The sequence below is a fragment of the Brachybacterium sp. ACRRE genome, assembly GCF_022346485.1.
Classification (GTDB): Bacteria; Actinomycetota; Actinomycetes; order Actinomycetales; family Dermabacteraceae; genus Brachybacterium; species Brachybacterium halotolerans.
The window spans coordinates 1-57671 of record NZ_JAKRMO010000019.1 but is presented as its reverse complement, the minus strand read 5'-3'; the positions used below and the strand labels follow the sequence as shown (position 1 = coordinate 57671).

The window sequence follows — 57671 nt, the reverse complement described above, 5'->3', positions numbered from 1 at the left end:
CGGCTCCTTCCCGCAGGTCGCGGGCGTGCGCAGGGCACGCGCCGACCGCCGTGCCGGGCGCATCGACGACGCCGCCTACGAGAAGGCGATGCGCGATGAGATCCGCCGCGTCGTCGCGCTGCAGGAGGAGCTGGGCCTGGACGTCCTGGTCCACGGCGAGCCCGAGCGCAACGACATGGTCCAGTACTTCGCCGAGCACCTCGACGGCTTCGCGACCACCGCGCACGGCTGGGTGCAGTCCTACGGCTCGCGCTGCACGCGACCGTCGATCCTCTTCGGCGACGTGTCGCGGCCCGCGCCGATCACCGTGGGCTGGTCGACCTTCGCCCAGTCGCTCACCGACAAGCCGGTCAAGGGCATGCTCACCGGTCCCGTGACGATCCTCGCCTGGTCGTTCGTGCGCGACGACCAGAGCCTCGGCGAGACCGCCGACCAGGTCGCCCTCGCGCTGCGCGACGAGATCACGGACCTCGAGGCGGCCGGCATCGGCATCGTCCAGGTCGACGAGCCCGCGCTGCGCGAGCTGCTGCCGCTGCGCGCCTCCGACCAGGACGACTATCTGCGCTGGTCCGTCGGCTCCTTCCGCCTCGCCACCTCCGGTGCGGCCGACGCCACCCAGATCCACACCCACCTCTGCTACTCGGAGTTCAACGAGGTCGTCGACGCGATCGACGCCCTGGGGGCCGACGTCACCAGCATCGAGGCCGCCCGGTCGCGCGGTGAGATCCTCGAGGCCCTCGACCCCGAGCGCTTCTCCCGCGGCATCGGCCCGGGCGTCTGGGACATCCACTCCCCGCGCGTGCCCGCCACCGAGGAGATCCGCTCCCAGCTCTCGGCCGCGCTCGACCGCGTGGGGGAGGGGCGGCTGTGGGCGAACCCCGACTGCGGGCTCAAGACCCGCGACTACGAGGAGACCACCGAGAGCCTCCGGCACCTCGTCGAGGCCGCGCGCGCCGTCCGCGAGCAGGCGGCGCGGGAGGGAGCGGGTCTGCCGGTCGGCTGACGGGGCGGGCCGCGCGGTCGCCCGGAAATCGGGCGTCCGCACGTCGGGATTCCTCTGGATCTGTGGGTGGGCGGGGCTAATCTGAGAACAGGGTGAAGATCTCCCGCACGGACCCTGATCATCGGCTCCTCATGGTGGGCGCGAGCGGTGCGGGCGGGATCCGATCCTGCACACCACGGACCAGCACGAGGGGACCTTCCGATGACGACGCCCGATGACGGCACGTCCGCGCCCGACGGCACGACGCCGTCCGCGCAGCCGCCTGAGCACACCGCCGCGAACCCGCCCGAGGGCGAGCAGCGCACCACCGACTATTCCTACGGCTCGTACGGCTCGTACGTCCAGGATCCGACCCGATCCGCCGACGACCCGGCGGGCACCGGCCAGCAGCAAGCCCCGGCCTCCGCCGGATCACCGGCACCCGCATCACCCGTCGGAGCGGCGCCCGGTCAGGAGGTGCCGTCGGCCCCCGCCCAGGGGTCGCCGTCGGCCCCGGGCCAGGGGTCGCCCGCGGCCGACGGGCCGCAGGCGATGCCGACCGCCCCGTCGTCGATGAGCACGGAGCAGGTGGTCGCGACGCTGCGGGGAGCGGGGCTGGAGAGCCCCCTGCGGTCGCTCGCGGTGGGCGGCGTCGCCTATGTCGGCGCGCTCCTCACCTCGCTGGTCGCGGTGCTGCTCTCGGCCGCGGCGATGGCCGTGGGAGCCGCGGGCACCGGGGAGGTCGGCGACGAGCTGGACTCCGCGGGCATCGACCCCGAGGGCGCGCTGAGCGGGATCGCGATGATCGTGCGCATGCCGTTTCAGCTGGTCGCGATGGCATCTTTCGGCTCCTGGGGGACGCACGCGGAGTTCGAGGGGGTCGCCCTGCGGGCCTCCGTGCGGCTGCTCCCGTTCGTCGTCACGCTCGTGATTGTGCTGCTGGCCTTCTACGGCGGTCGCTTCGTCCAGCGCGGGCGCACCACAGGGCTCCTCGGCATCTGGGTCAGCGCGCTGATCACGGGCATCGCCACCGCACTGTTCACGGTGCTCGCGGCCCTCGTCCTCGCCCAGCCCGTCCCGCTCGACGAGGGCTTCTCCCTGCGCGTGCACGCCGCGGGCTTCGATGCGTTCTTCGGCTCGCTGCTGCTGATCACCCTCGCGATCGGGCTCGGCAGGATGAGCCGGCGCGCACGCTGGGCCTGGTGGCCGCTGGTCGCGGACCTGCCGGCCGCTGCGAAGCTCGCCGTCGTCCACGCGTTCGTCATCGGCATCGCACTCGGGGTCCTCGGCGCCATCGGAACCACGATCCAGGCGCTCGCTGACGGGGAGCAGCCGCCGGTCTTCGTGCTCGTGCTCCTGCTGCCGCTGCTCGGCGGCCAGATGCTCGCGGCGCTCACCGGGCTGCCGCTGCTGTCCTCGCTGACGGCGAAGGCGAACGCTCCCGACCTCCTCGGCGAGTTCCTGCCGTCCTCGAGCTTCATGGGCCGCGTCACGGTCTTCGACCTGCCCTGGTACGCGTGGCTGCTCACGATCCTGGTGGGGATCGGCGTGCTGCTGGTGGTCTCGCTGCCGTGGAACCACGGCCGGCGCATCGTGCCCGGGAACATCATCGCCCTCGTCGTCTCCTGGGCCGCGCTCCCCGTCGTCTACTTCGCCGGCGGGATCGTGCTGCTCGTGCTGGCACGGGTCTCCGTGTCCTTCGGCGTGGAGGGCGGATTCTTCGGCGGCGGCGAGCAGATGTCCGGCTCCGTCGGCCTCGCCTGGTGGACGCCGTTCCTCGCGCTGCTGGCCGGGGTGATCGTCGAGGTGCTCTCGCGGTTCTTCGCCCCGCTGCTGGTCCCCGTTCTGCCGCGCCGCGCGCTCTCCTGGTTCCGCCGGCCCCTGGCGCCTGCCGACGCGTCTGCCGACGCCAACGGCTCCGGCAGCCCTGCGACGGGATTCGCCGAGGGAACCGCGACCGGTGCCCCGACCGGTGTTCCGGCCGGGAGCGCCGCGTTCGGCGGTGGTGCTGCGACCGGCCTCGCCGCTGGTGCGGCGACCGGGCTCGCCGGCGGTGCCGCCGCCGGCGGCGCGACGACCGTCGACATGTCGGGATCGGCGCCCGGCGTCCAGGAACGACGCCCGCTCTCGAAGAAGGCGCGGCGCCGCCTCATCGCCGGGTTCGCCGGCGCCGGCGCGATCTGCGTCCTGGTCGTCGGCCTTGTCATCGCGTACAACGTGATCGCCCGGACCGTCTACGCACCGGAGAAGAGCGTGGACGCCTACCTCTCCGCCCTCGAGGACGGCTCGGCCTCGCAGGCGTCCGAGCTGGCGCCCGCGAACGTGCCCACCGCTCAGCAGGTGCTGCTGACCGATGAGATCGCGGGCGCGGCGGCGCAGCGTCCGGACTCCCACGAGATCACGGCCACCGACCGACAGGACGACGGATCCGCGCAGGTCACCGCGCGCATCACGCAGGACGGCGTCACCAGCGAGCGGACCTTCACGGTCGAGCGCGCGGGCCGCTCCGCCGTCGTCTTCCCGTCGTGGCGACTGGGCGCCGTCGAGTACTCGACGCTCCGGCTCGTGGTCGACCAGGGCACGTCCACGATCCTCGTGAACGATCAGGAGGTCGACGTCTCCGGCCTGGACCTGTCGCCGGGCTACGTGGACCTGCCGGCGCTGCCCGGCACGTACACCGTGTCGCTGCCCGCCGCCTCCGATCTGGTCACCGTGACGGACAGCGAGGTGCCGGTGCTCGTCGAGCCGAGCGGCGACGAGGACACCTACGCGAGCCCCTTCTACCAGCTCTCCGAGGCAGGTCAGAAGGAGGTCCAGAATCAGGTGAATGCGAAGATCGACGAGTGCGCCACGAGCAAGGACGCCGCTCCCGAGGACTGCCCCTTCGAGGCGTACGTCTACGACCAGGTGGACGACTCCGGCTCGTGGAAGATCGAGGACTACCCGACGGTCACCGTCGAGGAGGAGGACGGCTGGTACTTCTCCACCGGGTACGACGACGCCGGCTCCGCCGTCTACTCCTACAAGCAGGAGCCGTTCCTGGACGACGAGAAGCCGACCGACGAGACGAGCGACAGCTCGATCATGGTCTCGGGCGCGGTCACCGTGGACGACGACGGGAAGCTCTCCGTCCAGTACAGCGAGTACTGAGCCCCGCGGTCCCCGGCCATTCGGTCCGTCGGTCCGTCCGCCATTCGGCCCGTTGGTCCGTCCGCCATTCGGCCCGTCGACCCCGGCCCCTGCGCCAGACGATGACCAGGATCTATGACAGGAACGGCCCGTTCCTGTCATAGATCCTGGTCATCGTCGAATATCCCCGTGGTCCCCGTGGTCCCCGTGGTCCCCGTGGTGTGCGCCGTGTGCGCCCGCGCTGGATTCCTGCCGCCCTACGCCCCCGTGCGCATCCAGGCGTCCCCGCGCACGCGGACCCCGAGGGCGACGGCGCGGGCGACCATGAACAGCAGGTTCGTGGCGACCCAGAGGGCGGCCAGGCCCAGCGGGCCCGCCGGCGCCCAGAACCAGACGACGATCGCACCGGGCATCACGGCGAGCATCGTGAGCATGCCCGCGCGGGCCAGGTAGGGGGCGTCGCCCGCCCCCATGAGGACGCCGTCGAGCACGAACACGTAGCCGGCGACGGGCTGGGCGACGACCAGCACCCACAGCGCCGCGCGCAGGCTCTCCTGCACGGCCGGGTCGGGGCTGAACCAGGAGGGCACCACGTAGCTCGCCGCGAGCAGCACCACGCCGACCACGGCCCCGCCGCCCACGCCCCACCGGGTGAGGCGGCTGGTCACGGCGTGGACCGTCGTGGTGTCGGCCGCGCCCAGGTGCCTCCCGGTGAGGGCCTGGCCCGCGATCGCCAGGGCGTCGAGCGCGAGGGACAGCAGCATGAACACGGTGCTCGCGAGCTGGTGCGCGGCCAGCTGGACCGCGCCGAGCCGCGCCGCGACGAGCACGGTGACGAGCGTGACGATGCGCAGGCTCAGGGTGCGCACGAGCATCGGGAAGGACTCGCGGCCGGTCGCGGCGACCGAGCCCAGGTGCGGCCGCAGCGCCACGCCCTCGCGCCGCGCATGGCGCACGACCACGCCCAGCAGGACGCCGGCCATCAGCCACTGGCTGATCACCGTGCCCGTCGCGCTGCCGGCGATCCCCATGCCCAGGCCGAAGATCAGCGCGGCGTTCAGGGGGATGTTCAGCAGCGCTCCGCCCACGGCCACGACGAGCGGCAGGCGGGCGTCCTGGAGTCCTCGGATCAGGCCCGTGGTCGCCTGCACCGAGAGCATCGCGGGCAGGCCGAGCGCGGAGATCCGCAGGTAGACGGCGGCCTCGGCGGTGACGTCGGCCCCCGCCCCGAACAGCGGGAGCAGCACCGGGCCGCCGACCACCAGCAGGAGCAGGCAGCCCGCGCCGATCATCAGGGCGAGCCACGCGGCGTCGACCCCGCGGGCGATGGCCTCGCGCATGCGCCCGGCACCGACAGCCCGCGCGACCGCCGCGGTCGTCGAGTAGGCGAGGAAGACGGAGAGGCCGACGACCGTCGTCAGCACGGTCGAGGCGAGTCCGAGCCCGGCCAGCGACGTCGTCGAGACCCGCGCGATGAACGCGGAGTCGGTGATGACGAACAGCGGCTCGGCGATGAGCGCGCCCAGCGAGGGCAGCGCGAGGCGCAGGATCTCGCGGTCGACCGAGCGCCGCGCCGCCGCGGGGGAGGGCTCGGGAGGCCGCGCGGGGGAGGAGTCGCGCGAGGAGTCGGGGGGAAGATCTGGCGAGGGGTCGGGCACGGATCCATCGTGCCAGGGGTCGGAGGGCCGACGGGCGGGGCGCGGATCACACCCGATGCTCCGACCTTCGGCTGATGCTCGGGATGTCCGACCTGTGGTCGAATGCCCGAGGATGGCCGCCCCGCGTCGGCCGAGTCCGCACGCCCCGCTCGACCGTCCCGGCCCATCGGCCCAGGAGACTCATGAACCGTCTGGCCAAGCTCAGCCTGAACAATCGCCCGTTCATCGCGCTGGTCTGCATCGCCGTCTCGATCATCGGGATCTTCGCGATGACGACCATGCGCCAGGAGCTGATCCCCTCCGTCTCGCTCCCGCAGATCCAGGTGATGACCACCTCGCCGGGGGCCTCCTCGGAGCAGGTGCAGAAGCAGATCAGCAAGCCCGTCGAACAGGCGGTCACCGGCATCGAGGACGTCGAGAAGACCTCCTCGTCCTCCCAGGCGGGCGTCTCGGTGGTGACCGTCGAGCTCACCTACGGCACCGACACCGCACGCGCGACCAACCAGGTCGACGCCGCCATCGGGCGCATCGACGACCAGCTGCCCGAGGGCGCGGACCCGCAGGTCATCTCCGGCGGCACGAGCGACCTGCCGGCCGTGGTGCTGTCGGTCTCCTCCGATCTGAACCCCTCGGAGCTCGCCGATCGCCTCGACACGAGCGTCACCCCCGAGCTCGAGCGCGTGGACGGCGTCTCCTCCGTCGCGGTGATCGGTGCGCCCGAGAAGATCGTGCGCATCACGCCCGACGAGGACGAGATGAAGAAGCGCGGCCTCACCGACGACGACATCTCCACGGCGCTCGACGCGAACGGCCTCTCCCTGCCCGGCGGCAGCGTGACCGACAAGAAGCAGAGCATCGACGTGGTCATCGGCCAGGAGATGACCAGCATCGACGACCTCAAGGGCATGGTCGTCATGCCCAGTTCGCAGGGTGCGTCCTCCGGCTCGTCGGACTCCTCCGGTGCCTCCGGCGGATCGGCCGACGGGTCGAGCGGCGGCGCGTCCAGCGGCGACGCCGCAGGCCAGGCGGGCCAGCAGGGTCAGGCGGGTCAGCAGGGCCAGGCGGGCCAGCAGGGCCAGTCCGGCCAGCAGGGTCAGGCGGGCGCCGACCAGGGCGCCGCGACCGACCAGGGCCAGTCGGGCCAGGACCAGACCGGCCAGCAGGGCCAGTCGGACCAGACCGGCCAGCAGGGTCAGCAGGAGGTCAGCACCCTGGGCGACGTCGCGAAGGTCGAGGAGACCACCGAGGATCCCACCTCGATCTCCCGCACCAACGGCCGCGAGTCGCTCGTGATGATGGTGACCGCGACCTCCGACGGCAACGTCGTGGACATCTCCAAGGACGTCTCCTCCAAGCTCGACAGCACTCTGGCCGAGGTCGGCGGCGACGCGAAGAGCGACGTGGTCTTCGACCAGGCGCCGTTCATCCGCGAGTCGATCGTCTCTCTCGCCGAGGAGGGCCTGCTGGGCCTGGTCATGGCCGTCGGCGTGATCCTGCTGTTCCTGCGGCGCCTGCGTCCGACGCTCGTCACGGCGATCTCGATCCCGACCTCGCTGCTCATCGCGTTCATCGGCATGCTCGTCACGGGCTACACGCTGAACATGCTGACCCTGGCGGCGCTCACGATCTCCATCGGCCGCGTGGTCGACGACTCGATCGTGGTCATCGAGAACATCACCAGACACCTGGCCTACGGCAAGACCCGCAGACGGGCCATCCTGGACGCCGTCAAGGAGGTCGCGGGCGCGATCACCGCCTCGACGCTCGCGACCGTGGTGGTGTTCCTGCCGATCGCGATCGTCGCCGGCATGGCCGGGGAGCTGTTCCGGCCGTTCGCCCTCACCGTCGCGATCGCGATGCTCAGCTCGTTGCTGGTCGCGCTCACGATCGTTCCGGTGCTCGCGTACTGGTTCCTGCGCCCGCCCAAGAAGCAGCCGGTGCCGGATGATCCGGACGACGAGGCGCAGGTCGCGAAGGTGCGCGAGGCCGCCGAGGCGCGCGAGGAGCGCACCTGGCTGCACCGCCTCTACGCGCCCGTGCTGCGCCTGACCCTGAACTCGCTGCCGCGGCGCCTGATCACGGTCGCCGTCGCGATCCTCGTGCTCGTGGGCACCGTGTTCCTTACGCCGCTGCTGAAGATCAACTTCCTGGGCGACACCGGGCAGAACATCGCCTCGATCACCCAGACCCTGCCTGCCGGGACGAGCCTGGCGGACTCCTCGAAGAAGGCGAAGGACTCCGAGAAGGCCCTCATGGACCTCGACGGCGTCGAGACCGTGCAGACCACGATCGGCTCCGGCGGCGACGGCGGCGGCTTCAGCGCCGGAGGCGGCGGGGAGAACGAGATCAGCTTCTCGATCACCACCGATGCCGACTCCGACCAGCAGGCGCTGCAGACGAAGATGGTCCGCACCCTGCAGGACCTCCCGGATCCCGGGGACGTCGAGGCGGCCGACATGACCTCGGCGACCGGCTCCAGCACCGTGGACATCCAGATCACGGGGCCGACGGCCGAGGACCGCAAGAAGGCGAACGACGCCATCCTCGACGAGCTCGACCCGGCCCCCAGCGGCGTCAAGGAGGTCACGAGCGACCTCGAGGGCGACCAGCCCACCGCCGTGGTGACCGTCGACCGCAAGAAGGCCGCCGAGAAGGGCCTCACCGAGCAGGCCGTCGTCGGCCTGGTCGCCCAGAAGATGAACCCCGGCTCCGTCGGCACCATCACCCTGGACGACGAGGACCTCGACATCTACGTCGAGCAGAAGGACGACGTCACCACGCTCAAGAAGCTCAAGGACCTCGACCTCGCCGAGGGCCTGCCGCTCACCGACGTCGCGAAGGTCAGCGAGGAGGAGTCCCGGCCATCGATCGCGACGCAGGACAACGTCGAGACGGTCACCGTCTCCCTCGCCCCGACCTCGAGCGACAACGTCGGCGCGGTCTCCCAGGCGGCGCAGAAGGCGATCGACGACGCGGACCTGCCCAGCGGTGTGAAGGCATCGCTCGGCGGCTCGGCCTCGGACATCGACGAGACGTTCGGCCAGCTGGGCATCGCGATGCTCGCGGCGATCCTGCTGGTGTACGTCCTGCTGGTGTGGATCTTCAAGTCCCTCGTGCAGCCGCTCGTGCTGCTGGTGTCGATCCCGTTCGCAGCGACCGGCGCGCTGGGCCTGCTGGTCCTCACCGGCGTCCCGCTGGGGCTGCCCTCGATGATCGGCCTGCTGATGCTGGTCGGCATCGTGGTCACCAACGCGATCGTGCTCATCGACCTGGTCAACCAGTACCGGCGCGGGGGCATGGCCCTGGACGAGGCGATCCACGTGGGCGCCGCCAAGCGTCTGCGGCCGATTCTCATGACCGCGGCGGCGACGATCTTCGCGCTGCTGCCGATGGCCTTCGGCATCACCGGCAAGGGCGGCTTCATCTCCCAGCCGCTGGCCGTGGTCGTGATCGGCGGCCTGGTCACGTCGACCCTGCTCACCCTGGTGATCGTGCCGGTGCTCTACCGGCTCACCGAGGGCCCGGGCGAGCGTCGCCGCCTGCGTCGCGAGGCCGCCGAGCGCGATCGTCGCGAGACGGCGGAGCGCGAGGCCCAGGCCAAGCGCGAGGCGCAGTCCAAGGAGCTCGGCGAGCGCGCGGCGGCCGCGGCGGCTGCGCCCGCGGCGTCGGGCGCGACGACGGGCGCGGCGGGTGCGCCCGCGGCGTCGGGCGCGGCGGCGAAAACGGCGTCGGAAGCGGCGTCGGAAGGGGCGCCGGGCTCGGCGGGTCCTGAGGCCTCGTCGTCCGGGACGGGCACCGCGACGGATGATCCTGCGGCGGAGGCCGATACTGCGGCCTCGGCCCGGGCGGCGTCCACCCGGTCGGTCGGCTTCCCGGCGGCAGGGGACTCGGCATCTGTTCCGGTCTCCCCTGCCTCGCCTGCCGAGGTGCCCGCCGGCACCGCGCCGGACGGGGCGGCCGGCGGTGCCTCACCGAGCGCCGACGCGTCGTCCGGTTCCAACACCTCGGCCAACTCGCACCGGGCTCCCGGCCCCGCGCACGCGGCTCCCTCAGGGGAGATCGGTGCGCACGCCGCCGGCCGTGGCGGCGCAGATGAGAGTCGCGCGGAGTCCGGGTCGGCCGGAGCCCGACGCTCGTCGGAACGCGGCGGTCCGCTGCGCAGGATCCGGAACCGCTTCCGCCGCTGAGCGGGGAAGGCCCCGCCGTGGGGCGGCCGGTCCCGCCGTGGGGCGGGTGCGAGGCGGGTGCGGGTCGACTGCTGTGGATTCGTCGATGTCGGCGAACGGCGTATGCGGGCTCTCTCTGCCAAATAAGGCAGAGAGAGCCCGCATACGCCGCTCCACGACACCCGCCGCGCTGTCGCGCCCGGGGCCGTGTCGCGGCCGGGCGCGGTCGCAGCCGGGCCCTGACGGGGACGCGGCCTTGCCGAGGTGCGGGCCCCCGCACAGTTCGATCGAGCGCGAACCTGTCCGTCACATCGGCAGGGCCCTTCGGTGCAGACGGCGCTGGAGAAGCGTCATGAGCACGGCAGAGGTCCTGTCCCAGGTGAGGAACACCTGCTCCCAGGTCAGCCGCGTGACCTTGTAGCCGAGAGCGGCGAGGGCCAGGTCGCGCCGACGATCCTCGCGGTACTGCTCTGGGTCGTCGTGGAAACGCTTGCTGTCGCACTCGATCACCCAATTCGTGCCGATGAGGATGTCGACACGTATGCCGGGCAGCACGCGCACCTGCGTGCGGACGGGCGCACGGCGCTGCTCGAGCCACCAGCGCACAGCCGTCTCGGTGCCGGACTGGGCGTCCGAGCGGACCCGGCCGAGCGACGCGCGCTTCCTGCGGGGGAGTCCGGCCAGCAGGCCGTCGAGCTGTCGCCGGCTGAGCACGTCCTTGTTGAGCGCGGACTCGATGAGGATGGCGACGTCGAGGGTCGTCAGGCATCGGGCCGCGTGCTCGAGCGTGAGGGTGATGTCAGGGACCGGGTCGTCGTCCGGCCAGGTGCGCAGGCTGGGCCGGTGCAGGATCAGCGGCTCCAGCGGGCGCCGGGGTTCGCCGGGCCCGGGCTGCGGAGGTGGGGTGAGTCGCCCAGTCCTCGGATCGATCCTGCGGCGGATCTGCATCAGCATCGGCGGCGGTGCGGGAGCCGACGTGACCCGCGGGCAGAACGCATGGACGCCGTGCCCGACGGGGACCCAGAGGCCATGCAGCGCCGCCGCGTCCAGACAGGTGGGACGCATGTCCATCTCGAGCAGCGCGACGAGGTCGTCCGGTGCCTCGGGCGTCACGTACCACTGGCCCGCGGACCGCATGGCGCCGTCGCGCAGCAGTCGACGCCGGACGTTCGGGTCCGGCTCGATGCTCGGGAGCCGGGACTTGCGGATGACTCCGGGGATCTTCATGGGGTGATGCCACCAGCAGCGTCCCGGGCGCGGGGGCGGGACAGCCCGGATGTGGACGAAGAGGGTATGGGGAGGACCGACGGCGAGCGGCCAGCGGCCAGCGGCGCGAGCAGCGCACAGCCGTACAGCCGCACGCCCGCACAGTCGCGCATCGGGCTCATCCGGGGTGCGCCTCATCGCATTGCTGTCACCGACCGGTATATACGGGACATCTCTGCCGTATACGGCAGAGATGTCCCGTATACGCCGCTCCATGACGGCCGCCGACCGTGCCGGCCGCCGACCATGCTGGGCGCGGACCATGCGGGGCGCCGACCGTGCTCGGCGCAGGCCATGACGGGGCCCCAGGCAGGTGGAGTGGGCCCTCCCGCGAGCCCACCACCGGTCAGATCGCGATGCCCATCCGTCCGAAGGCGTTGCGGAAGATGGTGAGGTCGTCCAGGCCCGGCAGCTTCTGGATCTTCTTGTCGAGGGCGTCGAGCTCCTCGCCGCGGCCGCCGAAGAGGTGGCCCATGACGTGCACGACCTCGTCGTCGCTCATGACGCCGGAGCCGACGGGCCGCCACGCCTTCGAGAGCGCCAGGCGGGTGGCCAGGCGCGCCTTCTTGGAGGCCTCGAGGCGCTCGCGGCCCTGCGTCGTGTAGAAGGCGACGTGCCGGGTCTCCTGCTGGGCGATGCGCTTGAGCAGGGGACTGAGGGCGGGGTGGTCGGTCATCGCGGAGAGCCGACGGTAGGCGGCGACGGCCGAGAGCTCGTTCGCGGCGCCCCAGGTCATGTGCACGGCCACGAAATCGGTGCCCGCGAGGTTGGAGAGCGCGGACTGCTTGAGGGGGCTGAGCGCCTGCGTCCAGCCCAGCTTGACGCGCTTGGACTTCAGTTCGTCGTAGTCGACGACGATCCCGTGGCGCTGGAGGACGGCGGCGAGGGCCTCGCCGTGCCAGAACTCCTCGCGGTTCCACACGGTCATGAAGCCGCCGGTGGCGTGCTCGCGCCGCGAGGGCGTGACCAGCATGTCCCGCAGGTAGCAGGAGGTGTGGTACTCGACGTCGCACATGTAGCGCAGGGAGCGCAGGGTGGGCTCGTCCAGCGGCTGGGTCTCGAAGGTGTCGAAGTCGAGGTCGTCCCAGCCCACGGGCTCGGAGGTCTCCGCGAACTTCTCAAGGTCGAATGCCATCGGCTCCTCCGTCCGCTCGTCCGACGCCCTGCTGCACGATCCCGGCGTCCTTCTGCGCCACGGCACCGCCCGCGTGGGCGACGGCACCGCCCGCGTGGGCGACGGCCCCGCCCGCCTGCGCCACGACGCCGCCCGCGTGCGCGACCACGCCGCCGGCACGTCCGACGCCGCGACGGATCGCGCGGGCCGGGCCGAGCAGACCGTGCAGGTCGGGCCCGGGGAGCAGGCGCGTGATCTCGAAGCGGGCCGAGCGCAGGGCGGCGCGGTCGGAGGCGCGCCGGAAGATGCTGGGGAGCACCGTCTCCTCGCCCGGCAGGTGCTGCCCGGCGGGGCGCATCGGGTCGCCGCCGACGGCGAGGACCGCGCGGGCGGCGATCGCCTCGCCGCGCGAGCGCGTGATCCGGGCGATCGCCTCGAGGCGGAAGAACTCCATGGTGCGGGTGCGACGCGCGAGCAGCTCGCCGAGCACGCGGCCCGCCTCGGGCACCTGCGCGGCGCGGGGGAGGAGCGCGTCGACGGCCGCCCGCAGCCCGCCCTCCTGGATCGCCATGCGCGCCATGTGACCGGCGGTGACCTTCTCGCCGGCCAGCCAGGTCCATCCCGGGCCGACGATCGGCAGCGCGCGCTCGACGTACGCGTGGCGCAGCGCGGCGGCGGCATGCGGGAGATGAGGGTGCGGAAGGCGCGGATGCGGGAGGTGGAGCCGGTCGGCGTCGTGCCCGCCGCCGGGCAGGGCCTCGACGATCTCCTGGAGGGCGTGCGCCCACCAGTGGCGCTCCCACAGCCAGCTGGCCAGGAACGCGGTGATGCGGGCCTCGTTCGCCGTCCACGAGCTGTACATCGTGCGGGTCTCGGTGAGCGCGGTGGACTCCAGGGAGTGCAGGAACGCCAGGTCGCGCCGGAGGTCCTCGAGGTCGCGGGCCCCGATGCCGTGCGGATCCGCAGTGAGCTCCCGGGCGGTGCGCGCGATCTCCTCGGCGTCGACGTCGATCTTCCCGGGCACCTCGATGGTGTAGGCGCTGACGTCGAAGGACGTGCGCAGCACAGGGGCGACGGAGCCGTCGGAGAAGACGCGCGTGCCCTCGCGCGGCGCGTCGTCGTGATAGGCGACGGGGCGCGGCGTCGGGCGTGGGGTGCGGCTTCGGGTGCTGGAGCCGCGCCGTGCGGGAGCGCTCACGGGTGCTGGAACCTCCTGGCGCGCGAGGGGATGGGCCGCGGAAGCATCGGTTGTCGCCGGAACGTCCGGGACGCCGTCGCGGCGGGCTGCGGCGGTCGGACCCGGGCTCCACGGGGGAGCGGATGCCCATCCATCCTAGTGACGCCCGGGTGCTCGTGGGAATCCAGGGCGGCGCTGTGAGCGGGTTCACGTCGGGGCGGGCAGGGCCTTAGGAGACCCGTCGGCCCCGTGAGCGGCCGACGTGGCGCGCGGGGGCGCCCCGACCCCGCGTGATCCGCCCTTGACGAGGGCCGACGCGCCGCGGCACGGCGCACCGACGGAACCGGACGAAGCGGACACGGGGTGGGAGGTGGCGTGCGCCCCGTCCGCGAGTCCCGTCGACGCCTTTCCCGACAAGACCCTGGGCGGCGCTCCTTGGTAAGTTGCCCCCATGACAGCTCCCCGCTCCGCGTCCTCCGGGACCGGAGCGGCGCACCCTGGTGACGTCGCGCGACCTGGTGGCGGCGCGCGACCCGGCGGTGCGGGCGAGAGTGTCCCCGATCTCTCGGCGGTCCCGGTGCAGGTGCCCTCGCTGGCCCGGCTGCGAGAGGCCCTGCGGGGCCCCGAGACGCCGCTGCCGCCGCCCCGTGGGGTCCGCGAGGCCGCCGTCCGGGTGCGCGACCTGGTCCACGCCGAGCGCTTCGCCGAGGCCCTGTACGTCGCCGAGCGGTTCCGCGACGTCCCCGCGCCGCCGTCGGAGCGGCTGGAGCTGCTGCGGGCCCAGCTCACCGCGGCTCTCGCCGCGCACGAGGAGCGAGGCGCGGGCGATGATCTCCCCGGGCAGGGCGAGCTCGCTGCGCGTGGGGGGCACGCCGAGCAGGATCGGACGGGCCCGCAGGACCTGATCGCCCTGCAGGGGCTGGTGCGGGACATGGTCCGGACCATCGAGGACGCCGGTGCCCCCGAGCAGGCGGGCGCGACCCTCGAGGTGCTCGGCGCCCACCTGCGTCACCTGGCCGCCCCGACCCGCCATGGATCCGCGGCGTCGAGCCGCACCGATGCCGTCGCGTCGTCCCCTGCAGCGGCGGATGCTTCCGGGGACGCGGGCGCTCACGGTCGCCGCCGCCGTCGGCGCGACGGCGACGAGATCCCGTCCGGTCTGCTCGCCGTCGTCGGCTGCCTCGAGCTGCCGAGGCCGAGCGCCGTCGACGTCGAGCAGCGCGCGCTGCGCGAGGCTCTCGTCGCCCTGCCGGAGCTGCAGGTGCCGCTCGTGGACGATCCAGGGCCGTTGCTCGCCGTGCGCTACGCGCAGGACCTCGAGGCGATCGGCTGGCTGCCGGAGGCGACGCGCCTCGCCCTCGACGTCCTGGACGAGGCCTCCCGGCTCGAGGCCCGCGAGGGCGGCTTCGCCGATGCCGCGCGCGTGGCCGTCTCCGCGCACGCCGTGCTCGCCCGGACGCTGCTCGAGGAGAACCCGCTCGCGGCCGTCGGCCATGCGCTCGCCGCTCTCGAGGGTCTGCGCGAGGTCGAGGACCCGCCGCTGCGCGTCGGCCTCATCACCGAGCTGCTGCGCGCACTCGTGCGCTGCGACCTGCAGGATCAGGCGACCTTCACCGCCGGTCGCCTGGCCTCCCTCACGCGCACGCTTCCGCACGACGAGCAGAGGATCGAGCCGCTGCTCGCGGTCGGCGCGCAGCGCGTCGCCGCCAGACGCTACGACGGCGCCATGGTCGCCCTCAGCGAGGTGCAGTCGCTGAGCGCGCAGCTGCGCGACCGCCGCTCGCGCCTCGAGGCGACGCGTCTGCTCGCTCGGCTGCACCATGAGCAGGGGCAGGGTCTCGAGGCGCTCGATCAGCTCCGTCTCGCCGCCGCAGATGCCCGTTGGGTCGCCGACGACCTCTTCACCCCGCTCGCCGAGCGGCCGCGCTTCATCCGTGCCGAGCTCGACGCGGAGGCCCTCGTGCTGCGCCACGCCCTGGACCTGGGCCGGCCGACGGAGGCCGCCGCCGCGTCCCGCGAGGTCGTCCGCCGCGTCCGCTCCGAGCGCGGCACGGGCAGCCTGCCCGATGCGCTGCTCTGGGACCACGAGGCCGACGCCCGCATCGGCGCGATGATCGCCGAGGGCCTGCGCGCCGCCGCCGAACTCAGGGCAGTAGCCGACGCCGGCGACGGGCACGCCGGCACTCCCGGTACTCCCCGCGGGACCGGCGGGACATATGGGACCCGCGGGGCCGATGGGGCCGACGGGACCCGCAGGACCGGCGGCGCCGACGAAGCGGCCGCGAAGACCCGGACCCCGTACGAGAAGGCCCGACGCGAGGCCATGGCGACCCTGGAGTGGGTGCCCGAGGGACACGAGGCGCGCGCCTCCTACTGGGGCGCCTACCTCGAGGACCGCCACGCCGCGATGCTCGCCGCCCGCGGCGACCGCTCACGGGCGCTCAAGGCCGCGCGCCGCGCCGAGCGCGCCTGGCGCCAGCTGGGCCGCGAGGACGAGGCGGTGCGGATCGCCGAGGAGATCGCCCACTGGTCATCGGGCGGAGCACCCCGCCACGCGGGCCCCTCGCTCCCGTCCGACCCCCACTGATCGGCCGACGGACCGCCCGTCGTCCCCGTCCCGCACCGCGCGGAACCGGGCCCGCCGGGCCGTCGGAACCGCGCTCGCCGGCACGTCGGACCCGGCCCGCCGGACCGTCGGAACTGCGCTCACCGGTCCGTCGGACCCGGGGCGTAGCGTGAGGGACATGAACGCCATCGACATCCTCATCGACGCCGCGTCGCGCCCGGCCGACGCTGTCGACGCCCTGCGTCCCACACTCACCCCCGAGCTGCTCGTCCAGCATCCCGGCGGCCACCCGAACTCCATCGCCTGGCTGCTGTGGCACACGGGGCGCGAGATCGACGTGCAGCTCGCGGACCTCTCCGGCGAGCAGGAGGTCTGGCGCAGCGGAGGCTTCCGCGAGCGCTTCGGTCTCGGCGAGCTCGGTGATGCCGTCGGCTACGGCCAGAGCGCCGACCAGGCCCACTCCGTCGTCGTCACCGACGGCGCTCTGCTCGCCGAGTACGTGCGCGCCGCGACCGACGCGCTCATCGCCTACCTGCGCACCCTCTCCGAGGACGAGCTCGGCGCCGTCATCGACGACGCCTGGGACCCGCCGGTCACGCGCGGCGCGCGGCTGGTGAGCGTCATCGACGACGCCGCCCAGCACGTGGGCCAGGCCGCCTACGCGGCGGGCATCCCCCGCACCTGACCCGTCGGGGGTCGGCTCAGTGCACCCCGGCCATGCCGCGGGTGACGGGCTTCGCGATCGCGAGCATGATCAGGCCGACCGCGATGGTGACCAGGCCCGTGATGCCGAAGTAGGCGACCTCGTGGTCCACCGAGTACAGCGTGGACAGCGAGCCGGACAGGGCGGTGCCGAGCGCGACGGCCAGGTTGTACAGGGCCATCATCATCACCGGGAACGCGGCGGGCGCGAGCCGGGTCGCGAGGGAGAGGCCGACGGGCGAGATCGAAAGCTCGCCGAACGTCGCGACCAGCAGGATCAGCGCGACCCACAGCACCGGCACGCCCGCGACCGGGGCCATCGGCACGAACAGCAGGAAGGCGACGCCCACCAGCAGGATGCCGATCGCGAACTTCACCGGTGTCCCGGGCTGGCGGCGGCCGAGCTTCGTCCACAGCGCGGCGAAGACGGGCGCGAGCAGCAGGATGAACAGCGGGTTGAAGGACTGCGGCCAGGAGATCGGCATCTCCCAGCCGAAGATGCTGCGGTTCAGCCGCTCGTCGGCGTAGACGACGAGCACCGTGAACTGCTGCTGGAAGAGCGCGAAGAACGCGGCGGTGCCGATGAACATCGGGATGAAGGCGAGGACGCGCGAGCGCTCGGTCGCGGTGATCTTGGAGCTGGTCAGCATGATCGCGAAGATGATGATCGCGGCGACCACGGAGATCCCCACCACGATGTTCGCGAGGTTGCCGGGGTTGATCACGCCGGCGAGCACCAGGATCACGACGAGCAGCACGGCGACCACGGCGATGACGCCCCACAGGGCGAAGCGGGAGCGGGGCAGGGGGTCGGGCACGCGGTTCGCGTTCGTGGGCAGGGAGTCGCGGGTGAGGACGTACCAGACCAGGCCGACGGCCATGCCCACCGCGGCGGCGCCGAAGCCCAGGTGGAAGCCCCAGTTCTGCTGGAGGAAGCCGGTCACGAGCGGTCCGAGCAGGCCGCCGATGTTCACGCCCATGTAGTAGAGCGAGAAGCCGGCGTCGCGTTTGGGGTCGTCGACCGCGTAGAGCGAGCCGACGAGGGTCGCGGCGGTGGCCTTGAGCCCGCCGGAGCCGATCGCGACGCACAGGAGGCCCGTGACCAGGCCCGGCACGCCCGGCAGCAGCGCCAGGGAGATGTGGCCGAGCATGATCAGGACGGCGCTCGCGAACAGGGTGCGCTGGGGACCGATGAGCCGGTCGGAGACGAGGGCGCCGACGATGCAGAACACGTACACGGCGCCGCCGTAGGCGCCGACGATCGAGGTCGCGACGCCCTGGTCGATCCCGAGACCGCCCTGGGTCATCGCGAAGTACATGTAGATCGCGAGGATCCCCTGCATGCCGTAGAAGCTGAACCGCTCCCACATCTCGAGGCTGAACAGGTTCATCAGCGGCCAGGGCTGTCCGAAGAACGTGCGGCCCCCGTGGTGCGGGGCGGCGGGATCGCCGGATGCTGCGGAGGGGACCGCCTCAGTGCGGTCCGGGTGCTGGGTGGCATTCACGGGCCGCCATCGTGCCGCCGCTGCGCGCCGGGCACAAACCCGTGCGCGCTCCTCGTGACCTAGCAGACGCCGCGGTCCGTGCTCGTCCATTCGCTCAGAGAGGGGCCGATCAGGCGGGCCGACGGGCCCGGCAGCAGGGTGTCCTCGCTGATCAGGCCGCCGAAGTAGGGGGCGCGGGATGACTCGAGGATCGGTGGCGCGTCGTCCCCGAGGGCGGTGCGCACGAATGCGGCGAGGGACATCCGGTGGAGACCGGCGATATCTAGGTCGCCGCCGAGGGCCATGGTGGTCCCGTCATCTGTGTCCGTCGCGTCCGTCCCGTCGGTCCTGTAGGCCAGGTTGTCCAGGTCGGCCCCGAGGATCCGGGCGACGAGCCGGGCGAGGTGCGCGGCGACCGCGTCGCCGGCGATCGGCTGCACCTGGATCGGCGGGAGCAGGGTCGTGGAGCCGGGCCCGCCCGGGTCGTCCGCGCGCTCCGCGGCCTCGGCGATGCCGCGTGCGAACTCGAAGAACTGGGTGGCGTGCAGGATCGTCCAGGGGATCCCGCCGTCGCGGACCTCCTGCTCCATGCCTGCCTTGGCCCGGTAGAAGGGCACGTCGGGCGCACGGTCGGCGCCGACGATGGACAGCGAGAGGTGATGGCGCACGCCCGCGGCGTGCTCGGCGCCCAGCAGGCGGCGGATCCCGGTCGTGAAGAAGGCCTCGAGGGCCTCGGGTGCGAAGGAGCGGGGCTTCGAGGTGTCGACCACCAGGTCCGCGCCGCGCAGGGCCTCCTCGAGTCCTGCACCGGTCACGGTGTCCACGCCCGTCGAGGGCGAGGCGACGACCACCTCATGGCCGTCGGCCTCGAGCAGGCGCACGAGCTTCGCGCCGATCGTGCCCGTCCCGCCCACGACGACCACGCGGGCGGGCCTGACCCCGTGGGCGGATGCGGTCGCGGGCACAGGCTCGCCGGGCTGCTCGGATCGTGCGGAACCTGCCATGGGACGGGACCTCCTGCAACGCGATGGGGCACGAGGAGCGCGGATCGCTCCGCACCCATCGTGCCCCGTGGACGTCACCGATGGGCCGTCGGCCCGTCGGCCGTCGTCCTATTGGTCGCGTGCTGGTCGCGTGGTCGCGTGCTGGTCGCGTGCTCGCGTGGTCGCGCGAGCGCGGCTCAGGCGCGCGCCGAGCGGCGGCCCGAGCGCCGGCCCACGAAGAGGTGGTCCAGCGAGAGGCGGCCGGAGCCGGTCGCGGCCAGCGCCAGCGCGCCGGCGCCGAGGCCGCCCACGAGCTCCCAGCCGCCGCCGTCGACGAAGACGCCCGAGCCCACGTGGACGAGCAGGGCCGCGACCAGCATGTCGATCGCGAGCAGGATCCCGACCCACGGCGTGAGCACGCCGAGGATGAGGGCGATGCCGCCGGCGAGCTCGAGGATCGCCACGACCGGGGCGGCGAGCTCGGGCATCGGCACGCCCATGCCCGCGAAGTTCTGCGCGGTCGCGTCCAGTCCCCACTCGGAGATCTTCTGGATGCCGTGGGCCGTGAAGACGACGCCCAGGACGATGCGGGCGACGAGCAGGCCGAGGTCGCGTGCGGTGGAGTGGCGCTGTGCGGTGGAGGTGGCCATGAGGGGTCCTTCCGTCGGATGCGGGGGTCGACCCGCGCCCGCGCCCGCCGCGGCGAGCGTCCGGCGTCGGGCGGTGGCCGCCCACGGTAGTGGAAAGATCAAAGACTTGGGAAGGGCGGCGTGCGACTCCACACGCGAGCCGCGTGGATCCACAGTCCCGTCGGGCGGCGTCGGCCCTCTTCCCTAGACTGTCCCGGTGACCCAGAACGACGCCTTCGAACCCGGCCCCGATCGCGGACTCGAGCGCACCCCGCCGCAGGACCTCGCCGCCGAGCGCGGCGTGCTGGGCGGGATGATGCTGTCCAAGGACGCGATCGCCGACGTCGTCGAGAAGGCTCGCGGCTCGGACTTCTACCGCCCCGCGCACGAGGTCATCTTCGACGCCATCACCGACCTCTACTCGCGCGGTGAGCCCGCTGACCTGGTCACCGTCTCCGACGAGCTCACCAAGCGCGGCGAGCTGCAGCGCGTGGGCGGCGGCGCCTATCTCGCCGACCTCATCGACATGGTCCCCACCGCCGCGAACGCCGGCTTCTACGCGGACATCGTCGTGGAGCGCGCGACCCTGCGCCGCCTCGTCGAGGCCGGCACCCGCATCGTCCAGCTCGGCTACGCGGCCGACGGCGGCGAGGTCGAGGAGGTCATCAACGAGGCGCAGGCGCAGGTCTACGCGGTCACCGAGCGCGGCCAGAGCGAGGACTTCCTGCCGCTGTCCGAGGTCATCGGCGGCACCATCGACGTCATCGAGGCCACGCAGAACCGCGGCGGCCAGGTCACCGGCATCCCCACGGGCTTCTCCGAGTTCGACGAGATCACGCAGGGCCTGCACCCCGGCCAGATGATCATCTTCGCCGGCCGCCCCGCGATGGGGAAGACGACGCTGGGCATGGACGTGCTGCGCTCGGCGTCGATCCACAACGGCCAGACCAGCGTCATCTTCTCCCTGGAGATGGACAAGACCGAGATCACGATGCGTCTGCTCTCGGCCGAGGCGCAGGTGCCGATGGGCAAGATGCGCGACGGCTCGATGGACGACCGCGACTGGCAGGCGATGGCGCGCGCCATGAGCCGCATCGGCAACGCGCCGCTGTTCATGGACGACTCCGCGAACATGTCGCTCATGGAGATCCGCGCGAAGTGCCGCCGGCTCAAGCAGAAGCACGACCTCAAGCTCGTGGTCATCGACTACCTGCAGCTGATGAGCTCCGGCAAGCGCGTGGAGTCGAGGCAGCAGGAGGTCAGCGAGTTCTCCCGTGCGCTCAAGCTGCTGGCCAAGGAGCTCGAGGTCCCGGTGATCGCGATCTCCCAGCTGAACCGCGGCAGCGAGCAGCGCCAGGACAAGAAGCCGATGATGAGCGACCTGCGCGAGTCCGGCTCGATCGAGCAGGACGCCGACCTCATCGTGCTCATCCACCGCGAGGACTACTACGAGAAGGAGTCCCAGCGCGCCGGCGAGGCCGACCTCATCCTCGCCAAGCACCGCAACGGCGCCGTGGGCACCATCGCGGTGGCCTTCGAGGGCCACTACTCGCGCTTCAAGGACATGCCCGGGGGCGGCGGCTTCACCGGCGGGTGAGCGGCCGTGCGGCGGCACTGAGCGCCGCCGAAGATATGAGGATGGCGAGCCGGGATGCACGCCTGGGTGCCCGGAAACTTGGTGGAGCGGGGCTCGCTCCTGCGCGGGTGTCCTGCAGATCCTTCTCGTGCTGATGGTAGCGTCGAGTTCGTGCTGAAGGTAGCGTAGAGTTCCTGCTGAAGGTAGCGTACGCGCGGCCTTGTGGCGTCAGATGCGCACGTCAGGGGGAAGTCGTGGGATACAGACGACGAAGTCTCGACAGTTCGCTCGACGCGCTGATGCCTTCGTTGCCCGCGATCGCGATCGACGGGGCCAAAGGCGTCGGGAAGTCGGCGACCGCCCTGCGGAGGGCATCCCGCACCTACTTGCTGGATGATCCCGCGCAGCGCGAGCTCCTGGCATCAGATCCGTCGCTGCTGAACGGTGACCAGGGCACGGTCCTTCTCGACGAGTGGCAATGGCTGCCGGAGGTGTGGGACGTCGTACGGCGTCAAGTGGATTCCGGGGCACGCCCGGGCCGGTTCCTCCTCACCGGCAGTGCCTCGGAGTCCGCTGCGCAGGGGACGCACAGCGGTGCGGGCCGGATCGTCTCGCTCCGGATGCGGCCCATGGCACTGCACGAGAGAGGTGTCGTCGAGCCGACCATCAGCCTCGCAGCGATGATGGACGGCGAGGGGGACGCCGAGGTCACCGGGAAGACGGGCTGGACGACGGCCGACTACGCGGAGGCCCTCTCGCGCAGCGGCTTCCCGGGAGTCATGGGGGCCGAGGGGAGGGCCGGACGCGTCCTGCTGGACAGCTACCTCCTGAGTGTCATCGATCGAGACCTTCCCGAGGTCGGACTGAAGGTGCGACGCCCGGAAGTGCTTCGCCGATGGATCGCCGCCTATGCGGCGGCGTCGTCGTCGACCACCGCGTACGCCAAGATCATGGATGCCACGACGGGCGGTGACGGGACGCAGCCGGCGAAGACGACGACGATCGCGTACCGAGAGCATCTGACGCAGCTGTGTGTGCTCGACCCCGTACCCGCGTGGGAGCCCGTACGGATCTCGCTGGGGCGACTGCAGCAGGCCCCCAAGCACCAGCTCGTGGATCCCGCCCTCGCTCTGAGGGCATTGGGGATGAGCGCGAAGACGCTGATGGGCCCGCGGGGCGCGCACATGGCGGGACCGCTGTTCGAATCGCTCGCCACGCTGTCCGTCCGCGCGTCGGCCACTGCGGCCGATGCGCACGTGGGCCATCTGCGCACCCGGAACGGAGATCGCGAGGTCGACCTCATCGTCGAAGGGCCCGACGGGCGCATCGTGGGCATCGAGGTGAAGCTCGCGAGGTCGGTCGACGACCACGACGTGCGCCACCTGCTGTGGCTGCGGGAGAAGCTCGGGGACGACGTCGCCGACCTCGTCGTCCTCACCACGGGACCCGAGGCCTACCGGCGCGCGGACGGGGTCGCCGTCGTCCCTCTCGCGCTGCTCGGCGACTGAAAGTCGACCCTGTCACGTGGACGGGACGCTCACCGCAGGGTCTCGACCAGCTCCTCGTCGCTGAGCTCCCGGTCGGAGAGGACGAGCCGGATCGCCGACGGATCGGGGTTCCCCGCATCGGGTCCCCGGTGGCGCTGCACCAGTCCCAGGCGCCGTGCGAGCGCCGCGGAGGCTTCGTTGTGCTCGAGCAGGAAGGCCACCACCGGCACGTCGGGGGCTGCCGCGCGGGCCGCCTCGATCGCGGCCCGCGCCGCCTCGCGGGCGAAGCCCTGCCCCTGCGCCTCCGGGCGGAAGCGGTAGCCGAGGTTCCAGAATCGCGCGCCCTGCGCCGCCTCGTCGACCGTTCCGCGCAGCGAGCAGCCGGCATTGCCCAGCAGCTCGTCCTCTCCGCGGCGGCGCACGATCCAGGTGCCCAGGCCATCGCGCTCCCACTGGGCGATCCAGCGCTCGAGCATCGCGCGCGTGTCCCGCTCGTCCGTGTGCCGCAGCTGCGGGAAGTGCTCCCACACCCGCGGATCCGCGTACAGGGCGTGCAGCTCGGGCAGGTCGGAGAGCCGCGGCACGTGGAGGTCGAGACGCTCGGTGCTCCGCTCCGGGCCGGCGGGTCCGTCGGGTCCGCTCCGACCCGCGCGCTCGTCGGCGCTCATGCGAGCCCGTGGCCGGAATCGGCGCCGGAGCGCTCGTCGTGCAGGGCCAGCAGTCGGCGCTCGGCATCGCTCGTCGGCTCGACGCCGTTCCACCAGACGCGCCGGCACGCAGCGCTGCCCGCGCAGGAGGACTCGAAGTCCCGCACCCATGACGCGTACTCGTCGGCTGCCCGGCCCTCGGCCGGCCAGCGCACGCCCAGCGCCGCGCGGCCCACCCGCCACGGCTTCGGCGCGAGCCGCGCCCGGTAGGAGCCCTGCGCCGCGCACAGCCTGACGTACAGCGGATCCGAGCCGAGCTCGTCGAGGATGCCGCGGGCCTGCTCGCTCGCAGGCGCAGCGCCCGTCCCGCTGATCAGCACGCGGAACCCCGCGGCGGTGCGGTGCAGGTGCACGCCCCAGTCGGGGTGGGCCCCGGCGAAGGCCTCGACCCTCTCGCGCACGGCCGTCGCCTCGGGCGTCGCGTCGAGCGCATCGGTCACGCCCGGCGCGTCGTCGGGCCCGGTCCCCGGGCGCGCCGCGGCCCCGACGCTCGCGTCGTCACCCGCAGCGGCGGGCGCCTGCGCCCGTCGGCCGAACAGGCGCCCCAGCAGGGACGGGCGCTCCCCGCCCGCGCCCGCAGCCGGGCCCGCACCGCGCCCGGATCCTCGTCGGCCCCGTGCCAGCGCCGAGGCCGGCAGGTCCACATCCGCGATGAGCACGGCGTCCGTGTTCAGCACGGCGGCGCCGTAGCGGTTGCGGGTGATCACGGCGAGCAGCGCGCCGTCGTCGCCGCGCACCTCCTCGAGGATCTCCTCGCGCACGGGCCGGCCGGGGTAGTACTCGGCCGCCCGGGAGTCCTCGATGCCGCGCGCCGCGAGCTCCTGCGCCCGTCGCTCGGCGCGCGAGAGCGCGTCCTCGCGGGAGCGGTCCGACCACCCCCACACGTCCACGGGGACCTCGCCGCGGCGAGGGGTGGGGACGGTGGTGGTGCGCGCGGCCCAGAAGCGGGGGATCGGTTCCATCGGTCCAGCGTATGGGGCGATGCGCGGCGAGGGGGTGAGGAGGGGGAGAATCGACCGGTGACGTCCCCGGACACCCCTTCCTCCTCGACCCCCGATCCCGACCTCCCGACGGCCTCGACGCGCCCCGCCGAGTCCGGCCGTGCCGCCGCGTCCGGCCGCACCGCGGGCGCCGTCGGGCTCGCGCTCGCGATCGTCTTCGTGGTGACGATCTCGCTGAACCTGCGCCCCGCCGCGTCCGGGCTGGGCCCGCTCATGGAGGACATCACCGGCGCCTACGGCGTGGGCGCCTGGGCCGACGGCCTGCTCACCGCCCTGCCCTGCCTGTGCTTCGGCGCGTTCGGCCTGCTCGCGGTGCCCCTGTCCCGGCGCATCGGGCTCACCGGGACGATCGTGCTCGCCTTCTCGCTGCTCACGATCGGGCTGATCCTGCGCCCGCTCTCCGGCTCGTTCGGGCTGTTCGTGCTGCTCAGCGCGGTCGCGCTGATGGGTCCGTCGCTCGTCAACGTGGTCACGCCGGCCTGGGTGAAGCACCACGGCGGGCGCTCCACCGTGCTGCTCATGACCGCCTATTCGATGCTGCTCTCGGTCGGGGCGGCCGTCGGTCCGGCGATCGCCGTCCCGCTCGCCTCCGGGGGCAACGGCTGGCGCTTCTCCCTGCAGGCCTGGACCGCGCTCGCCGTGCTCCCGGTGCTCGTCGGCCTCGTGGTGCTCGCGAAGGTCGGCAACGACTTCCCGCGCGCGGCCGACGGCGTCCTGCCCCCTGAGCAGAGCGCGTCCGACCCGGCGGTCCCCGATGCCGCGACGGAGCGCGAGCGTGCCCGGGCCGCCGCCCGCGTGGCGGCGCGCAGCGTCCCTCTGCGCCGCTCGCCGACGGCGCTCTTCCTCACGCTGATGTTCGGCCTGCAGTCGATGAATGCGTACACGCAGTTCGGCTTCCTCCCGCAGATCCTCACCGACGCGGGGCTCTCCGGCGCCGCCGCCGGGGCGACGGTCTCGCAGGTCGCCGCCTGGGGCATGATCGGCGGGCTCGTGATGCCGACGGTGATCGCGCGCTCCCAGCGCCTGGGCGTCTTCGCACTCGCCTTCGGCGTGCTCACCGCGGTCGGCTACCTCGCCCTGATCCTCGCGCCGGCCGCCGCGCCCGTCGCCTGGGCGGCGCTGCTGGGCATCGGCGGGTTCGCCTTCCCGACCGCGATCGCGATGATCCCCGGCCGCACTCGCGACCCCGCGATCACGGCGAGGCTCTCGGGGATGGTCCAGCCCGTGGGGTACCTGCTCGCGGGCGTCGGCCCGCTCGTGATGGGCGCAGTGCTGCAGGCGACCGGTTCGATGACGCTCGTGCTGTGGCTGCTGGTGGCGAGCGCCGTGCTGCTGGGAGTGGCCGGCTGGCGGGCGAGCGCCAACCGGCTCGTGGACGACGACCTCGTCGACGCCGTCGAGCGCGCCTGAGATCCGACGCGGGGCAGACGGGACCGACGGGACCGACGGGTCGGGCATCACGCGCCGTCACGCGGCGTCACGCGGTGTCCGCACCGCGCGGTCGAGAGCGCATGCGAAGATGCCCTCATGAAGTCCATGCACGTCGAGACCCCCGTCCCGCAGGTCGACGAGGAGGAGGCCTCCGGGGCGCGCGCCCTGCGCGTCGGCGCGTTCATCAGCGCCCAGATGCCCATCGGCCTCTACGAGCTCAACGTGCGCCGCACCCACCACCCCACGAAGCCCGACCGCGAGCTCGTCGACCGCTCGCTGGTGACCCGATCGCGCCCCCGCGGCATCCCCGTGACCTGGATCGAGCGTGCGCGCGCGAACGCCGGGCTCGTCATCCATCTCCACGGCGGCGCCTACGTGAACGGCGAGAGCCCGAACCACTGGGACTGGCTGTCGGACCTGCGCCGACGCACCGGCGCGGCCGCCGCGATGCTGCACTACCGGATGGCGCCGGAGATGCCGTTCCCCGCGGCCTACGACGACGCGGTCGAGGGCGTGCTCGGCATCCTCGAGGACCTCGACGCGGTCTCCCCGAACTGGGTCCTCTCCGGCGACAGCGCCGGCGGCGGACTCGCGCTCGCCGTGGTCCAGGCACTCCGCGACCGCGGCGAGCCCCTGCCCTCCGCGCTGCTGCTGACCTCCCCGTGGGCGGACCTCACGGGCGAGGACCCGCGGCGCACGGCGCAGATCGAGAAGGATCCCGCGATGCGCCCGGATCTGCTCGCGCGCTGCGCGGCGATGTACGCGGACGGCTTCCCGCTCGAGGACCCGCGGCTCAGCCCGCTCGGCGGCGACCTCCAGGGCCTGCCTCCCGTGCACCTGACCGTCGGCGACCAGGATCTTCTGCTCGGTGATTCCCAGCGTCTGCGCGACGCCCTCGGCCTCGCCGACGTCCAGGTCACCTACCTCGAGCAGCCCGGCGGCTGGCACTGCTACCCGCTGGTCTGGCGCGGACCCGCCGCCCAGCGCGCCCGCCGCGCCCAGATCAGCTTCGTGCGCGACGCCCTCGGCTTCGACGCCCCCGTCAACGAAGGCCGCCGCGCCGCCGCCCACTGACCTCCGCGGCCCGTGAGCGTGCGTCCTCGCGGCGTCGCCGGGTCCATCACAGGCATGCTGGAGGCATGCCCGCCGCTCTCGAGAACGTCAGCCTGCGCGACCAGTTCCATCTGGACCGCATCGGGTTGCGCCTGCTCTCCCTGTTCCTCGGCCTCACGGGGTACGGCGCCGCGCTCGCGCTGCTCATCCGCTCGGGCCTCGGAGCGGATCCCTGGGACGTGCTGCACGTGGCCATCGCCCAGCGCACAGGGCTGAGCGTGGGCACGGTGATCATCGTGGTGAGCTTCCTGGTGCTGGCCGCCTGGATACCGCTGCGTCAGCACCCCGGCATCGGGACCCTCGCCAACGCGCTGTGGATCGGGGTGGCCACCGACCTCACGCTGTTCGTCCTCCCGCCCGCGCATGGCCTGCCGCTCGCGATCACGATGATGCTCGGTGGCGTGCTGCTGAACGCCGTGAGCGACGCCGTCTACATCGGCGCCCATCTGGGGCCCGGTCCCCGCGACGGACTGATGACGGGCCTGCACCACCGCACCGGACGGCCCGTCGGCCCGCTGCGCTTCGGCATCGAGGCGACGGTGCTGGTCGCGGGTTGGCTGCTGGGCGGACCGGTGGGCGTGGGCACCTTCGTGTACGCGATCGCGATCGGCCCGATCGTGGGCTGGGTGCTCCCGCACGTGACGATCCCGGTGCGGCGCCGAGCGGTCAGAGGAGCAGCTGGAGCGTGACCAGGTCCCACCAGCGGTCGAACTTGAAGCCGGCCTCGGGCATGCGGCCCACCTCCTGGAACCCGCAGCGCTCGTGCAGGCGGATCGAGCCGACGTTGCCGGCCTCGACGAGCGCGACCAGGGAGTGCATGCCGTGCTCTCGGGCGTGCGCGACGAGCGCCCCGAGCAGGGCGCGGCCCACCCCGCGTCCCTGCGCCGCGGGCAGCAGGTAGATCGAGTCCTCGCCGGTGAAGCGGTAGCCCGCGTAGTCGCGCAACGGGGAGAAGCACGCGTAGCCGAGCACCTCGTCGTCGGCCCCCGCGGCCACGAGCATCGAGCCGCGGTCCAGGTGGGCGTCGAACCAGGCGTGGGAGGACACGGACTCCGGGACCTCGTCGATCCAGAGGCCCGAGGAGCTGCGGATGGCCTCGTCGCGGATGCCGAGCACCACGGGAGCGTCCTCGGCGAGAGCCAGGCGGATGCGCGGGGGAGCGGCGGGAAACGCACCCGACGGGGACGCCGCGGACGGCGACGGGACGGGGCTCGTCCCCGGATCGCCGCTCATCGGCGCGCACCCCCTCGGGCGTCGGATCCGCGGCCGGCGTCGGCGTCCATCTCGCGCCGCACGCGCGCGGCCTCCCGCTCGCTGCGCGCGGCGATCCGGGCGAGGGGCGAGGAGTACTCCGCGGCCGCGGCGGCGTCGTCCGAGGTGCCGCGCCGGGCCGACGGCTCCTCGCGCTCGAGCACGAGCCAGACGATGCTCCCGAGGGTGAGCAGGATCGTGAGGGCGACGAGCACGACGAACACCAGGGGATCGAACTCGGAGGGGTCGGTCAGCCAGTCCATGAGCCAGTCCATGTGACGTCCCCTCTCGCTGTGCGGTGTCGTGCGGTGCTGCTCTGCGCGGTGCCGGGCCGTGCGGTGCGGTGCGGTGCTGGGCCGCACGGTGTCGCCCCCGTCCCGCCGCGCGTCGCGCGAGCACGTCCACGGGCACGCCGAGTGCACTGACCTCGCGCACGATCCATCGTACTGTGGACCTGCGCTCCCGCCGCGGGCAGAGCCGCGGATCGGGAGCACGGAGGGAACCGGAGAGCATGGCCGACGTCATCGTGGGGCGCTTCGCGCTCATCGACCTGATCGCCAAGGGCGGATCGGGCGCCGTGTGGCGCTCCTGGGACTCCAAGACCCGTCGCCTGTGCGCGGCGAAGGTGCTGCGTCAGCGGGACTCGGCCGATCTCATGCGCTTCGTGCGCGAGAAGGGCGTGAGCTTCGACCATCCGCATCTGCTCACCCCGTACGGCTGGGGCGCCGAGGACGAGCACGTGGTGATCGCGATGCCGCTCGCCAGCGGCGGGACCCTCGAGTCGATGGTCCGTGCGCGGGGGCCGCTCGGCGAGCCCGCCGTGGTGGTGCTGCTGGACCAGCTGCTCGACGGCCTCGCGCACGTCCACTCCCACGGCTGGATCCACCGCGACGTGAAGCCGGCGAACATCATGCTGGAGTCCACCGGGCCGGGTCTGCCACACTCGCGCCTGGCGGACTTCGGGATCGCCGTGCACGAGACCGACGTGCGCTTCACGAGCGTGGGCATGATCAACGGGACCCCCGGATACATGGCGCCCGAGCTGTTCTCCATGGCCGAGCCGCACCCCAGCCACGACCTCTACGCGGCCGGGGTCGTCGCGCTGTTCGCGCTGAACGGGCCCTTCCCCCTGCGCGACGGGGCCTTCCGGCCCGAGGAGCTCTCGCGGCGCCTGCGCGGCGTCTCCCCGAAGCTCGCCGCTGTGATCCGCCGGATGCTCGACCCGCAGCCCGAGCGCCGCTACCAGGACGCCCCGAGCGTGCGCCGGGACCTGCCGCGCGTGCCGCCCGGTCTGCCGCTCGGCTTCGCCGACGGCGCGCCCCTGCACATCCCCGACACCCTGCCGCCGCTCCCGCCCGACGCCCCGGGCGTGCAGCGCCCCGAGGCGCCCGCGCGCACGGGCCCCTCGATGGAGGAGATCCGCCAGGGCAGCGTCTCGCAGGCCTTCACCCCGCGGCCAGGGGCGATGCCGCAGCGCAGCCCCCAGCAGGGTCCGCCTCAGCAGGGCCCGCCTCATCTTGGGCCGCCATCGCAGCAGCGTGTGCCGCAGCAGGGGCACGGCCAGAGCGCCGCGCCGGTCGCCCCGCAGCGGGGCCCGCAGGGGGCCGGCTCCTATCCGTACGGAGGCACGCCGCGGAACGCGGCAGGCCAGAGGCTCGTGGACGGTCGTCCGCAGGCACCGGCGGGGCAGGCGTCCGCGTCCCACGGCTCGGCCGGCGCGCACTCCCCGGGCGTGCACTCGGCCGGCACCGGTGAACGGCCGGGGCCTGCACTCGTCGGCCCCGGAGGCGCTCCTGCGGGGACGTCCGCGCGTCAGGCCCCAGTCCACGCCCCGGCGCCCCTGCCGAGCGGCCGCGGCGCCACCCTGCTGGGAGCGGGCGTCGGCGCCGTCCTCGCGGTCGTGATCGGCGTGCCGACTGCCGTGCTCCTGGTGACTCTCTTCTGACCCTCCCGCGACCTTCCCTGGGCCCATCAGCCGGCGGTGACCGGAGAGCCCGTGCTGTCGAGGGCCAGCGTGTCCAGGGACTGGATGAGGGCCTCGGCCCGCGGATCCATGAGCAGCGTGATGCGCAGCCGGCGCCGCCCCGCGGAGTCGTCGCCGACCGCGTCGTCGCCGGCGGCGCCGGGCACGGTCCAGCGCACGCTCGCCCGCGAGAGCACCTCGGCGTCCTCGGCGCGCAGGTCCTCGAGGGCGCCCGCCCCCAGGCCCGCGCGCTGCAGGGCTGTCGCGAGGCGTCGGCGCCGCTCCTCGCGGGAGATGTCGAGGTCCATGTTGTCGGCGAACCAGGCGTCGGCGATGTCGTCGGCTCGCCCGTCGTCCGACGTCGGTCCGGCCCCGATCCCCGCGCGCAGCCAGTCGAGCGCCGCCGCCGCGGCCTCGAGGGTGCGCGGCGCGGCCGTCGGCAGGCGCGCCGGGAGCAGGTGCGGGGCCTGTGCGTCGATGACCCGGAGGGCGTCCATCGCGATCCGCGTCGCGGGCGCGTACTTGCTGTTGGCCAGGACCACCACGCCCAGGCCGCTGTCGCGGTGCCACACCATGAACGACCCGTATCCCGGGTAGCCGCCGGAGTGGGAGACGATCTCGCCGAGGTCGGGGCAGCGCTCGACGACGAGCCCGAAGCCGTACCCGCGCACGTGCGTGAATCCGGGGGAGGCGCCGTCGGGCCCGGCGGGCAGCGCGGGAGTGTCCTGGAGGCGGTGCAGCTGCTGCATCTCGCGGCGGGAGGATGTGCGCAGCAGCGACTGGTCGCGGTCGGCGGCGTCCGGTGCGTTCGCAGCAGCGAGGAAGCGCACCCAGGTCGCCACGTCGGAGACCGTCGAGTACAGGCCCGCCATCGCCCCGAAGACGCCGGGGGAGTCGAAGTCGACGGGCTCGAAGCGGGTGCGGTCCTCGCGGTCTGCGAGGCGGTGACCGGTGGCGATGCGCGTCGCGTCCAGGCCCTCGCGGGAGAAGGCGGTGTCCTCCATGCCCAGGGGCCGCAGGAAGGTCTCGGCGATATACTGGTCGTAGGGGGTGCCGGTGAGCTCGTCGATCAGCCGGCCCAGCAGCGCGAAGCCCGTGTTGGAGTACTCGAAGCCGGTGCCGGGGGCGTGCACGTGGCCGAGTCCGCCCGCGAGCATCGTCGCGAACTCCTCGCGGGTCATGGCCTCCTGGCGGTCGCCCCACGGGTTGTCGGTGACCAGGCCCGCGGACATGCTCAGCAGGTCCCGCACGGTGATCGCGGGGGAGTCCGGGGTGACGGGGTCGAGGTGCGCGGCCTCGGGCACGTGCCGGGAGATCGGGTCGTCCAGGCGCACGCGCCCCTCGTCGCGCAGGCGCAGCACGGCCGCCGTGGTGAAGGACTTGGTCATCGAGGCGATCCGGGAGATCGTCGCGGGGTCCATGGGCGCGGAGCCCGGGGCGCGCTCGCCGTCCACCAGGCGGCGCTCGCCCGCTGCTCCGGCGGCGAGCACGGGCGTCTCGTGGTCGTGGCCGCCGACGACGGCCCAGATCACCCCGGCGGTGCGATCGCCCTCGACGGCGTCGCGCGCGAGGCGGTCGATCTGCGAGATCGCCTCGTCGGGCAGGACGGCCGCTGAGTCGACGGAGGCGGGGGAATGCGAGGACGTGGTGAGGGGCATGGCTCCCACTCTAGGGGTGCGGAGTGCACTGCGCGGCCCTGCCCTTGTGCGCCCGCGGGGCGCCCGACATAGCGAACGCACAGGGAAGCACCAGTGGTTTCCCACGTCGGAGGAGTTCCATGATTCTCGTGACGGACACCCCCTCGTCCCGATCCGGCACAGCTGTCGTGTCGTGATGGTTCCCTGAGTGCCGGGCCGGCGCGCTACCCCCTCTGCGCGCCGGCCCGGATTCTTCTCTAGGCCCGGAGCCCAGGGCCCCGAACGCGCGGTGAGCGGGGATCAGTCCTCGCCGGCGGCCTCGTCTGCCGCGGACCCCGCGGATCCCGCGCCGGAGGCATAGAACGAGGCGAGCATCGCGGACGCCTCCTCTCCCAGCGCATCCTGCAGCAGGGTCGGATCGGCGATCGCCGGATCGAAAATCGCGGAACGGCCGCCCGTCGTCTCGTCGCCCGCCGTCTCCTCGTCCGCTGACGCGTCCGCCGCGCCATCGGCCGACGGTGAACCGGCCGACGAGATTCCGCCCGACGCCTCTCCTCCCGTCGCGGCCCCGTCCGTCTCGACCTCGTCCGACGAACGCCCCGCGGCGGAAGCGCCCTGCGGGGGCTCGCCGTCGGACGGGCCGGCGGCCTCGGCGAGGGCCCGTGCGCCCCGGCCCGTCGCGATGGGCTGGGCGATCTCGGAGAGGGTGAGGCCGCGCAGCGTCAGGAGGTGCACGGGGGCTTCGTCGATCGCCTCGACCAGCACGCAGGCGAGCGCGGCGACGTGCACGCACGGGCCGGGCCAGTCCAGGCAGGTGCAGTCGTGGGTGACCTCGGAGGCGCTGCCGGGCAGCAGGGTCGCCATGTGGGCGTCGAGCTCCGACTCGACCGCCTGCGGGTAGGTGCCGCTGCTCAGCAGCGCGGGCAGCTCGGGGTGAGCGCGCAGCGTGTCGACGACGATCTGCCGGTCGGCGGCGCCGAAGGCGGAGACGTCGAGCTCGGGCTCGTAGATCGTCCCGTCGTCGTCGAGGACCCCCGCGCGGGCGCGGCGCGGGGCGACGTCGAGCCATTGCACGCGGTCCGCGCGCGCGAGGCGCCGGCCGGAGGACCTGCGACCGCTGCTGATCACGCTCTCGAGGGATTCGCGCAGGGCGGCGCCCTGCCAGCTGGCGCCGATCTGCCCGCGGCGCGAGCGCATGCGGATGCTCATCGTGCGCCTCCCTGCGCCGGATCGTTCGAGGTCTGCTCGTCCGGCGCGTCCCCGTCGGACAGCGCGAGCATGCCCCACAGCTGCGCCGCGTCCATGTTCACCAGGGCGTTCTCGACGGGCGTGATGGTGAGATCCGCGAGGGTCTGCTTCTCGGCGAGGACGTTGTCGATGCGCTCCTCGACGGTGCCCGCGGCCACGAGCTTGCGCACCTGCACGTCCTTGGTCTGGCCGATGCGGAAGGCGCGGTCGGTGGCCTGGTTCTCCACGGCGGGGTTCCACCAGCGGTCCAGGTGGACGACGTGGTTGGCGGCGGTCAGCGTGAGCCCCGTGCCGCCCGCGCGCAGGCTCAGCAGCATCGCCCCGGGCTCGCCGGGGGTGGACTGGAAGCGGGCCACCATGGCGTCGCGATCGGCCTTCTTCACCCCGCCGTGGAGGAAGGGGATCTCGCGGCCGAACCTCTCGCGCCAGTAGGGGACGAGCATGTGCCCGAACGTCGTGAACTGGGTGAACAGCAGCACCTTCTCGCCGTCGGCGAAGGCGGATCCGAGCAGGTCGTCGACGTACTCGAGCTTGCCCGAGCGGTGCTCGCCGTCGCGCAGGATGCCGGAGCCGTCGCCGAGGTAGTGGGCGGGGTGGTTGCAGACCTGCTTGAGCTTGGTGAGCGTGGAGACGACGAGCGTGCGGCGCTGGTTCTGGTCGGCGCCGTCGATCTGGGCCATGAGCTCGCCGACGAGCGCCTCGTAGAGCCCGGCCTGCTCGGGCGTGAGGTTCACGGTGCGCACCATGTCGATCTTCGCGGGCAGGTCCGAGATGATGCTCGGATCCGTCTTCACGCGACGCAGCACGAACGGGCTGGTCAGGGCGCGCAGACGCTCGAGCGCCGACTCGTCGCCGTCCTTCTCGATCGGGCCCGCGAGGTGCTCCTGGAAGGAGGTGGCGCTGCCCAGCAGGCCGGGGTTCACGGTCTCCATGAGGGCGTGCAGGTCGCTCAGGCGGTTCTCGACCGGGGTGCCGGTGAGCGCCAGACGGTGCGGGGCGCGCAGCGCCCGCGCGGCCTTCGCCACGGCCGTGCCGGCGTTCTTCACGTGCTGGGCCTCGTCGAGCACGAGCCGGTGCCAGCGCACCTGGGAGAGCACCTCGAGGTCCCGGTCCAGCAGCGAGTAGGTGGTGATCACGAGGTCCACGTCGGCCGCGCCCTCGGCGAAGGAGGCGTCGCGGATGCGGTCGCCGCCGTGGTGGACGTGCACCGCGAGGTCCGGGGCGAAGCGCGCGGCCTCCCGCTGCCACGAGCCGACGACGGACATCGGGCACACCAGCAGCGTGGGCCCGGGAGCGGGGCCCGCGCCGTGGGTGCGCGAACGTGCCCCGGGGCGCGGGCGCACCCGCGCGGGCCGCACGTCGGGGGCGACCGCGGCGGGATCGGGCTCCCGCTCACGGCTCAGCAGCGCGAGGACCTGCATGGTCTTGCCGAGCCCCATGTCGTCGGCGAGGATCCCGCCGAGCCCGAGTTCGTGCAGCGCCCACATCCAGTTCAGGCCCTCGAGCTGGTAGCCGCGCAGGGACGCGTCCAGGCGCTCGGGCTGCGGAAGGGGGAGGGGGCCGGGGCCGCCGGGCACGAGGTTGCGCAGACCGTTGGAGCGTCCGCGCGCCGGGGCGCCGGCGCTCGGCGGCACCGGCGCCGCATCCGCCGCCTGCAGACGGACCTGCAGGCCCTCGGCCTGGGCGCTGCCGAGCAGCGCGAACATCTCGCCCCAGTGCACGCTGCCGGCGCTCGCCGCGATCGGCTCGGGACGCCCGGCATCGCGGGGTGCGTCGGGCCGACGGGCCGCTGCCCGACGCGCACCGTCGACGGCGCCCCCGCCGTCGGCCCCGCCCTCGCCGTCGCCCCGCCCGCGCCTCTTCGCGGTGAACGCGTCGAGGAACCGCTCGGCGGCGCGCAGCGTCGTGGAGTCCAGGCGCACCCACTGGCCGCGCAGCTGCACGAGCTCGGCCTGGGCGGCGCGGATCTCCGCGATCTCGTCCTCGGTGAGGTCCACATCCCCGACCGACATCTTCCAGTCGAAGCGGGCCATGGCCTGCATGCCCACGCCGCTGCCCGTCTTCTCCTGCTCGGCCTCCTCCTCGCCGACGACGGCCTGCAGACGGGTCTTCTGCTTCGTCCACTCGCGCGGGAGCATCACGGTGACGCCGGCGGCCTCGAGCGCCCCGGTGTCATGCGCGAGGAACGCGGAGGCCTGCGCGGTGGTGAGCAGCCAGTCCACGCCGGTGTCGTCGACCGCGGCCTCGCGCACGGTCGGCGCGAGCCGCATGACCTCGGCCGACGCCTCCGCGGCCCCTTCGACGCCCACGTCGCCCACGGCGCGCAGGTCGGCGACCGGCCGCACCGTCCCGTCGGCGTCGCGCAGGCAGGTCTGCAGCGGCCACGCGGTGCCCAGCGGCGGCTCGTGCAGACGCACCACGAGCTCCGAGCCGGTCGAGGAGAGGTGCACGCGGGCGCGCCCCGAGTCGACGAACGCATCGAGCGCCGCCTGCATGCGCCGCTGGGTCGGGACGTCGGCGCGCACAGGGGTGTCCGCGGAGGGGGCGGACAGCGAGGAGATGAGGGCCGTCGGATCCTTCGCGGCGTCGCCCTCCGGGGTCTCCGTCTCCGCGCGCCGCCGGGAGGCGACGTGCCGGGCGAAGGCCTCGCGCGCGCGGGCGTCGACGAGGGAGTGCAGCAGCGGCTGGGCATCGTCCTCGAGGGCCGTCCAGCGCGCCCAGGGGCGGCCGAAGCGCTCGAGGATCCGCACGCGCAGGTGCCGCGCGGCGACGAGGCGCTCGGCGTGCAGGTCCAGCACCACGGCCGTGAGCAGGTCCGGCATGGCGATGACCTGCTCGGACAGTCGCAGGGAGGTGCCGGCCTCCACGAGCGGCCCGATCACGGCGGCCACCTCGCTCCCGGTGTCCGCTGACGCCGTCGGCCCCGTCGGCCCCGTCGGCCCCGTCGGTTCCGCGGGCGCCGTCGGTCCCGTGCCCGCGTCCGTGCGCGCGGCGACGAGGTCTCCGATCGCGCCGACCACGTCCAGCAGCGCCTCCCCGTCCAGCGGGAGCGCGGGGACGCGATGCTCGCTCGTGCGGCCGCGCACGCGCACGCGATGGCGCAGCGGGCCCTCGTGCCGGCCGAGCGCGCGGGAGAGGGCATCGGAGAGACCGCTCGGCGCCTCGTCGAGCAGGGCCGTGAGGTCGGCGGCGGGCCGCGAGCCGCCGCCCTCGGCCTGCACCCGCACCCACAGCGCGGGGCCCAGGTCGTCGTCGACGACCAGGTGCAGGCGGTTCAGCGGCATGAGGGCGAACCTACGCGCATCCTCCGACGTCCGGGGCGCGCGGTGGACGGGAGCCCTGTGGGGAGGAACGAACCGGAGGGCCCCGTCCTCACAGGCCGTCGACGATCTCGGCGGTCGCCCGCAGCCACGCGGCCCGCGTCTCCGGATGGATCCGCGAGAAGTCCAGCGGCGCGCCGTCCACGAACTGCTCCTCGAAGGGGACCTCGACGATCGCGCGGGTGTGCGCGCCGAAGTGCTTGTGCAGCTGGGTGCGCAGCGAGGGGTCCATCTTCTTGCCGGAGGAGTGCGACAGGATCGTCACGGCGTGGTCGACCTGCTCGGCCAGACCGGTTGCGCGCAGCTCGTCGATCATCCAGGCAGCGGCGTTGAAGGTGTCCTCGCGCAGGGTCGAGATGATGACCAGCTGATCGGCCGACTGCACGCCGGCCAGCCAGTTCGAGGCGCGCACGTTGTTCCCGGTGTCGATGACCTTGAGGCGGTAGAACCGCGAGAGGGTCTCGTCGAGCTCGCGGAAGGCGGCGTCGTCGATGAGGGCGGAGGAGCCCGGATCCTCGTCGGAGGCGAGGATGTCGAAGCGGGTGGCTTCCTGCCGGCGCACGTAGCGGTCGAGGTCCGAGACGGTGGCCTGCTCGGTGCGCAGCTGGTCGAGGTCGCGCAGCAGGTCGATCGCGGTGCGGTGGTGCTCGGCGGGCGCGCCGCGCCAGCCCAGCGTGCCCCGGGTCTCGTTGTTGTCCCAGGCCAGCACGCCGCCGCCGCGGGCCATGCCCAGCGTCGCCGCGATCATGAGCGAGGCGGTGGTCTTGTGGGCGCCGCCCTTGAGGTTCACGACGGCGATGTTCTTCGGGCCGTCGAGGGTGCGGGAGATGCGCTGGAGCTGGGCGCGTTCCTCGCGCTCGGCGCGGCCGGGACGCGGGGAGATCCGCCCGCCGGTCAGTCGCGTGAGGGTGCCCTGCCAGCCGCGGGTCGCCGGGGCGGGCGACGGCTGACGACCGGCGGACTGGAGGTCCTGGAGCGTGGGCCGACGGGTCTCGCCCGACGGGTGCGCGCCCGCCACCTGCGGCGCGTCCGCCGCCGGCGCGGAGGCGGGGGCCTGCGGCGCCGTCGTCGCGGCGGCGCGGCGGCCGTGGCCGGGACGTGCCGCGGGGCCCGCCTGGTCAGCGGCCTCTGCGGGCGACGCGGCCGAGGGAGCGGGGGCCGGCGCGACCGGCGCCGAGGGAGCCTGCTCGGCCGAGGATGCGGAAGTCTGCGCGGCCGACGCGACGGATGCGGAGGCCGTGGTCGGCGCGGACGAGGGAACCGATGCGGCGACGAGCTCGTCCTGGGAGACCTGCTCGTCCTGCGCCTCGTGCGCCTCGAGCGCCTCGTGGGTGTCCTCGCCGAGCAGCGACGGCGGGATCCAGGAGGGGCTGTCCGCGGTGGAGCCCTCGGGGACAGCGGGGTGCACGGCGGTCGCCTCGACGTCGCCCTCGGGATCGAAGGCGTGCTGCCCGAACGAGGCGACGTCGAAGGAGCTCGCGGAGAAGGAGTGCGCGGCGGGGGAGGGGGCGGCGGAGCCCGCCCCGTGGCCGGCGCTGCCTGCGGACGGGCCGAAGAGAGGCCGGTCATCGGCCTCGCGGGTGCTGATGCGGCCCGAGGGCTCCACGCGCAGATGGTGCGTGGCGTCGGACTCGACGATCACGACGTCGAGGTCGCGACCCGCGCGACGCGCGGCGTCGATGAACACGCTCTTGACGTTCGCCCGCACCTCGGAGATGTGCTCCCCGTGGATCCCGATCTCCTCATCGGCCAGGTGGACGGTCGCGGACCGGTCGGAGTCGATGCGCGCCTGCGCGATCATGGATGGGCTCTCCCTCACTGCGGTGGTCGACACACCCGCGGTGCGCGCGGGGCCATGCTCCACTCTACGAGACGCCAAGCGGCTGACCGGTGGACACGTGCCGGAGGCAACGGCAATCCAGACTTGGTCATGGCCGCGCAAAAGCATGCAAAGCATTGAATGTTCGCGTTTACATCCGCTCGCCGCGACCCGTAGCATCGTCCCGGACGTCGCCTCCTCGATCCCCCTCGCGGGAGGCGACGAACGGGTCCTCCGACGTTCCCCCCGATATCGGTGGACCCGTGTTGCCTGGTCGTCCGCACCCACCACCATTGAGGGACGGCTGGCATCGCGAACGGCCCGTGAGCCCCGACAGTGCGTCGATGTGAGCTCCGGGCCGTTCGCTCTTCCCGGATTCTGGCTCGTCCCGGATCCTCGTCCCTCCCGGATCCTCGACTTTCCCGGACCTGGGACGACGACGAGCGCTCGTCGCCGAATGCATCGGCCCGGACGAGCGGCTGCCCGTCCGGGCCGATGGTCCTCGGGTGGGGGTCTGCGGTGGAGGACCGGGGAAGGGCGCGATCAGTCGAGGATCGCGACGTCGCTTCCGGTGTCCAGGCGGTAGCCCGCGCCGCGCACCGTGGAGATCAGGCGGCGGTAGCGGCCGAGCTTCGCGCGCACGCGGCGCACGTGCACGTCGACGGTGCGCTCACCGGTCTCGGACGAGGCGTCGGCCCACACGGACTCCATGAGCTCGTCGCGGCCGATGATCCGACGGGCGCCGCGCGCCAGGTGCGCCAGCAGCTCGAACTCCTTGTAGGTGAGGTCCACGTCCTCGCCGTCGATGCGCACGCGGCGGCCGAAGAGGTCGATCACCAGCGAGCAGTCCGTGCTCGCGGAGGGGGCGGCGTTCGGGCTCACGGCGGTGGCGCGCAGCAGGCGCTGGCGCGCCGCCTCGGCGTCCCGGCGGGCCGGGGAGTTCGGCGAGACGACGCCGGTGCGGCGCGTGCGCTCGGGCTGCGCGGCCTCGCCGTCCTGGGTGCGCGGAGGGAGGGCCCGCAGGGTGGGTGCGGTGCTCGCGGCCTCGGTCTCCCCGGTGGGGGAGAAGGGGCGCGGGGAGCGCACGCCCACGCTCGCCGAGGCGCGGCGGCCTGCCGTCAGGCGACGCGCGTTGGCGCGCAGCGCGTCGGCGATCTGGGCGGCCTCGACGTCGGGCGTGCCGGCCGGCAGCGTGACCGTGAGGGTCAGCGTGACCTGGTCGGACTCCGGCGCGGCGGTCAGGGCGGACGAGCCGGCGGACTGCCCGGCGGCGCCCGGGGCGCGGAAGGCGGGACGGCCGGTGTGCTGCGGACGCAGGGCGCGGGGTCCGCGGTCGTGCGCGGGGCGCTCGAGACGGGCGGCCGGGCTCTGACCGGCGACGCTCTGCGGGGTGCGGGTCTGGGTGACAGGACTGTTCAGGGTGATGCTCATGATGCGTTCTCCGGGTTCGTGCACGCCTGGTGCAACGGGTGGGGACCCGGGATCCCAGTTCCGATCGACGCGTCAGGTTCGCGGATCGCTGGGCTGTGCTCCCGGCCGGCACCTGGAGCCCGCGCCTTCCGGCCGGCTCCTGTCAGCCGACCCCGGAGGATTCTCGAGCGCTCAGAGGCTCGGCTGACGGTGCATCATGCACATGCACATCATCATCGAACGCATCATCGAGCGGGCCGCCGTCGTGGCGACCTCTCGGCTCGGAGCGTTCGTGAACATGTCGGCCATCATGCCCGAGGCCGGCGCGCGGCCTCAAGCGGGTGTTCGCATCCTGGGACGCGCGAGGTCAGAGTCCGGTGGAACCCGTTGGAACCCGGTGGGACCCGGCGAGAGCCGTCGTCCGTCGGCGGGCCCTCTCAGTCGACGACGCCGAAGAGGCGGTCGCCCGCGTCGCCGAGCCCGGGGACGATGTAGCCCTTCTCGTTGAGCTTCTCGTCGATCGCGGCGGTGACCACGGTGAGGTCGATGGCCGGATCGATCTGCTCCTCGAGGGTCTTCAGGCCCTCGGGGGCGCACAGCAGCGTCACGCAGGTGATGTCCTTCGCGCCGCGCTCGTGCAGGTAGTTCACGGAGGCGATGAGGGTGTGACCGGTCGCGAGCATCGGGTCCAGCACGAAGCACTGGCGGTCGGTGAGGTCGTCCGGGAGGCGGTTCGCGTAGGTCGTGACCTCGAGGGTCTCGTCGTTGCGGACCATGCCCAGGAAGCCAACCTCTGCCGTCGGCAGCAGGCGGGTCATGCCGTCGAGCATGCCCAGGCCCGCGCGCAGGATCGGGACCACCATGGGCTTGGGGTCCGTCAGGCGCGTGCCGGTCATCGTGGTCACCGGGGTCTCGATCTCGACGGGTGCGACCGCGACGTTGCGCGTGGCCTCGTAGGCCAGCAGGGTCACCAGCTCGTCGGCCAGGAGGCGGAACATCGAGGACCGCGTCTCGGCCTTGCGGAGCGCCGTCAGCTTGTGGGCGACGAGGGGATGGTCGAGTTCGAGCACGCGCATGGCGCCGAATCTACCCGACGCCTCTGTGCGCGGGATCCGTTCGGGGGAGCCCCGGCGAATACTGGGACCAACACCTCGCAGCGACCGACCCGCGGCGCTGCGCCGGCGCGCAGGAGGCCCTGATGACCCGCTATCGCTTCCTCACCGCGACCAGCCTCGACGGCTTCCTCGCCGACGAGCACGAGAGCCTGGACTGGCTGCTCTCCCAGTCCACCGACCCCGCGCAGAGCATCCTTCCCTACGACGACTTCGTCGAGGAGGTCGGTGCGGTGGTCTCCGGGCGCTCGACCTACGACTGGGTGGTGGGGCACCTCGAGACCGTCGCGGATGCCTGGGTCTACGACCAGCCCACGTTCGTCTTCTCCCATCGGGAGCTGCCCGAGGACTTCGCGGGCATCACCCGCGTCGCGGGGCCTCCCGCCGAGCACCGCGCCCGGCTCGAGGAGGCCGCGGGCGACAAGGACGTCTGGATCGTGGGCGGCGGGGACCTCGCCCACTCGTTCGCGGAGGCCGGGATGCTCGACGAGGTCTTCGTGTCCATCGCCCCGGTGACGCTCGGAAGCGGGAAGCCCCTGATGGGAGGGCGCCTCGACCTGGAGCTGCGCGAGTTCGGGAGGAACGGCTCCCTGCTCGAGGCGCGCTATGCGGTGTGCGGAGCGCGGAGATGAGGGCGCGGACGAGAACTCGGCGAGGGCTGACGCACGACGCGAGATCCGACGCGGACGGCGCCGCCGCGGTCGGCGCGGCCCCGAGTGCGCCCACACGGCCCGGCGAGTCCACGGCTCGGCGTGTGCTGCGCGTCAAGGATCTCCTGGACCGGGACTTCGCAGGCCGCTGGGACCTGGGGTCCATGGCGCGTGCCGCCCACCTCTCGCCCACCCACTTCCGGCGCTGCTTCCTCCGAGCCTTCGGCCGCAGTCCCTCTGCGTATCTCACCGCCCGACGGATCGAGCGAGCGCAGTGGCTCCTGCGGACCAGCGACCTGCCCATCACGCAGATCGCGCGACACGTGGGATACGAGAGCCTCGGCACCTTCACGCGGACGTTCCACCGGATGGTGGGTCGCACCCCGAGTGCCCACAGGTCGCTCGGGCCGCCTCCGGGAGTCCCCGCCTGCGTCGTGCGATCCGCGTCTACACCCCACCGCGGAGCAGAGCCGACGGGTGAATCGAGTGGCCGGGTCAGGGGTGGGGCGACCAGCGGCGCGTGATCGCACCGCCGGTCGGGAAATGGACAGTCCGGAGAAGCCGGACGAGGCGGCGCGTGCCTACTCTGAGCCCATGTTCACAGACATCGCGATCACGCCCATGTACGTCACCGATCAGGACGCAGCACTCGCCTTCTACACCGAGAAGCTCGGTTTCGCCGTCGAGACCGATGTGGACCTCGGGAACATGCGCTGGCTCACCGTCACGCTTCCTGCAGCCCCGCACAGGGCTGTGCTCCTTCAGCGCATCGGAGACGCAACGGCGACCGGAAGCGCCGAGACGGCTGACCTGCTGCGGGAGCTCACGGAGCGCGGCACTTCGAGCTGGATGATCCTCGCGAGCGACGACGTGGACGCGGACCATGCCCGGTTGCGCGCCGCGGGGGTCGAGATCGTCCAGGAGCCCACCACACGTCCCTACGGCAGGGACATGGCGCTGCGGGATCCGTTCGGGAACCAGATCCGGGTCACCCAGTACCTCGAGGAGTGAGCCGCCGAGCACTCCTGTCGGCGGGCGAGAATGGAGCCGTGACGGACACCAGCCCGACGGCCGACGAGCCCTCGCTCTCCACCGACGCCGCGATGGAGGACGACGACCTCATGGGCATCGCCCTCGACGAGGCGCGCGCCGCCGCGGACCGCGAGCCGGCCGACGTCCCCATCGGCGCTGTCGTCCTGGACCCGGCTGGGCGCGTGATCGCGCGGGCAGGGAACCGCCGGGAGGCCGACGAGGACCCGACCGCGCACGCCGAGATCCTCGCCCTGCGAGAGGCCGCCCGCGCGACGGGACGCTGGAACCTCACCGGCTGCACGCTCGCCGTCACGCTCGAGCCGTGCACCATGTGCGCCGGGGCGATCGTCCTCGCGCGGATCGCCCGCGTCGTGGTCGGCGCCCCGGACCCGAAGGCCGGGGCCGCCGGGTCCCTCTACGACCTCGTGCGCGAGCCTCGGCTGAACCATCGCGCCGAGCTCACCACGGGCGTGCGGGAGCAGGAGTGCGGGGACCTGCTGCGCGGTTTCTTCCGGGCCCGCCGCAGGCGCTGAGGCGCGCACCACACGCCGCGGCCCCGCGCGGTGATCCCTCCCACGCCTCCCCCGGTCAGATGACGTTTCGTGAACGCAGGGGTCGGCAGGTGCGCTAGGGGGATGCTCTACTTCTGCTTGTGATCACTCTCGAAGGCCTCACCAAGGTCTTCCCCGCGCCCGGCGGGGGAGACCCCGTCACCGCGCTCGACGGCATCGACCTGACCGTCGACGCCGGCCAGATCCACGGGATCGTCGGCCGCTCCGGCGCCGGGAAGTCCACGCTCATCCGCTGCCTCACCGGGCTCGAGAAGCCCACGTCCGGCAGCGTCCGCATCGACGGCACGGACATCGCCGCGCTCGACGGGCCCGCCCTGCGTGCGGCGCGCCGCGAGATCGGCATGGTCTTCCAGCACGCGAACCTGCTGGACTCCCGCACCGCCGCCCGCAACATCGCCCACCCGCTCGAGATCGCCGGTGTGGGCCGTGAGCAGCGCTCCGCGCGCGTCGCCGAGCTCGTGGACCTCGTGGGCCTCGCCGGCCGCGAGCACAACCATCCCGCGCAGCTCTCGGGCGGTCAGATCCAGCGCGTGGGCATCGCTCGCGGTCTCGCCGCCGAGCCCAAGGTGCTGCTGTGCGACGAGCCCACCAGTGCGCTCGACCCGACGACGACCCGGCAGATCCTCGCGCTCATCCGCAGCCTGCGCGACCGCCTGGGCATCACCGTCCTCATGATCACGCACGAGATGAGCGTGGTCCGCGAGATCTGCGACTCCGTGACCCTCCTCGAGGACGGCAGGGTGCGCCAGTCCGGTGCGCTCGCCGACGTCGCCTCGGACCCGCACGGCCCGCTCAGCAGCGAGCTGATCCCGCTGCCGCCGGCCCCGACGGGCATCAGCGCGCGCGTGGTCGACTGCGACTACGGCGCCGACCCGCAGAACGAGAAGGCCGTGGCCAGCAGCGAGGAGCTCGTGCGGATCGCCGCCGAGCACGGAGCGCTCGCGCAGATCGTCGCCGGCACCATCGAGACCATCGCCGGACGCCAGGTGGGCCGCGTGCAGCTGGCCCTGCGCAACGAGGACGACACCCCGATCAGCGAGGAGGGCCTCGCGGCCTTCCTACGCGAGCTCGAGGGCCGCGGCGTCGTCACGAAGGAGGCCTCGGCATGAGCGAATGGCTGAGCAACCCCGTCTTCACCACCTGGGACTCCAACACGAGCCTGTGGTCGAACACGCTGATCACCCTCTACATGACGATCGGCACGATGATCTTCGCGGCGCTCATCGGCACCCCGCTCGGAGTGCTGCTGTTCGAGACCGACCGCGCCGCCGGCGGCGGCGCCCGCTGGGTGAACCGGATCGTCGGCTTCATCGTGAACGTGGGCCGCTCGTTCCCGTTCATCATCCTGATCATCGCGCTGATCCCCGTCACGAGAATCGTGGTGGGCCGCGTGACCGGCCCGAACGCCGCCATGTTCGCGCTCGTGGTCTCCGCGATCCCGTTCCTCGCCCGCCTCATCGAGATCAACCTGCGCGAGATCCCCGCCGGGAAGATCGAGGCGGTGCAGATGATGGGCGCGAGCCGCTGGCAGGTCATCCGCCAGGTGCTGTTCCCCGAGGCGCTGCCCGGGATCATCGGCTCGCTGACCACCACCACGATCGCCGTCATCGGCTATACCGCCATGGCGGGCGCCGTGGGCGGGAAGGGACTGGGCGACCTCGCCAACCGCATGGGCTACCAGTCGTACGACAACGTCGTGATGATCTCGACCGTCGTCGTCCTCATCGTCATCGTGATCCTCGTGCAGTCGCTGGGCTCGGTGCTCGCCCGCGCGGTCGACCACCGCGCACGCAACGCCTGAGCCCTGACCCCGAGGCCCCTTCCCCGTCCGTCCTCGCCCTTCCGCCCCACCACTCCGTTCCACTCCCCGAGGAGATCCCCATGTCGCACCTGACCCGCCGCTCCCTGTTCGCCTCCGGCGCCGGCCTCGCCGCGCTCTCGATCACCGGCTGCGGCCTGGTGGGCGGGGGCTCCGACGGCCCCGAGGAGAAGGACGGGGTGACCACGATCAAGATCGGCGCCTCGCCCAAGCCCCACCAGGAGATCCTGGAGTTCGTCAGCAAGAACCTCGCCGAGGACGCGGGCCTGAAGCTGGACATCACGCCCTACACGGACTACCAGATCCCGAACCAGGCGCTGAACGACGGCGACATCGACGCGAACTACTACCAGAACCAGCCGTTCCTGGACTCGCAGGAGAAGGAGAAGGGCTACGACTTCTTCGCGTTCAAGGGCGTGCACATCGAGCCCCTGGGCCTGTACTCCGAGAAGATCACGAAGCTCGACGAGCTGAAGGACGGCGACGAGATCGCGATCGCCAACGACCCCACCAACCGCGGCCGCGGCCTGGGACTGCTCGCCGAGGCGGGTCTGATCACCCTCAAGGACGGCGTCGAGGTCACCGACGCGACCACCAAGGACGTCGCCGAGAACCCGCAGAAGCTGAAGTTCACGGAGATCGAGGCCGCCCAGATCCCGCGCACTCTGGGCGACTTCGCGGCGGGCGTCGTCAACGGCAACTACGCGATCGAGTCGGGCCTCAAGCCCTCCGAGGACTCGATCGTGCTCGAGAAGAGCGACGCGGAGAACCCCTACGCGAACTTCGTGGTGGTGCGCAGCGAGGAGAAGGACAACGCCGCGCTGAAGAAGCTCGACGAGCTCCTGCACTCCGACAAGGTCAAGGACTTCATCACCACCACGTACACCGACGGGTCGGTCATCCCGGCCTTCTGACCGGTCGGGCCCGGCGGACGATCGACGTCCGTCGGGCCCTCCGGCCGCTCAGATCCGGGCGGTCGCGCCGATCTGGTCGAGCAGCCAGGCGAGCTCGTCGGCCCGCTGCTCCCACTTCGCGTAGCGGCCCGAGCGCCCGCCGTGCCCGGCGACCATCTCGCAGCGGAACACGATCGGCCGCTCGTCCTGGTCGCTGGTCACGGTCTCGCGCAGGCGCGCCACCCACTTCGCGGGCTCAACGAAGAACACGCGGGTGTCGTTCAACGAGGTCGAGGCGAAGATCGCCGGGTACTCGACCTCCCGCACGTTCTCGTACGGCGAGTAGGACTTCATGTACGCGTAGACCTCGGGATCGTGCAGCGGGTCGCCCCACTCCTCCCACTCGCCCACGGTGAGGGGGAGCGAGGGGTCCAGGATCGTGGTGAGCGCGTCCACGAAGGGCACGCCCGCGATGATCGCCCGGAACCGCTCGGGGGCGAGGTTCGCGATCGCGCCCATGAGCAGGCCTCCCGCGCTGCGGCCCTCCGCGGAGAGGCGGTCCGGCGCGACCCAGCCCGCGTCGACCAGGTGCGCGGCGCAGTCCACGAAGTCGGTGAAGGTGTTGCGCTTCTCGAGCAGCTTGCCGTGCTCGTACCAGGGCCTGCCCATCTCGCCGCCGCCGCGCACATGCGCCACGGCGACCACGACCCCGCGGTCCAGGAGGGACAGGCGGGTGGGCACGAACGAGGGGTCCATGGACGCCTCGTAGGAGCCATAGCCGTAGAGGTAGCCGGGGTTCGTCGCGTCGGGCGCGACCTCCCGGCGGGCGGCCAGCGAGATCGGGATCGAGGTGCCGTCGGCCGCCCGCGCCCACAGGCGCTTCTCGACGTACAGCTCCGGGTCGTATCCCGGGACCGGGGTGCGGCGCAGCACCTCGTGCTCGCGGGTGCGCACGTCGACCTGGGCGATCGTCGACGGGGTGAGCAGGCTCGTGAGCTGGTAGCGCAGGAGCTGCTCGTCGAACTGGTGGTTCGCCTGCAGGAACACGGTGTCGAGCTCGCCGCCGTGGGAGACGTCCCAGGCGTCCTCGACCGCCCAGGCGTGCGCCGCCGTATCCCCGTCGACGTCAGCGCCAGCACCGGCCTCAGCGTTCGACCCTGTGCCCGCGCCCGTCGCCCCGCGCCGGGGGATCACGCGCACCGCGGCGAGCCCGCCGCTGCGCAGCTCGAGCGCGGCGAAGCCCGCGAAGGCGTCGACGGACTCGAGGCGCTCGCCGTCGGCGGCCTCGAGGATCGTCGTCCAGGATCCCGGGTCCTCGAGCGATGCGGTTGCGAGTGCGAAGCCGGGCGCCCCGTCGTTGTGGACCACCAGCAGGTGGTCCCCGGCGGGCTCGAGAGAGTACTCGATCCCGGGCCGGCGTCCGCCGGCGGATCGCGGCGCCGAGGTGGGATCCGAGAGGTCCAGGAGCCAGCCCTCGCTGGTCGTGGTCGAGGCGGCCTCGATGATCAGCGTGGAGCCGTCGCGGGACGTCCCGAAGCCGATCGAGAAGCGCTCATCGGTCTCCTCGAGGACCAGCTGATCCTCCTGGGCGTCCGTCCCCAGGCGGTGACGCCAGATCTGGTGCTGGCGCCAGGCGTCGTCGACCCGCGCGTAGAACAGCCACTGCTCATCGGTCGAGAACGCGAGCCCGTAGCCGGCGCCGCGCACCGCCTCGTCGATCACCTCGCCGCCGGCGCTGCCTGTGCCGTCCGCACTGCCGCGGCGCAGGTCCGTGACCACCACGTCGAAGCGCTCGTCGCCGCGCACATCGGTGCTGAAGGCGAGCAGGTCCTGGCTGGGGGAGGGGCGCATGCCGCCGAGGGAGAAGAATTCCCGGCCCTCGGCGAGGGACTGCGCGTCGAGGATCACCTGCTCGCCGGGCAGCAGGACACCGGGCTCGACGGCGGGCACGCCGCCCGCGCCGCGCGGCAGCTCCGGGGTCTCGGCGACGCGTGTGTGCCGCGGGTAGTCCTCGCCCTCGGTGGTGCGGGTGAGGTACCACCAGTCACCGCGGCGCACGGGCACGGACTGGTCCGTCTCCTGGGTGTGGCCGACGAACTCGGAGACGAGGTCGGAGCGCAGCCCCGACAGATGCGCCGTGCGCGCGTCCGCGAAGGCGTTCTCCGCCTCCAGGTGGGCGATGACCTCGGGGTCCTCCTTGACGCGCAGCCACTCGAAGGGATCGCTCACGGTGTCGCCGTGGTGGGTGCGGTCCGTCGGCCGATGGGCGGGGCGGGGCGGCCGGGGCGCGGACGCGGCCGGATCCACGGGCGGCTGGGAGGGAGTCGGGGCATCGGTGCTCGTCATCCCGTCGAGGGTAGTGCCTGCGCCGGTGAACTGGATCGCACGTCGGCGCCCACGGTTTGCCCGTCGTTCATGGCCCTGCGTAGAATCGCGGGCGGTAGCGTGTCCGAGCGGCCGAAGGTGCATCACTCGAAATGATGTGTGGTTAATAGCCACCGCGGGTTCAAATCCCGCCGCTACCGCTCTCGGCCCGGAGCTCGTCCGGGTCCCGAAGGCCCCCGTCGGTTCCGGCGGGGGCCTTCTGCTGTTCTGCACGTCCTCGTCGTCGCGGGGGTAGCGTCGTCGCAGGCCCCTGCGTCGGGACCGCTCGCCGCACCATCCCGGGAGGAACCCCATGACCGCACCGCGCACCCTGACCGCCGACCTGCTCGTCCTGGGGTGGGGGAAAGGAGGGAAGACGCTCGCCGCGAGCATGGCCGCCGCCGGGCGCCGCGTCGTGATGGTCGAGCAGTCCTCCCTGATGTACGGCGGGACCTGCATCAACATCGGCTGCGTGCCCACGAAGACCCTCGTGCACGCCGCGGACGAGCGCCGCGAGGGCGACGACCCCCAGGAGTACTTCGACCGGGCGGTGGATACGCGCGACGCCCTCATCGGGAAGCTCAACGACGTCAACCTGCACATGCTCGCCGACCACGACTCCGTGACGATCGTGGACGGCCGCGCCCGCTTCGTCGGGCCCCGCGAGGTCGAGGTGACCCCCTCCGCAGGCGGCGCCGGCCTCGCCGAGCACCTCCTGATCAGCGCCGAGACCGTCATCGTGAACACCGGCGCCGAGCCCGTCCTGCCCGCGGTGCCCGGCATCGACGGGCCGCGCATCCACACCTCCACCTCGCTGCAGCACGTGAAGCCCTTCCCTCGCCGTCTCGCCGTGATCGGCGCGGGGCCGATCGGCCTCGAGTTCGCCGCGATGTTCCGCAGCTTCGGCAGCGAGGTCACCGTCATCGCCCGCGGCGAGCGGATCCTTCCCGCGGAGGACGACGACGTCGCCGACGCGGTGCGCGAGGTCCTCGAGGACGAGGGCATCACGCTCCTCACCGGGACCTCCGTCGGCGAGTACGTCGACGGCCCGGACGGCGTCGCGCTGCAGGGCACGGACGACGGGAACGGCGCACCGCTCGTGGTCGACGCGGTCCTGGTCGCGACCGGCAGGCGGCCCGCCACCGCGGATCTGGGCCTCGAGCAGGCGGGCATCGAGGTCGACGAGCACGGCGCCGTCGTCGTCGACGACCAGCTGCGCACGAGCGCCGAGGGCGTGTTCGCGATGGGCGACGTCCACGGGCACGGGCAGCAGACCTACCTCTCCCTCGACGACAGCCGCATCGTGGCCTCCGCGCTCACGGGCGACGGCTCGCGGCGGCTCTCGGACCGCGTCGCGGTGCCGTCGACGACCTTCCTCACCCCGCCGCTGTCGGCCGTCGGCCTGACCGAGCGCGAGGCCCGCGAGGCCGACCACGAGGTCCGCACGGTGCTCGCCCCCGTCGCGGGGATCAAGGCGATGCCCCGCCCCAAGACGCTGGGGGACGCCCGCGGCGTGATCAAGGTGGTCGTCGACGCGCAGACCGATCTCGTGCTGGGGGCGCGTCTGTTCCACGTCGACTCCCAGGAGGTCGTGAACCTCGTGGCGCTCGCCATGCGCGCGGGCATCACGGCGACGCAGCTGCGCGACGGGATCTGGACCCACCCGTCCTCGACCGAGGCGCTCAACGAGGTGCTCGGCCGGCTCTCCTGAGGCTCGGCTCGGGGACGGGGCGCCCCGGGAGGTCGCAGTGCCGGGGCGCCTGCTCACCCGCTGTTAGTGTGTCAATCGATTCGCAGGTGCGGCACGGTCCCCGTGGCGCACTCCGCCGCAGACTCGACGAGGAGTCCCCATGGGCCATCGCTCCCACTCTCCCCTCCCCCTCGGCCCTCGCTCGGCGGTCTCCCGCTCGGCGTTCCTGCGGGCGGGCGCATCCCTCACCGTCCCCGCCGTCGCCGGGCCGGCCGTTCTCGGCGCGTCGTCCGCCCAGGCATCGCCCGCACCTCGCGGGCCCGCGACGTCCGTCCCCACCGCTCCCGGGCGCGGCGGGGACGACGATCCCCTCGAGGACGGTCTGGTCCACGGCAGCAGCCTCTTCCCGGGCAACGACGGCCAGGCGCACGAGGTCACGTGGGACGCCCGCTCCTTCCGCATCGACGGCGAGCGGCTCCACCTCTACGCCGGCGAGATCCATCCGTGGCGCGTCCCCGCCCCCGCGCAGTGGCGCGAGCTTCTGCAGCTCATGCGTGCTGCAGGATTCAACGCGGTCTCCTTCTACTTCTTCTGGGGCCTGCACCAGAGCGAGAGCGGCGGACCCTTCGACTTCACGGGCATCAAGGACGTGGACCTGCTCCTCCGCATCGCTGAGCAGGAGGGGCTCTTCGTGATCGCACGTCCGGGCCCCTACGTGAACGCGGAAATCTCCATGGGCGGCCTGCCCGCGTACATGACGAACCGCGCCGCTTCCCTGCGCTCGACCGACCCGCAGAACCTCGCCGACTCGAAGGACTGGTTGAGCGCGATCGGCGAGATCATCGCCCGCCACCAGATCACCGACGGCGGCGGCAGCGTCCTCATGTGGCAGATCGAGAACGAACTGATCGACGACGACGCCCCGCGCAAGGAGTTCGTGCGCGCATTGGCCCAGCACGTGCGGGGAATCGGCATCGACGTCCCGCTGTTCCACAACGACTACGGCCTCGGAGGGCGCTTCCGCGACTCGGCGGACCTCGACCTCGACTTCTACGCCTACGACCACTACCCGCTGGGCTTCGACGCGGGCGGGCCCCGGCGGCAGATCGGCGAGGCGGAGGACCAGTTCCGCGAGTACGCGCCGGAGTCCCCGCACTTCATCACCGAGTCGCAGGGCGGTGCATTCACCCCATGGGGCGCGCCCTTCGACGCCGCGCAGGCCTTTGAGTTCACCGATCCCGCCTTCACCCGCCAGTGGGGCGTGCGGAACCTCGGCAACGGCGTCACGGCCTTCAACTACTACATGGCGTTCGGGGGCACGAACTGGGGCTTCACCGGTTCCCCGTCCTCGGGCTTCACGAGCTACGACTACGGCGCCGCGATCACCGAGGACCGTCTGCTCACCGGCAAGCTCGCCGTCCAGAAGGAGCTCGCAGCCCTCCAGGAGGCGCTGCCGCAGATCACCTCGATGGCCCCCGGTGCCGCGCCCGTCGTCCGCGACCTCGACGGCGCCGAGGTGACGGCGTACGCGCGCATCGCCACCGACTCCGAGCCCTCGGCGTCCGACGGCGGCGCTCCGCGTCTGCTCGGCTTCCGCCTCGCCGATTCGAACGACGAGACCGACACCCGCTTCGCCGTGCGTCTCGTGCTCGGCGCGTCCGACGAGGAGGGGGACGACGGCACGGGCGGAGCAGGGCAGCCGGACGCCGACGACGCGGACCCCGCGATCACCTACGAGGGCTCCTGGACCGCGCAGGACGACGCAGCGGCGTTCGGGGGTCCGTGCATCGCACCGAGGCGGCGGGGGCGAGCGCGAGCTGGACGTTCACCGGCACCGGCGTCGACGTGATCACGGCGACCGGCACCGATCACGGCATGGCCGAGGTCCTCATCGACGGGGAGCAGGAGGGAACTTTCACCTCGCACGTCGCCTCGGACCAGAACAGGCCCACGCGCTTCGTCGCCCACCGTGTGCGCGACCTCGAGGACGGCGAGCACACGATCACGGTGCGCGCCCTCGGGAAGAGCGCCGAGGGCGGCACGGGCACGGTCGTCACCCTCGACGCCCTCGACGTGCCCGGAGCGGGGAGCGATGACCCCGACGCCCCGATCCCCGACGGCGCGACCGGATGGGTCCGCGTGCCCCAGAAGGAGGGGGCGCTCCTGCGTCTGCGCGGCCGGGACGCCCTCGTGCTCGCGGCCGACTGCGTCCTGGGTTCGCACGCCCTGCTCTACTCGACGAGCCAGCCCTTCGGCCCCGCGCTCCCGCGCGCGGACGCCGTGCTCCAGCTCCTCGTCGGCGCCGATGGCGACATGGGCGAGACCGTGCTGCGCTACGCGGGCGAGCCGCAGGTCGAGGCGCCGCGGCACGTCGAGACCCACTGGGACGGCGACACCGGTCAGCTGCGGCTCGACCATGTCCACGGTCAGGGCGACGGCGAGGCCTACGAGATCGTCGTGCGCGGTCGTCCCCGCACGGCGAAGGGCATCGGCGAGCGCTCGACGCTGCGCCTGCGGATCCTCTCCCGCAGCGCGGCCGAGCGCACCTGGATCCTCCCCGGCCGGCCGAGCCGCGGCATGGACGCGACCGCGGGATCCGCGGACGCCCACGTGCTGGTCGAGGGTGCCGAGCACGCCCGCGCGGTCGCCTTCGACGGCAGCTCCGCGCACGTCACCGCGGGAGGGTCGGAGGCGGCGGCGCTCCGCCTGGACGTGCCCGACGGCGTGAGGACGGTGCGCGTCGGCGCCCGCAGCGCCCGCGTCGCGGACGGCGTCGCGCACGTCCGCCTGTCCGCCCCGCGCACCGTTCACGTCCCCACGCTGCGCTTCCGCGGCGTCGACGAGGCCCCGGAGATCGCCGTCGACCTCGATGAGGACGGTTGGACCAGGGCCGACGCGACCAAGGGGTCCACGCCCCAGCAGGGCCCGGGTCGCGGCGGCATCGTCCTGGACTCGAACCACTACGGGATGTACGAGGGGTCCGTCTGGTACCGCGCGCGCTTCACCGCCTCGGCCTCGCGCACCCTCACCCTGCAGGCGAACGGCGGCACCGGCCAGCCCGCGACCGGGAAGGCGCCCGCCTTCGCCCAGGCGTGGATCGACGGGACGAGCCTCGGCGCCTTCCCCGCCGACGGCCAGGACCACGAGCTCGCAGTCCCGAAGAGCGCCATCGCCACAGGGAAGGAGACGGTCCTCGCCGTGCTCGTGCACAACCTCGGGCAGAACCTCGACTGGAGCGACGACGGTCTCTCGAAGCAGAACCGGGGCCTCTACGACGCGGTCCTCCCGGCTGACGGAGCCGTCGCCTGGCTGATCCGCGGGGCCGCCGACCCGACGGGGAAGGACGACCCGCTGCGCACCATGTACAACCTCGGCGGGCTCCATGGGGAGCGCGAGGGCTGGCACCTGCCCGGCGTCGACGACCACCGCTGGAAGCGAGCGGACACCATGGTCGCCGCGGGGCCCGGGGTGCGCTGGTACCGCTCGACCTTCCGCCTGCGCGTCCCCGAGGACCAGGACGCCTCCTGGCGCCTCGTGGTCCGCTCGGACCGCTTCACGAAGGATCGCAGCGACCGAAGCCAGGCGGTCCTCTTCGTCAACGGCTGGCAGATCGGGATCTACATCGGGGACGTGGGCCCGCAGAGCGAGTTCACGATCCCCGCCGGCATCCTCGACCCGCGCGGAGAGAACCAGCTGGCCCTATGGGTGGCGGCCAAGGAGAAGGGCGCCGGGCCGGACACCGTCGAGCTGAAGCTCGTCGGCAATCGCACGGGCGGCGTCGGCGACGCGGCACCGCTCGTGTGAGCAGCGGTCGGGACGGGCCGGCGCCGGCGGGCGTCGGCCCTGCCCCGATCGGCGTCAGATGAACTCGTAGGGGTCGAACTCGTCGATCTCGATGACGCGCACGCGCGGCAGCGGGCTGGTGAACGTCCCCGCGTCGAACTCGAGGTCGAGGATCTCCACGCGCGGCACCTGCCGCAGGTCGGAGGCCATGAACTCGCGGAAGCCCACGATCGCGAGGCGCCGCTCCTCGTCCTCCGAGAGCACGCGCATCTGATCGACGAAGTCGCGGTCGTGGCTGACCAGGGCCACGTCGGCCGCACGATCCTTGAGGGCGGTGAGGGTCCGCTGGATCGCGATGTCCACGACCTTGCCGTCGCCGCGCAGCGGGATCGGCGTGTACCCCATGGCGAGCAGCGCCTGCACGAAGCTCGCGGGGAGGTCGCTCGCGACCGCCAGGAAGAACAGCCCGTGGGTGGGCTCGGCCCAGTGCTCCTGGATGAAGCTCAGCAGCGTGTTCCAGCGCGGCCTCTCCTCGGGGTGCGGGCGGCGCCCCAGGACCGAGAGGCCCAGCGTGGCGTCGATGTTCTCGCCGTCGACGAGGAGGTAGGAGCTGCGTTCATCCATGGTGGCGAGCCTATCGGTCGTGGCCGGGTGGTCGGGCGCGGGTCCGACGGGAGTCTGCGCTGCCGGATGCGGGGGAGCGGCCGGATGCTGGGCTGCGGCGGGCGCCGACGCGGGCGGCCCGGCCGGGCTCTCCGCTCGTCGTCCCACGGCGCTCAGCCCTTCACCGAGCCGGACATGAGACCGGCGATGAAGTAGCGCGAGAGCAGCACGTACACCACGAGCGTCGGCAGCGAGGCGAGCAGCGCGCCCGCCATCGAGACCCCGTAATCGGTGAGCAGCGCGCCGTTGGCCAGGTTGTTCAGGGCGAGGGTGACCGGGCCGTTGCGCGGGGTCGAGAAGAACACCGCGAACAGGAAGTCGTTCCAGGCGCTCGTGAACTGCCAGATCCCCACGACCACGAAGCCGGGGATCGCGATCGGCAGCGCGACCGAGGAGAAGGTGCGCAGCATGCCCGCGCCGTCCACGGTCGCGGCCTCGATGAGCTCGTGCGGGATCGTCTCGAAGTAGTTGCGGAAGATCAGGGTGGTGATGGGGATGCCGAAAACCACGTGCAGCAGGATCAGCGAGGGGATCCCGTTGGGGATCTCGGTCGCGAGCACCAGCTGCAGCAGGGGGATCATCACCGCCTGGTAGGGCAGGAACATCCCGAACAGGATGAGGGTGAAGACGATGTCGGCCCCCGGGAAGCGCCACCGCGAGAGGACGAAGCCGTTCAGGCAGCCCAGCACCGAGGAGATGATCGTCGAGGGGATGACCAGCGAGAGGGTCCGGCCCAGCGCCGGGGCGAGCGCCGTCCAGGCCCGCTGCCAGTTCTCCAGCGTCCAGGTGTGCGGGAGCGCCCAGGCCCGCGCGGGGCTGGCATCGCCGCCGGTCTTGAAGCTCGTGATGACCAGCACGTACACGGGGATCAGCACGAACAGCACGCCCAGCAGGATGGCGAGGTAGCGCAGGGTGCGGCCGACGGGCGTGGGGCGGGTGCCGGGGGCGCCGCGGCCGCGGGAGGCGAGCGGGGAGCTCTCGCCGAGCGGCGCGGCGCTCGGCGGCGCGGACGTCGTGGTGCTCATCGGGTGCGCTCCCGGTGCTGCTGGATCAGGTAGGGGACGATGAGGATCGCGATGAACGCGAGCAGCACCGTGCCCACGGCCGCGGCGTTCGCGTAGTCGAAGCTCGACTTGAACACGTACATGTCCACCGCGGGGACCTTGGTCTGGTAGTTCGCGGGCTTCGAGATCGACATGATGAGGTCGAAGGACTTCAGCGACATGTGCGCGATGATGACGATCGCGCTCATGAGCACCGGCGTGAGCTGCGGGAAGATCACGTGCCGGTACATCTGCAGGCTGCTCGCGCCGTCCATGCGGGCGGCCTCGCGCAGGTCGTCGGGCACCCCGCGGAAGCCCGCGAGGAACAGCGCCATGACGTAGCCGGAGAGCTGCCAGATCGCGGGGATCGCGATCGCGGCGATGCCGAAGGCGACCTGGTTCCACCAGGGGTTCTCGAGCGCGTCGAGGCCCACCATCTGGAACAGGCGGTTCAGGCCCGTCGCGCTGTCCCCCTGGTTCGAGTTCAGCAGCCAGCGCCACACCACGCCCGAGGCGACGAAGGAGATCGCCATCGGGAACAGGTAGACGGTCTGGAAGATGCGCCCGCCCGGCAGCGGCCGCTCCAGCAGCCACGCCCACACGAAGCCCACGATCATCGCGCCCACGAGGAACACCGCCGTGAACAGCACGAGGTTCCACAGCGAGTGCTGGAACTGCGGGCTCTTGAACAGGGCGACGTAGTTCTCGAGGAACACGAAGGAGACGTCCTTGCGGCCGTTCGCCTGCGCGGCCGTGTGGTTGTCGGTCATCGACGTCCACAGGTTCCTCGCGATGAGCACGTAGACGAAGACGCCGACCAGCACGAGGGAGGGGGAGATGAGCAGCAGCGGCGGTCCGTACCGGCGCACGCGGGTTCGCATCGAGCTCCGTTCCTCAGCTCGCGTACTTGTCCGCCGCCGCGACCAGGGCCTTCTGGTAGGCCGCGAGGTCGGAGGCGCCCGTGGTGAACTGGCTGGTGGCGTCCGAGAGGTCGTTGAGCCAGGCCACCGGCACTGCGGCGCCGTGGGCGATCGAGGGGGAGATCGCGTCCTCGGCGAAGGACTTCAGGGCCGTCTGCGAGTAGGTGCCGAACTGGGACTCGTCGACGTCGGTGCGCGCGGGGATCGAGCCCTTGGCGAGGTTGAAGGCGAGCTGGCCGTCCTTCGAGGAGAGGGTGTCGAGCCACGCCTTCGCGCCGTCGGCGTTCGGGGCGCCGACGGGAAGGGTGAAGGAGTCGGCGAGGAAGCCGAAGATCTTCTCCTTGCCGGGCAGCGGGAAGTACGTGTAGTCCTCGCCGTCCTTCAGCTTCGCCTGCTGGAAGGCTGCCTCCGCCCAGTCGCCCATCACGTTGTAGGCGGCCTTGCCGTCGATCAGCTGCTGGGTCGCGTCGGGCCAGTCCAGGGAGTCGCGGTCGGTGTTGGTGTACCCCATCATCTTCTGGAAGGCCTCGAGCGAGGACGTCACGGCGGCGTCGTCCCAGGCGGTCTTCCCGTCGAACAGGCCGTTGTACTTCTCGGAGCCGAGCTCGGACATGAGGATGGCCTCGAGCAGGTTCACCTGGCACCAGGTGGTGCCGACGGACAGCGCGGTCACGCCCGCGCCCTTCGCCTTCTCGAGGTCGGCGAGGAAGTCGTCGACGCTGCCCGGGGCCTTCTTCGCGTCGATCCCCGCCTTCTCGAGGACCTTCGCGTTCGCCCACACCACGTTCGAGCGGTGGATGTTCGAGGGGATCGAGTAGATCTTCCCGTCGACCGTCAGGCGGTCCACGAGGTCCTTCGGGAAGGCGTCGGTGAGCTTGTACTCGTCGTAGAGGTCGGAGACGTCCTCGATTTGCGCGGCGTCGATGTAGTCCTGGAGCTCGGCGCCCGCGTGGGCCTGGAAGGTGTCCGGCGGGTCGCTGGCCTGGAGGCGCGACTGCAGCATGTCCTTGGCGGCGGAGCCGGCGCCGCCCGCGACCGCCCCGTTGACGAAGGTGAAGTCCGAGTGCTGCTCGCCGAACACCTTGACCAGCGCGTCGAGGCCGGCCTTCTCGGAGCCGGCGGCCCACCAGGTGAAGACCTCGACGTCGGTGCCGCCGTCGCCGCCGGAGCCGGAATCGCCTCCCGAGCTGCACGCGGCGAGTGCGCCGACGCCGAGGGCGGTGGAGGAGAGGGCGAGGAAACGTCTGCGATCCAGCATGTTCTTCTCCTTCGAAGACACGGGATGGGGTGGGGAGCTGCAGTGGGAGGGGG

At 72.7% G+C, this 57671-nt stretch carries 43 protein-coding genes and 1 tRNA gene (1 of these 44 running past the window's edge); 22 read left to right on the top strand and 22 right to left on the bottom strand.

What is annotated here, in order from left to right; all coding sequences use genetic code 11:
• Together metE and MHY49_RS07775 are read left to right on the top strand one after the other, a co-directional pair.
• Positions 1 to 1003: the final stretch of a 5-methyltetrahydropteroyltriglutamate--homocysteine S-methyltransferase gene (gene metE / locus MHY49_RS07780; protein ID WP_239203456.1), read on the top strand. Its footprint begins 1460 nt before the window's first position; only the last 1003 of its 2463 coding nucleotides appear in the window; its start codon lies beyond the left edge, outside the window; its stop codon occupies positions 1001 to 1003.
• A 201-nt stretch (positions 1004 to 1204) separates the two neighbouring features.
• The gene (locus MHY49_RS07775; protein ID WP_239203455.1) at positions 1205 to 4132 is read left to right on the top strand and encodes a hypothetical protein; all 2928 of its coding nucleotides are present in this window, start codon (positions 1205 to 1207) and stop codon (positions 4130 to 4132) included.
• A 236-nt stretch (positions 4133 to 4368) separates the two neighbouring features.
• On the opposite strand, the gene MHY49_RS07770 is transcribed toward MHY49_RS07775, so the two are convergent.
• On the bottom strand, positions 4369 to 5769 hold the full coding sequence (locus MHY49_RS07770) for an MATE family efflux transporter (protein WP_370646044.1): 1401 nt from the start codon (positions 5767 to 5769) through the stop codon (positions 4369 to 4371).
• Between the two features lie 182 nt (positions 5770 to 5951).
• Between MHY49_RS07770 and MHY49_RS07765 the strand changes: the two genes are divergently transcribed.
• Positions 5952 to 9956 carry an efflux RND transporter permease subunit gene (locus MHY49_RS07765; RefSeq protein WP_239203454.1) on the top strand — a complete coding sequence of 1335 codons (4005 nt, stop codon included), beginning with the start codon at positions 5952 to 5954 and terminating at the stop codon, positions 9954 to 9956.
• Positions 9957 to 10241: 285 nt separating this feature from the next.
• Here the strand turns inward: MHY49_RS07765 and MHY49_RS07760 are convergent, their stop codons facing one another.
• From MHY49_RS07760 to MHY49_RS07750, 3 genes are all read right to left on the bottom strand, one after another.
• On the bottom strand, positions 10242 to 11162 hold the full coding sequence (locus tag MHY49_RS07760) for an endonuclease domain-containing protein (protein ID WP_239203453.1): 921 nt from the start codon (positions 11160 to 11162) through the stop codon (positions 10242 to 10244).
• Between the two features lie 385 nt (positions 11163 to 11547).
• On the bottom strand, positions 11548 to 12336 hold the full coding sequence (locus MHY49_RS07755) for a ferritin-like domain-containing protein (RefSeq protein WP_152353709.1): 789 nt from the start codon (positions 12334 to 12336) through the stop codon (positions 11548 to 11550).
• Positions 12320 to 13513, bottom strand: a complete 1194-nt coding sequence (locus MHY49_RS07750) for a hypothetical protein (protein WP_239203452.1) — start codon at positions 13511 to 13513, stop codon at positions 12320 to 12322. Before MHY49_RS07750 ends, MHY49_RS07755 begins: the two co-directional genes overlap by 17 nt.
• 430 nt (positions 13514 to 13943) lie before the next feature.
• Between MHY49_RS07750 and MHY49_RS07745 the strand changes: the two genes are divergently transcribed.
• Positions 13944 to 16079 carry a hypothetical protein gene (locus MHY49_RS07745; RefSeq protein ID WP_239203451.1) on the top strand — a complete coding sequence of 712 codons (2136 nt, stop codon included), beginning with the start codon at positions 13944 to 13946 and terminating at the stop codon, positions 16077 to 16079.
• Between the two features lie 157 nt (positions 16080 to 16236).
• A complete protein-coding gene (locus MHY49_RS07740; RefSeq protein ID WP_239203450.1) occupies positions 16237 to 16743 on the top strand; it encodes a DinB family protein in 507 nt (168 codons plus the stop codon).
• A 16-nt stretch (positions 16744 to 16759) separates the two neighbouring features.
• Here the strand turns inward: MHY49_RS07740 and MHY49_RS07735 are convergent, their stop codons facing one another.
• The 3 genes from MHY49_RS07735 to MHY49_RS07725 form a co-directional block, all read right to left on the bottom strand.
• Positions 16760 to 18265 (bottom strand): peptide MFS transporter, encoded by a 1506-nt coding sequence (locus MHY49_RS07735; RefSeq protein ID WP_370646043.1) that lies wholly within the window; start codon positions 18263 to 18265, stop codon positions 16760 to 16762.
• 59 nt (positions 18266 to 18324) lie between these two features.
• Complete coding sequence (locus MHY49_RS07730) at positions 18325 to 19248, bottom strand: SDR family oxidoreductase (protein WP_239203449.1); 924 nt, start codon at positions 19246 to 19248, stop codon at positions 18325 to 18327.
• Positions 19249 to 19424: 176 nt separating this feature from the next.
• The gene (locus tag MHY49_RS07725; protein WP_200503356.1) at positions 19425 to 19877 is read right to left on the bottom strand and encodes a DoxX family protein; all 453 of its coding nucleotides are present in this window, start codon (positions 19875 to 19877) and stop codon (positions 19425 to 19427) included.
• Positions 19878 to 20073: 196 nt separating this feature from the next.
• On the opposite strand from MHY49_RS07725, the gene dnaB reads away from it, so the two are divergent.
• Positions 20074 to 21453, top strand: a complete 1380-nt coding sequence (dnaB, locus tag MHY49_RS07720) for a replicative DNA helicase (protein ID WP_200503355.1) — start codon at positions 20074 to 20076, stop codon at positions 21451 to 21453.
• Positions 21454 to 21731: 278 nt separating this feature from the next.
• Positions 21732 to 22940: an ATP-binding protein gene (locus MHY49_RS07715; protein ID WP_255719699.1), complete on the top strand. Its 1209-nt coding sequence runs from the start codon at positions 21732 to 21734 to the stop codon at positions 22938 to 22940.
• 29 nt (positions 22941 to 22969) lie between these two features.
• On the opposite strand, the gene MHY49_RS07710 is transcribed toward MHY49_RS07715, so the two are convergent.
• Both MHY49_RS07710 and MHY49_RS07705 read right to left on the bottom strand, forming a co-directional pair.
• Positions 22970 to 23587, bottom strand: coding sequence for a GNAT family N-acetyltransferase (locus tag MHY49_RS07710; protein ID WP_239203447.1), 618 nt, complete (start codon positions 23585 to 23587; stop codon positions 22970 to 22972).
• On the bottom strand, positions 23584 to 24588 hold the full coding sequence (locus MHY49_RS07705; RefSeq protein ID WP_239203446.1) for a hypothetical protein: 1005 nt from the start codon (positions 24586 to 24588) through the stop codon (positions 23584 to 23586). The genes MHY49_RS07710 and MHY49_RS07705 overlap by 4 nt, the downstream gene beginning before the upstream one ends.
• 57 nt (positions 24589 to 24645) lie before the next feature.
• Between MHY49_RS07705 and MHY49_RS07700 the strand changes: the two genes are divergently transcribed.
• The 3 genes from MHY49_RS07700 (at position 24646) to MHY49_RS07690 (ending at position 27860) form a co-directional block, all read left to right on the top strand.
• On the top strand, positions 24646 to 26037 hold the full coding sequence (locus MHY49_RS07700; RefSeq protein ID WP_239203445.1) for an MFS transporter: 1392 nt from the start codon (positions 24646 to 24648) through the stop codon (positions 26035 to 26037).
• 117 nt (positions 26038 to 26154) lie between these two features.
• Positions 26155 to 27132 carry an alpha/beta hydrolase gene (locus tag MHY49_RS07695; RefSeq protein WP_239203444.1) on the top strand — a complete coding sequence of 326 codons (978 nt, stop codon included), beginning with the start codon at positions 26155 to 26157 and terminating at the stop codon, positions 27130 to 27132.
• Positions 27133 to 27197: 65 nt separating this feature from the next.
• Positions 27198 to 27860, top strand: a complete 663-nt coding sequence (locus tag MHY49_RS07690) for a YitT family protein (RefSeq protein WP_239203443.1) — start codon at positions 27198 to 27200, stop codon at positions 27858 to 27860.
• On the opposite strand, the gene MHY49_RS07685 is transcribed toward MHY49_RS07690, so the two are convergent.
• Together MHY49_RS07685 and MHY49_RS07680 are read right to left on the bottom strand one after the other, a co-directional pair.
• Positions 27838 to 28404 (bottom strand): GNAT family N-acetyltransferase, encoded by a 567-nt coding sequence (locus MHY49_RS07685; RefSeq protein WP_239203442.1) that lies wholly within the window; start codon positions 28402 to 28404, stop codon positions 27838 to 27840. The two genes, MHY49_RS07690 and MHY49_RS07685, sit on opposite strands and share 23 nt — an antisense overlap.
• Positions 28401 to 28697, bottom strand: a complete 297-nt coding sequence (locus tag MHY49_RS07680; protein ID WP_239203441.1) for a hypothetical protein — start codon at positions 28695 to 28697, stop codon at positions 28401 to 28403. The genes MHY49_RS07685 and MHY49_RS07680 overlap by 4 nt, the downstream gene beginning before the upstream one ends.
• 236 nt (positions 28698 to 28933) lie before the next feature.
• Between MHY49_RS07680 and MHY49_RS07675 the strand changes: the two genes are divergently transcribed.
• Positions 28934 to 30367: a serine/threonine-protein kinase gene (locus MHY49_RS07675; RefSeq protein ID WP_239203440.1), complete on the top strand. Its 1434-nt coding sequence runs from the start codon at positions 28934 to 28936 to the stop codon at positions 30365 to 30367.
• A gap of 26 nt (positions 30368 to 30393) precedes the next feature.
• On the opposite strand, the gene MHY49_RS07670 is transcribed toward MHY49_RS07675, so the two are convergent.
• The 6 genes from MHY49_RS07670 to upp form a co-directional block, all read right to left on the bottom strand.
• The gene (locus MHY49_RS07670; RefSeq protein WP_239203439.1) at positions 30394 to 32043 is read right to left on the bottom strand and encodes a serine hydrolase; all 1650 of its coding nucleotides are present in this window, start codon (positions 32041 to 32043) and stop codon (positions 30394 to 30396) included.
• Positions 32044 to 32322: 279 nt separating this feature from the next.
• Positions 32323 to 33231: a hypothetical protein gene (locus tag MHY49_RS07665; protein WP_239203438.1), complete on the bottom strand. Its 909-nt coding sequence runs from the start codon at positions 33229 to 33231 to the stop codon at positions 32323 to 32325.
• Positions 33228 to 36554 carry a DEAD/DEAH box helicase gene (locus MHY49_RS07660; protein WP_239203437.1) on the bottom strand — a complete coding sequence of 1109 codons (3327 nt, stop codon included), beginning with the start codon at positions 36552 to 36554 and terminating at the stop codon, positions 33228 to 33230. The genes MHY49_RS07665 and MHY49_RS07660 overlap by 4 nt, the downstream gene beginning before the upstream one ends.
• An 88-nt stretch (positions 36555 to 36642) precedes the next feature.
• A complete protein-coding gene (locus tag MHY49_RS07655) occupies positions 36643 to 38391 on the bottom strand; it encodes a chromosome partitioning protein (RefSeq protein ID WP_239203436.1) in 1749 nt (582 codons plus the stop codon).
• 561 nt (positions 38392 to 38952) lie between these two features.
• Positions 38953 to 39840, bottom strand: a complete 888-nt coding sequence (locus MHY49_RS07650; RefSeq protein ID WP_239203435.1) for a winged helix family transcriptional regulator — start codon at positions 39838 to 39840, stop codon at positions 38953 to 38955.
• 416 nt (positions 39841 to 40256) lie between these two features.
• Positions 40257 to 40895: a uracil phosphoribosyltransferase gene (upp, locus tag MHY49_RS07645; RefSeq protein WP_239203434.1), complete on the bottom strand. Its 639-nt coding sequence runs from the start codon at positions 40893 to 40895 to the stop codon at positions 40257 to 40259.
• A gap of 122 nt (positions 40896 to 41017) precedes the next feature.
• Here upp and MHY49_RS07640 point away from each other — a divergent pair, with 122 nt between their 5' ends.
• From MHY49_RS07640 to MHY49_RS07615, 7 genes are all read left to right on the top strand, one after another.
• On the top strand, positions 41018 to 41563 hold the full coding sequence (locus tag MHY49_RS07640; RefSeq protein ID WP_239203433.1) for a dihydrofolate reductase family protein: 546 nt from the start codon (positions 41018 to 41020) through the stop codon (positions 41561 to 41563).
• A complete protein-coding gene (locus MHY49_RS19320; RefSeq protein ID WP_370646040.1) occupies positions 41560 to 42105 on the top strand; it encodes a helix-turn-helix transcriptional regulator in 546 nt (181 codons plus the stop codon). Before MHY49_RS07640 ends, MHY49_RS19320 begins: the two co-directional genes overlap by 4 nt.
• A gap of 70 nt (positions 42106 to 42175) precedes the next feature.
• Complete coding sequence (locus tag MHY49_RS07635) at positions 42176 to 42592, top strand: VOC family protein (protein WP_239203432.1); 417 nt, start codon at positions 42176 to 42178, stop codon at positions 42590 to 42592.
• A gap of 92 nt (positions 42593 to 42684) precedes the next feature.
• The gene (locus MHY49_RS07630) at positions 42685 to 43146 is read left to right on the top strand and encodes a nucleoside deaminase (protein ID WP_239203459.1); all 462 of its coding nucleotides are present in this window, start codon (positions 42685 to 42687) and stop codon (positions 43144 to 43146) included.
• 119 nt (positions 43147 to 43265) lie between these two features.
• A complete protein-coding gene (locus tag MHY49_RS19315) occupies positions 43266 to 44294 on the top strand; it encodes a methionine ABC transporter ATP-binding protein (RefSeq protein WP_228356447.1) in 1029 nt (342 codons plus the stop codon).
• On the top strand, positions 44291 to 44986 hold the full coding sequence (locus MHY49_RS07620) for a methionine ABC transporter permease (protein ID WP_200503337.1): 696 nt from the start codon (positions 44291 to 44293) through the stop codon (positions 44984 to 44986). The genes MHY49_RS19315 and MHY49_RS07620 overlap by 4 nt, the downstream gene beginning before the upstream one ends.
• 80 nt (positions 44987 to 45066) lie before the next feature.
• Positions 45067 to 45918 carry a MetQ/NlpA family ABC transporter substrate-binding protein gene (locus MHY49_RS07615; RefSeq protein WP_239203431.1) on the top strand — a complete coding sequence of 284 codons (852 nt, stop codon included), beginning with the start codon at positions 45067 to 45069 and terminating at the stop codon, positions 45916 to 45918.
• Between the two features lie 48 nt (positions 45919 to 45966).
• On the opposite strand, the gene MHY49_RS07610 is transcribed toward MHY49_RS07615, so the two are convergent.
• Positions 45967 to 48243, bottom strand: a complete 2277-nt coding sequence (locus MHY49_RS07610; protein WP_239203430.1) for a S9 family peptidase — start codon at positions 48241 to 48243, stop codon at positions 45967 to 45969.
• Between the two features lie 93 nt (positions 48244 to 48336).
• On the opposite strand from MHY49_RS07610, the gene MHY49_RS07605 reads away from it, so the two are divergent.
• The 4 genes from MHY49_RS07605 (at position 48337) to MHY49_RS07590 (ending at position 53755) form a co-directional block, all read left to right on the top strand.
• A tRNA-Ser gene (locus tag MHY49_RS07605) sits at positions 48337 to 48422 on the top strand.
• A gap of 152 nt (positions 48423 to 48574) precedes the next feature.
• Entirely contained in the window at positions 48575 to 49972 is a 1398-nt protein-coding gene (locus MHY49_RS07600) for an FAD-dependent oxidoreductase (protein ID WP_239203429.1), read from the top strand.
• Positions 49973 to 50111: 139 nt separating this feature from the next.
• Positions 50112 to 51800 carry a beta-galactosidase gene (locus MHY49_RS07595; protein ID WP_239203428.1) on the top strand — a complete coding sequence of 563 codons (1689 nt, stop codon included), beginning with the start codon at positions 50112 to 50114 and terminating at the stop codon, positions 51798 to 51800.
• Positions 51734 to 53755, top strand: a complete 2022-nt coding sequence (locus MHY49_RS07590; protein ID WP_239203427.1) for a beta galactosidase jelly roll domain-containing protein — start codon at positions 51734 to 51736, stop codon at positions 53753 to 53755. The genes MHY49_RS07595 and MHY49_RS07590 overlap by 67 nt, the downstream gene beginning before the upstream one ends.
• Before the next feature lie 54 nt (positions 53756 to 53809).
• Here MHY49_RS07590 and MHY49_RS07585 read toward each other — a convergent pair whose 3' ends face one another.
• The 4 genes from MHY49_RS07585 to MHY49_RS07570 form a co-directional block, all read right to left on the bottom strand.
• The gene (locus tag MHY49_RS07585) at positions 53810 to 54358 is read right to left on the bottom strand and encodes an NYN domain-containing protein (protein ID WP_239203426.1); all 549 of its coding nucleotides are present in this window, start codon (positions 54356 to 54358) and stop codon (positions 53810 to 53812) included.
• 152 nt (positions 54359 to 54510) lie between these two features.
• Positions 54511 to 55422, bottom strand: coding sequence for a carbohydrate ABC transporter permease (locus MHY49_RS07580; RefSeq protein WP_200503332.1), 912 nt, complete (start codon positions 55420 to 55422; stop codon positions 54511 to 54513).
• Entirely contained in the window at positions 55419 to 56321 is a 903-nt protein-coding gene (locus MHY49_RS07575; protein ID WP_239203425.1) for a carbohydrate ABC transporter permease, read from the bottom strand. Before MHY49_RS07575 ends, MHY49_RS07580 begins: the two co-directional genes overlap by 4 nt.
• Before the next feature lie 13 nt (positions 56322 to 56334).
• The gene (locus tag MHY49_RS07570) at positions 56335 to 57618 is read right to left on the bottom strand and encodes an ABC transporter substrate-binding protein (protein ID WP_239203424.1); all 1284 of its coding nucleotides are present in this window, start codon (positions 57616 to 57618) and stop codon (positions 56335 to 56337) included.
• Between the last annotated feature and the right edge of the window lie 53 nt (positions 57619 to 57671).

Coding starts and splice junctions, on each gene's coding strand:
- MHY49_RS07775 (WP_239203455.1), top strand. CDS start 1,205: ATGACGACGCCCGATGACGGCACGTCCGCGCCCGACGGCACGACGCCG.
- MHY49_RS07765 (WP_239203454.1), top strand. CDS start 5,952: ATGAACCGTCTGGCCAAGCTCAGCCTGAACAATCGCCCGTTCATCGCG.
- MHY49_RS07760 (WP_239203453.1), bottom strand. CDS start 11,162: ATGAAGATCCCCGGAGTCATCCGCAAGTCCCGGCTCCCGAGCATCGAG.
- MHY49_RS07755 (WP_152353709.1), bottom strand. CDS start 12,336: ATGGCATTCGACCTTGAGAAGTTCGCGGAGACCTCCGAGCCCGTGGGC.
- MHY49_RS07745 (WP_239203451.1), top strand. CDS start 13,944: ATGACAGCTCCCCGCTCCGCGTCCTCCGGGACCGGAGCGGCGCACCCT.
- MHY49_RS07740 (WP_239203450.1), top strand. CDS start 16,237: ATGAACGCCATCGACATCCTCATCGACGCCGCGTCGCGCCCGGCCGAC.
- MHY49_RS07730 (WP_239203449.1), bottom strand. CDS start 19,248: ATGGCAGGTTCCGCACGATCCGAGCAGCCCGGCGAGCCTGTGCCCGCG.
- MHY49_RS07725 (WP_200503356.1), bottom strand. CDS start 19,877: ATGGCCACCTCCACCGCACAGCGCCACTCCACCGCACGCGACCTCGGC.
- MHY49_RS07715 (WP_255719699.1), top strand. CDS start 21,732: ATGCCTTCGTTGCCCGCGATCGCGATCGACGGGGCCAAAGGCGTCGGG.
- MHY49_RS07710 (WP_239203447.1), bottom strand. CDS start 23,587: ATGAGCGCCGACGAGCGCGCGGGTCGGAGCGGACCCGACGGACCCGCC.
- MHY49_RS07705 (WP_239203446.1), bottom strand. CDS start 24,588: ATGGAACCGATCCCCCGCTTCTGGGCCGCGCGCACCACCACCGTCCCC.
- MHY49_RS07695 (WP_239203444.1), top strand. CDS start 26,155: ATGAAGTCCATGCACGTCGAGACCCCCGTCCCGCAGGTCGACGAGGAG.
- MHY49_RS07690 (WP_239203443.1), top strand. CDS start 27,198: ATGCCCGCCGCTCTCGAGAACGTCAGCCTGCGCGACCAGTTCCATCTG.
- MHY49_RS07685 (WP_239203442.1), bottom strand. CDS start 28,404: ATGAGCGGCGATCCGGGGACGAGCCCCGTCCCGTCGCCGTCCGCGGCG.
- MHY49_RS07680 (WP_239203441.1), bottom strand. CDS start 28,697: ATGGACTGGCTCATGGACTGGCTGACCGACCCCTCCGAGTTCGATCCC.
- MHY49_RS07675 (WP_239203440.1), top strand. CDS start 28,934: ATGGCCGACGTCATCGTGGGGCGCTTCGCGCTCATCGACCTGATCGCC.
- MHY49_RS07670 (WP_239203439.1), bottom strand. CDS start 32,043: ATGCCCCTCACCACGTCCTCGCATTCCCCCGCCTCCGTCGACTCAGCG.
- MHY49_RS07665 (WP_239203438.1), bottom strand. CDS start 33,231: ATGAGCATCCGCATGCGCTCGCGCCGCGGGCAGATCGGCGCCAGCTGG.
- MHY49_RS07660 (WP_239203437.1), bottom strand. CDS start 36,554: ATGCCGCTGAACCGCCTGCACCTGGTCGTCGACGACGACCTGGGCCCC.
- MHY49_RS07655 (WP_239203436.1), bottom strand. CDS start 38,391: ATGATCGCGCAGGCGCGCATCGACTCCGACCGGTCCGCGACCGTCCAC.
- MHY49_RS07650 (WP_239203435.1), bottom strand. CDS start 39,840: ATGAGCATCACCCTGAACAGTCCTGTCACCCAGACCCGCACCCCGCAG.
- upp (WP_239203434.1), bottom strand. CDS start 40,895: ATGCGCGTGCTCGAACTCGACCATCCCCTCGTCGCCCACAAGCTGACG.
- MHY49_RS07640 (WP_239203433.1), top strand. CDS start 41,018: ATGACCCGCTATCGCTTCCTCACCGCGACCAGCCTCGACGGCTTCCTC.
- MHY49_RS19320 (WP_370646040.1), top strand. CDS start 41,560: ATGAGGGCGCGGACGAGAACTCGGCGAGGGCTGACGCACGACGCGAGA.
- MHY49_RS07635 (WP_239203432.1), top strand. CDS start 42,176: ATGTTCACAGACATCGCGATCACGCCCATGTACGTCACCGATCAGGAC.
- MHY49_RS07630 (WP_239203459.1), top strand. CDS start 42,685: ATGGAGGACGACGACCTCATGGGCATCGCCCTCGACGAGGCGCGCGCC.
- MHY49_RS07620 (WP_200503337.1), top strand. CDS start 44,291: ATGAGCGAATGGCTGAGCAACCCCGTCTTCACCACCTGGGACTCCAAC.
- MHY49_RS07615 (WP_239203431.1), top strand. CDS start 45,067: ATGTCGCACCTGACCCGCCGCTCCCTGTTCGCCTCCGGCGCCGGCCTC.
- MHY49_RS07610 (WP_239203430.1), bottom strand. CDS start 48,243: ATGACGAGCACCGATGCCCCGACTCCCTCCCAGCCGCCCGTGGATCCG.
- MHY49_RS07600 (WP_239203429.1), top strand. CDS start 48,575: ATGACCGCACCGCGCACCCTGACCGCCGACCTGCTCGTCCTGGGGTGG.
- MHY49_RS07595 (WP_239203428.1), top strand. CDS start 50,112: ATGGGCCATCGCTCCCACTCTCCCCTCCCCCTCGGCCCTCGCTCGGCG.
- MHY49_RS07585 (WP_239203426.1), bottom strand. CDS start 54,358: ATGGATGAACGCAGCTCCTACCTCCTCGTCGACGGCGAGAACATCGAC.
- MHY49_RS07580 (WP_200503332.1), bottom strand. CDS start 55,422: ATGAGCACCACGACGTCCGCGCCGCCGAGCGCCGCGCCGCTCGGCGAG.
- MHY49_RS07575 (WP_239203425.1), bottom strand. CDS start 56,321: ATGCGAACCCGCGTGCGCCGGTACGGACCGCCGCTGCTGCTCATCTCC.
- MHY49_RS07570 (WP_239203424.1), bottom strand. CDS start 57,618: ATGCTGGATCGCAGACGTTTCCTCGCCCTCTCCTCCACCGCCCTCGGC.